The organism is Paenibacillus sp. J14, assembly GCF_000518465.1.
GTDB lineage: Bacteria > Bacillota > Bacilli > Paenibacillales > Paenibacillaceae > Fontibacillus > Fontibacillus barengoltzii.
Genome location: NZ_JADQ01000026.1, coordinates 1 through 57,671, shown reverse-complemented (window position 1 = coordinate 57,671; position 57,671 = coordinate 1). Strand labels below are relative to the sequence as shown.

At 52.8% G+C, this 57,671-nt stretch carries 52 protein-coding genes (1 of these 52 running past the window's edge); 12 read left to right on the top strand and 40 right to left on the bottom strand.

What is annotated here, in order from left to right:
* The 9 genes from M891_RS0111935 to M891_RS0111895 form a co-directional block, all read right to left on the bottom strand.
* On the bottom strand, positions 1 to 16 hold the 5' portion of the coding sequence (locus M891_RS0111935) for a LacI family DNA-binding transcriptional regulator (protein ID WP_028539002.1). It extends 995 nt beyond the left edge of the window; the window shows 16 of its 1,011 coding nt (coding positions 1-16); its start codon is at positions 14 to 16; its stop codon lies off the left edge, out of view.
* 87 nt (positions 17 to 103) lie between these two features.
* Complete coding sequence (locus tag M891_RS0111930) at positions 104 to 1,732, bottom strand: ABC-F family ATP-binding cassette domain-containing protein (RefSeq protein ID WP_028539001.1); 1,629 nt, start codon at positions 1,730 to 1,732, stop codon at positions 104 to 106.
* 153 nt (positions 1,733 to 1,885) lie between these two features.
* On the bottom strand, positions 1,886 to 3,961 hold the full coding sequence (locus M891_RS0111925; protein WP_028539000.1) for an amylo-alpha-1,6-glucosidase: 2,076 nt from the start codon (positions 3,959 to 3,961) through the stop codon (positions 1,886 to 1,888).
* Positions 3,962 to 3,985: 24 nt separating this feature from the next.
* Entirely contained in the window at positions 3,986 to 4,810 is an 825-nt protein-coding gene (locus M891_RS0111920) for a carbohydrate ABC transporter permease (protein WP_028538999.1), read from the bottom strand.
* 4 nt (positions 4,811 to 4,814) lie between these two features.
* Positions 4,815 to 5,690 carry a carbohydrate ABC transporter permease gene (locus tag M891_RS0111915; protein ID WP_332258803.1) on the bottom strand — a complete coding sequence of 292 codons (876 nt, stop codon included), beginning with the start codon at positions 5,688 to 5,690 and terminating at the stop codon, positions 4,815 to 4,817.
* A gap of 149 nt (positions 5,691 to 5,839) precedes the next feature.
* Positions 5,840 to 7,087 (bottom strand): ABC transporter substrate-binding protein, encoded by a 1,248-nt coding sequence (locus tag M891_RS0111910; RefSeq protein WP_028538997.1) that lies wholly within the window; start codon positions 7,085 to 7,087, stop codon positions 5,840 to 5,842.
* A gap of 188 nt (positions 7,088 to 7,275) precedes the next feature.
* A complete protein-coding gene (locus M891_RS0111905; protein WP_028538996.1) occupies positions 7,276 to 8,811 on the bottom strand; it encodes a response regulator transcription factor in 1,536 nt (511 codons plus the stop codon).
* Positions 8,808 to 10,652, bottom strand: a complete 1,845-nt coding sequence (locus M891_RS0111900) for a cache domain-containing sensor histidine kinase (RefSeq protein ID WP_028538995.1) — start codon at positions 10,650 to 10,652, stop codon at positions 8,808 to 8,810. The genes M891_RS0111905 and M891_RS0111900 overlap by 4 nt, the downstream gene beginning before the upstream one ends.
* Positions 10,649 to 11,404, bottom strand: coding sequence for a helix-turn-helix domain-containing protein (locus tag M891_RS0111895; protein ID WP_028538994.1), 756 nt, complete (start codon positions 11,402 to 11,404; stop codon positions 10,649 to 10,651). Before M891_RS0111895 ends, M891_RS0111900 begins: the two co-directional genes overlap by 4 nt.
* A gap of 106 nt (positions 11,405 to 11,510) precedes the next feature.
* On the opposite strand from M891_RS0111895, the gene M891_RS0111890 reads away from it, so the two are divergent.
* Both M891_RS0111890 and pgmB read left to right on the top strand, forming a co-directional pair.
* The gene (locus tag M891_RS0111890; protein WP_028538993.1) at positions 11,511 to 13,811 is read left to right on the top strand and encodes a glycoside hydrolase family 65 protein; all 2,301 of its coding nucleotides are present in this window, start codon (positions 11,511 to 11,513) and stop codon (positions 13,809 to 13,811) included.
* A 15-nt stretch (positions 13,812 to 13,826) separates the two neighbouring features.
* On the top strand, positions 13,827 to 14,498 hold the full coding sequence (gene pgmB / locus M891_RS0111885) for a beta-phosphoglucomutase (protein WP_028538992.1): 672 nt from the start codon (positions 13,827 to 13,829) through the stop codon (positions 14,496 to 14,498).
* Between the two features lie 18 nt (positions 14,499 to 14,516).
* On the opposite strand, the gene M891_RS0111880 is transcribed toward pgmB, so the two are convergent.
* From M891_RS0111880 to M891_RS0111865, 4 genes are all read right to left on the bottom strand, one after another.
* Positions 14,517 to 15,467, bottom strand: coding sequence for an MBL fold metallo-hydrolase (locus M891_RS0111880; RefSeq protein ID WP_028538991.1), 951 nt, complete (start codon positions 15,465 to 15,467; stop codon positions 14,517 to 14,519).
* 87 nt (positions 15,468 to 15,554) lie between these two features.
* On the bottom strand, positions 15,555 to 15,656 hold the full coding sequence (gene cydS, locus M891_RS26150) for a cytochrome bd oxidase small subunit CydS (protein ID WP_016310826.1): 102 nt from the start codon (positions 15,654 to 15,656) through the stop codon (positions 15,555 to 15,557).
* A 5-nt stretch (positions 15,657 to 15,661) separates the two neighbouring features.
* Entirely contained in the window at positions 15,662 to 16,693 is a 1,032-nt protein-coding gene (locus tag M891_RS0111870; protein WP_028538990.1) for a cytochrome d ubiquinol oxidase subunit II, read from the bottom strand.
* Entirely contained in the window at positions 16,690 to 18,039 is a 1,350-nt protein-coding gene (locus M891_RS0111865) for a cytochrome ubiquinol oxidase subunit I (protein WP_028538989.1), read from the bottom strand. Before M891_RS0111865 ends, M891_RS0111870 begins: the two co-directional genes overlap by 4 nt.
* Before the next feature lie 288 nt (positions 18,040 to 18,327).
* Here M891_RS0111865 and M891_RS0111855 point away from each other — a divergent pair, with 288 nt between their 5' ends.
* Complete coding sequence (locus tag M891_RS0111855) at positions 18,328 to 19,473, top strand: virulence factor (RefSeq protein WP_028538988.1); 1,146 nt, start codon at positions 18,328 to 18,330, stop codon at positions 19,471 to 19,473.
* A gap of 73 nt (positions 19,474 to 19,546) precedes the next feature.
* Here the strand turns inward: M891_RS0111855 and M891_RS0111850 are convergent, their stop codons facing one another.
* Complete coding sequence (locus tag M891_RS0111850) at positions 19,547 to 20,680, bottom strand: transglutaminase domain-containing protein (RefSeq protein WP_028538987.1); 1,134 nt, start codon at positions 20,678 to 20,680, stop codon at positions 19,547 to 19,549.
* 295 nt (positions 20,681 to 20,975) lie between these two features.
* Here M891_RS0111850 and M891_RS0111845 point away from each other — a divergent pair, with 295 nt between their 5' ends.
* Positions 20,976 to 21,173, top strand: coding sequence for a hypothetical protein (locus tag M891_RS0111845; protein ID WP_016310820.1), 198 nt, complete (start codon positions 20,976 to 20,978; stop codon positions 21,171 to 21,173).
* Positions 21,174 to 21,254: 81 nt separating this feature from the next.
* Here M891_RS0111845 and trxB read toward each other — a convergent pair whose 3' ends face one another.
* The 16 genes from trxB to M891_RS23800 all read right to left on the bottom strand — a co-directional run bounded on the left by trxB (position 21,255) and on the right by M891_RS23800 (position 36,201).
* Positions 21,255 to 22,205, bottom strand: coding sequence for a thioredoxin-disulfide reductase (gene trxB, locus M891_RS0111840; RefSeq protein ID WP_028538986.1), 951 nt, complete (start codon positions 22,203 to 22,205; stop codon positions 21,255 to 21,257).
* A 144-nt stretch (positions 22,206 to 22,349) separates the two neighbouring features.
* A complete protein-coding gene (locus M891_RS0111835; RefSeq protein ID WP_028538985.1) occupies positions 22,350 to 24,296 on the bottom strand; it encodes a heavy metal translocating P-type ATPase in 1,947 nt (648 codons plus the stop codon).
* A gap of 308 nt (positions 24,297 to 24,604) precedes the next feature.
* The gene (locus M891_RS0111830) at positions 24,605 to 25,897 is read right to left on the bottom strand and encodes a homocysteine synthase (RefSeq protein ID WP_028538984.1); all 1,293 of its coding nucleotides are present in this window, start codon (positions 25,895 to 25,897) and stop codon (positions 24,605 to 24,607) included.
* 126 nt (positions 25,898 to 26,023) lie between these two features.
* Entirely contained in the window at positions 26,024 to 26,875 is an 852-nt protein-coding gene (locus M891_RS0111825) for an ATP-binding cassette domain-containing protein (protein ID WP_028538983.1), read from the bottom strand.
* The gene (locus tag M891_RS0111820; RefSeq protein WP_028538982.1) at positions 26,872 to 27,732 is read right to left on the bottom strand and encodes a membrane protein; all 861 of its coding nucleotides are present in this window, start codon (positions 27,730 to 27,732) and stop codon (positions 26,872 to 26,874) included. The genes M891_RS0111825 and M891_RS0111820 overlap by 4 nt, the downstream gene beginning before the upstream one ends.
* Entirely contained in the window at positions 27,716 to 28,345 is a 630-nt protein-coding gene (locus tag M891_RS23805; RefSeq protein WP_051416957.1) for an RNA polymerase sigma factor, read from the bottom strand. Before M891_RS23805 ends, M891_RS0111820 begins: the two co-directional genes overlap by 17 nt.
* 85 nt (positions 28,346 to 28,430) lie before the next feature.
* Positions 28,431 to 29,168 carry a hypothetical protein gene (locus tag M891_RS0111810; RefSeq protein ID WP_157268800.1) on the bottom strand — a complete coding sequence of 246 codons (738 nt, stop codon included), beginning with the start codon at positions 29,166 to 29,168 and terminating at the stop codon, positions 28,431 to 28,433.
* A complete protein-coding gene (locus M891_RS0111805; protein WP_028538980.1) occupies positions 29,152 to 31,329 on the bottom strand; it encodes an ABC transporter permease/M1 family aminopeptidase in 2,178 nt (725 codons plus the stop codon). The genes M891_RS0111810 and M891_RS0111805 overlap by 17 nt, the downstream gene beginning before the upstream one ends.
* A complete protein-coding gene (locus tag M891_RS0111800; protein ID WP_016310811.1) occupies positions 31,326 to 32,219 on the bottom strand; it encodes an ABC transporter ATP-binding protein in 894 nt (297 codons plus the stop codon). The genes M891_RS0111805 and M891_RS0111800 overlap by 4 nt, the downstream gene beginning before the upstream one ends.
* A gap of 165 nt (positions 32,220 to 32,384) precedes the next feature.
* Complete coding sequence (deoC, locus tag M891_RS0111795; protein WP_036624469.1) at positions 32,385 to 33,035, bottom strand: deoxyribose-phosphate aldolase; 651 nt, start codon at positions 33,033 to 33,035, stop codon at positions 32,385 to 32,387.
* Positions 33,036 to 33,196: 161 nt separating this feature from the next.
* Complete coding sequence (gene def, locus M891_RS0111790; RefSeq protein ID WP_016310809.1) at positions 33,197 to 33,778, bottom strand: peptide deformylase; 582 nt, start codon at positions 33,776 to 33,778, stop codon at positions 33,197 to 33,199.
* The gene (locus M891_RS0111785; protein WP_016310808.1) at positions 33,771 to 33,962 is read right to left on the bottom strand and encodes a helix-turn-helix transcriptional regulator; all 192 of its coding nucleotides are present in this window, start codon (positions 33,960 to 33,962) and stop codon (positions 33,771 to 33,773) included. Before M891_RS0111785 ends, def begins: the two co-directional genes overlap by 8 nt.
* A gap of 70 nt (positions 33,963 to 34,032) precedes the next feature.
* Positions 34,033 to 34,392, bottom strand: coding sequence for a hypothetical protein (locus M891_RS0111780; RefSeq protein WP_028538979.1), 360 nt, complete (start codon positions 34,390 to 34,392; stop codon positions 34,033 to 34,035).
* A 73-nt stretch (positions 34,393 to 34,465) separates the two neighbouring features.
* The gene (locus M891_RS0111775; RefSeq protein ID WP_028538978.1) at positions 34,466 to 34,729 is read right to left on the bottom strand and encodes a YqkE family protein; all 264 of its coding nucleotides are present in this window, start codon (positions 34,727 to 34,729) and stop codon (positions 34,466 to 34,468) included.
* A 148-nt stretch (positions 34,730 to 34,877) separates the two neighbouring features.
* Positions 34,878 to 35,444 carry a TetR/AcrR family transcriptional regulator gene (locus M891_RS0111770; RefSeq protein WP_028538977.1) on the bottom strand — a complete coding sequence of 189 codons (567 nt, stop codon included), beginning with the start codon at positions 35,442 to 35,444 and terminating at the stop codon, positions 34,878 to 34,880.
* Positions 35,422 to 36,201: an MBL fold metallo-hydrolase gene (locus M891_RS23800; RefSeq protein ID WP_036700229.1), complete on the bottom strand. Its 780-nt coding sequence runs from the start codon at positions 36,199 to 36,201 to the stop codon at positions 35,422 to 35,424. The genes M891_RS0111770 and M891_RS23800 overlap by 23 nt, the downstream gene beginning before the upstream one ends.
* 170 nt (positions 36,202 to 36,371) lie before the next feature.
* Here M891_RS23800 and M891_RS0111760 point away from each other — a divergent pair, with 170 nt between their 5' ends.
* The gene (locus M891_RS0111760; protein ID WP_028538976.1) at positions 36,372 to 37,004 is read left to right on the top strand and encodes a LysE family transporter; all 633 of its coding nucleotides are present in this window, start codon (positions 36,372 to 36,374) and stop codon (positions 37,002 to 37,004) included.
* Between the two features lie 17 nt (positions 37,005 to 37,021).
* Here the strand turns inward: M891_RS0111760 and M891_RS0111755 are convergent, their stop codons facing one another.
* Together M891_RS0111755 and M891_RS0111750 are read right to left on the bottom strand one after the other, a co-directional pair.
* On the bottom strand, positions 37,022 to 38,416 hold the full coding sequence (locus tag M891_RS0111755) for an amino acid permease (RefSeq protein ID WP_028538975.1): 1,395 nt from the start codon (positions 38,414 to 38,416) through the stop codon (positions 37,022 to 37,024).
* A 167-nt stretch (positions 38,417 to 38,583) separates the two neighbouring features.
* On the bottom strand, positions 38,584 to 40,812 hold the full coding sequence (locus M891_RS0111750) for an MMPL family transporter (protein WP_028538974.1): 2,229 nt from the start codon (positions 40,810 to 40,812) through the stop codon (positions 38,584 to 38,586).
* A 158-nt stretch (positions 40,813 to 40,970) separates the two neighbouring features.
* Here M891_RS0111750 and M891_RS0111745 point away from each other — a divergent pair, with 158 nt between their 5' ends.
* On the top strand, positions 40,971 to 41,588 hold the full coding sequence (locus tag M891_RS0111745; RefSeq protein WP_028538973.1) for a TetR/AcrR family transcriptional regulator: 618 nt from the start codon (positions 40,971 to 40,973) through the stop codon (positions 41,586 to 41,588).
* Positions 41,589 to 41,609: 21 nt separating this feature from the next.
* Positions 41,610 to 41,912 carry a hypothetical protein gene (locus tag M891_RS0111740; RefSeq protein WP_028538972.1) on the top strand — a complete coding sequence of 101 codons (303 nt, stop codon included), beginning with the start codon at positions 41,610 to 41,612 and terminating at the stop codon, positions 41,910 to 41,912.
* A gap of 115 nt (positions 41,913 to 42,027) precedes the next feature.
* Here M891_RS0111740 and M891_RS0111735 read toward each other — a convergent pair whose 3' ends face one another.
* Positions 42,028 to 42,960, bottom strand: a complete 933-nt coding sequence (locus tag M891_RS0111735; protein ID WP_028538971.1) for a manganese-dependent inorganic pyrophosphatase — start codon at positions 42,958 to 42,960, stop codon at positions 42,028 to 42,030.
* A gap of 206 nt (positions 42,961 to 43,166) precedes the next feature.
* Between M891_RS0111735 and M891_RS0111730 the strand changes: the two genes are divergently transcribed.
* Positions 43,167 to 43,853, top strand: a complete 687-nt coding sequence (locus tag M891_RS0111730; protein ID WP_028538970.1) for a response regulator transcription factor — start codon at positions 43,167 to 43,169, stop codon at positions 43,851 to 43,853.
* Positions 43,850 to 45,463 (top strand): sensor histidine kinase, encoded by a 1,614-nt coding sequence (locus M891_RS0111725; RefSeq protein WP_232228330.1) that lies wholly within the window; start codon positions 43,850 to 43,852, stop codon positions 45,461 to 45,463. The genes M891_RS0111730 and M891_RS0111725 overlap by 4 nt, the downstream gene beginning before the upstream one ends.
* Before the next feature lie 323 nt (positions 45,464 to 45,786).
* Here the strand turns inward: M891_RS0111725 and M891_RS0111720 are convergent, their stop codons facing one another.
* The 5 genes from M891_RS0111720 to M891_RS0111700 all read right to left on the bottom strand — a co-directional run bounded on the left by M891_RS0111720 (position 45,787) and on the right by M891_RS0111700 (position 51,046).
* Complete coding sequence (locus M891_RS0111720) at positions 45,787 to 46,257, bottom strand: GNAT family N-acetyltransferase (RefSeq protein WP_028538968.1); 471 nt, start codon at positions 46,255 to 46,257, stop codon at positions 45,787 to 45,789.
* 126 nt (positions 46,258 to 46,383) lie between these two features.
* Positions 46,384 to 47,667: a GTPase HflX gene (gene hflX / locus M891_RS0111715; RefSeq protein WP_028538967.1), complete on the bottom strand. Its 1,284-nt coding sequence runs from the start codon at positions 47,665 to 47,667 to the stop codon at positions 46,384 to 46,386.
* A gap of 308 nt (positions 47,668 to 47,975) precedes the next feature.
* Positions 47,976 to 48,689: an ABC transporter ATP-binding protein gene (locus tag M891_RS23795; protein WP_016310793.1), complete on the bottom strand. Its 714-nt coding sequence runs from the start codon at positions 48,687 to 48,689 to the stop codon at positions 47,976 to 47,978.
* Complete coding sequence (locus tag M891_RS0111705; RefSeq protein WP_016310792.1) at positions 48,689 to 49,951, bottom strand: ABC transporter permease; 1,263 nt, start codon at positions 49,949 to 49,951, stop codon at positions 48,689 to 48,691. Before M891_RS0111705 ends, M891_RS23795 begins: the two co-directional genes overlap by 1 nt.
* A gap of 6 nt (positions 49,952 to 49,957) precedes the next feature.
* Positions 49,958 to 51,046, bottom strand: coding sequence for an ABC transporter permease (locus M891_RS0111700; protein ID WP_016310791.1), 1,089 nt, complete (start codon positions 51,044 to 51,046; stop codon positions 49,958 to 49,960).
* A 632-nt stretch (positions 51,047 to 51,678) separates the two neighbouring features.
* Here M891_RS0111700 and M891_RS23790 point away from each other — a divergent pair.
* On the top strand, positions 51,679 to 52,008 hold the full coding sequence (locus M891_RS23790; RefSeq protein WP_255315327.1) for a DUF2500 domain-containing protein: 330 nt from the start codon (positions 51,679 to 51,681) through the stop codon (positions 52,006 to 52,008).
* A gap of 78 nt (positions 52,009 to 52,086) precedes the next feature.
* On the opposite strand, the gene M891_RS0111690 is transcribed toward M891_RS23790, so the two are convergent.
* Positions 52,087 to 52,932 (bottom strand): helix-turn-helix domain-containing protein, encoded by an 846-nt coding sequence (locus M891_RS0111690; protein ID WP_028538965.1) that lies wholly within the window; start codon positions 52,930 to 52,932, stop codon positions 52,087 to 52,089.
* Positions 52,933 to 53,051: 119 nt separating this feature from the next.
* Between M891_RS0111690 and M891_RS0111685 the strand changes: the two genes are divergently transcribed.
* Positions 53,052 to 55,400, top strand: coding sequence for a beta-galactosidase (locus M891_RS0111685; protein ID WP_028538964.1), 2,349 nt, complete (start codon positions 53,052 to 53,054; stop codon positions 55,398 to 55,400).
* Between the two features lie 90 nt (positions 55,401 to 55,490).
* On the opposite strand, the gene M891_RS0111680 is transcribed toward M891_RS0111685, so the two are convergent.
* Positions 55,491 to 56,375 (bottom strand): SDR family oxidoreductase, encoded by an 885-nt coding sequence (locus M891_RS0111680; protein WP_028538963.1) that lies wholly within the window; start codon positions 56,373 to 56,375, stop codon positions 55,491 to 55,493.
* A 134-nt stretch (positions 56,376 to 56,509) separates the two neighbouring features.
* On the opposite strand from M891_RS0111680, the gene M891_RS0111675 reads away from it, so the two are divergent.
* Positions 56,510 to 57,475 (top strand): helix-turn-helix transcriptional regulator, encoded by a 966-nt coding sequence (locus M891_RS0111675; protein WP_028538962.1) that lies wholly within the window; start codon positions 56,510 to 56,512, stop codon positions 57,473 to 57,475.
* Positions 57,476 to 57,671: the final 196 nt, after the last annotated feature.

The following is a 57,671-nucleotide window of genomic DNA, read 5'->3' as shown; positions in this document are numbered from 1 at the left end:
CTTTTATCGATACCATCTGACTCACCACGACTTCATGTATTATTTAGCCGCACAAAAGACCAGCCTAGGTCCTCGTGCGGCTTCATGATTTACCTATGAAACTTTATACTTCTTCCGGATACATCGATTTCCGCAGGTTTTGAATCTCTTCGCTCTCAAGATATTCGTCGTAAGTCATGACGCGATCAATGATGCCGTTTGGCGTGATTTCAATGATGCGGTTGGCGATCGTTTGGATGAACTGATGGTCATGCGACGTGAAGAGAATCGTGCCATCAAAGTCGATCAACCCGTTGTTGAGCGCCGTAATCGATTCGAGATCCAGGTGGTTGGTCGGCTCATCAAACAGCAGCACGTTGGCGCCGTTCAGCATCATTTTGGCCAGCATACAACGAACCTTCTCGCCCCCGGACAGTACGCTGGCTTTCTTCAGCGCTTCTTCGCCGGAGAACAACATCCGTCCCAGGAAGCCGCGCAGGAACGTTTCGTCCTGATCCTTCGGCGAATATTGGCGCAGCCATTCCACCAGATTGAGATCCACCCCGTCGAAATAACGGGAGTTGTCCTTCGGGAAGTAGGCCTGAGAAGTTGTAATCCCCCAGCTGTATTCCCCGCTGTCGGCTTCCAGCTCGCCCATAACGATTTGGAACAACGTCGTTTTCGGCACGCTGTTAGGTCCAACGAAGGCGATTTTGTCACCTTTGTTCACGACGAAGCTGACGTTATCCAAGACCTTTTCGCCTTCGATCGTTTTGGTCAGTCCGTCCACGGTCAGCAGCTGCTTGCCCGCTTCACGCTCTGCCTTAAAGTGAAGAAACGGATATTTCCGGTTGGACGGACGGATATCCTCCAGCGTAATTTTCTCGAGCTGCTTCTTCCGCGAGGTCGCTTGTTTCGATTTCGAAGCGTTCGCCGAGAAGCGTTGAATAAAGGCTTGCAGCTCCTTAATCTTCTCTTCCTTCTTCTTGTTAGCGTCCCGCTGCATTTGCAGCGCCAACTGGCTGGATTCGTACCAGAAGTCATAGTTGCCGACATACAGCTGAATTTTACCGAAGTCGATGTCCGCGATATGCGTACACACCTTGTTCAAGAAGTGACGGTCATGGGATACGACGATAACGGTGCCTTCATAATCCATCAGGAAGTTCTCCAGCCACTGGATCGATTCAAGGTCCAAGTGGTTAGTTGGTTCGTCCAGGAGCAGGTTATTCGGGCGGCCAAACAGCGCTTGCGCCAACAGCACGCGGACCTTCTCGTTGCCGCTCAGCTCAGCCATCTTCTTATCGTGCAGCTCGCGTGGAATGCCAAGACCAATCAGCAATGCCGCTGCGTCCGACTCGGCTTCCCAGCCGTTCAGCTCAGCAAATTCGCCCTCCAGTTCGCCTGCACGCAAGCCGTCCTCTTCGGAGAAATCGGGTTTGGCGTACAGCGCGTCCTTCTCCTTCATGATCGAATACAACCGGCCGTGCCCCATAATCACCGTTTCCAGCACGGGGAACTCGTCGTATTCGTAATGGTTCTGCTTGAGGACCGCTAAGCGCTCGCCCGGCGTCATAAACACTTCGCCTTGGTTAGGCTCGATCTCGCCGGACAGAATTTTCAGGAACGTCGACTTGCCCGCCCCGTTTGCCCCGATCAAGCCGTAGCAGTTGCCGGGAGTAAATTTTATATTTACATCTTCGAAAAGTGTCCGTTTTCCATACCGGAGCGTCACACCGTTAGTACTGATCATGTTAGGCATTACCATCCTTTTTTCATTTATCGAACTACTGGCTCAATATTATAGCATACATTAGCACTTAAGTTGAGCGTTGTCAGGATATTGCAAGCTTTGGGCATAAAAATACCCCCAACCTCCACCAAGGAAGGTCAGGGGGAAGAGAGCTTATTCAACCACGGTATAACCTGTGGTGTTCTCCAGAATTTCGACGGAGAAGGTGCTGCTGTCTGCGTTCCGTGTAACGCGAACCGACAAGTGCCCCCCGCCGATAGCGATATGCGTCGCCTCCAGCTGGTTCATGCCTTGCACAAGGAACGGCGACAATGCGATTTCTCTCCGCAGCGCATCGGGGTACAACCCCAGCATCGCCTGCAGGAAGACGATCGACGTGCCGGCTGCCCAAGCTTGCGGCGAGCAAGTCGTCGGGTACGGAACCGGATGCCCCAGCCCCGCGTCATGCCCGCAGAACAGCTCCGGCAAGCGCTGGTACTCGAAGTGTACCGATGCATCCAGCAGTCCCGAGATGACTTGCTCCGCTTCCTGCTTAAGACCAAGCTTGCCAAGGCCAAGCAAGATCATGGCATTGTCATGCGGCCATACGCTGCCGTTATGATAACTCATAGGGTAATAGCCGGTAGATTGTGTACTCATCGTCCGAATGCCGTACCCGTTAAACATATCCGGCTTCATCATCCGCACGGCCTGCGCCTTGGCGCGAGAAGCCTCAGGCATGCCGCTCATCAGCAGATGCCCCGGGTTCGAGCTGACGCTGCGGACTTGGCGCAAATCTTTGTCCAAGGCAATCGCGTAGCATTGCTCGTCCTCCATCCAGTAAGCGGATTCGAACCGCGCTTGCAGTTCTTCCGCTTCCGCTGCCAGCCGCCGAGCCGTCTCCGGTTCGCCCATCAACTCGAACAACGGCGCCAACGAATGCTTCGCCTGGTAGACATACCCTTGCACCTCAGCCAACGCAATCGGTGAATCCGCGTAAGCACCGTTCTCGTGCATAATCGAGTTGGCGGAGTCCTTCCAGCCCTGGTTCGGGAAGCCTTTGTCCGCTTCCTGCTTGTAAGCCATAAACCCGGAGCCCGACCGCATGGATGCGTCGATATAGTCAAGAGCGCGCATGATGTTCGGCCGCAATTCCTGCACCAAGGAGAGGTCACCGGTCCAGCGGTAATATTCGCCGATTAACACAAGGAACAACGGCGTAGAATCAATCGTGCCGTAGTACGGAGAGAACGGCGATTGTTGAGTGGTGACCAGCTCGCCAAAGCGGATCTCATGCATGATTTTACCTGGCTGTTCGTCTCGCCACGGGTCAACCTTCTCACCCTGATATGCTGCCAACGTTCTTAGTGTCCCAACGGCATGCCGCGGGTTGATCGGGAGCATAAAGAGCGACGTGATCAGGCTGTCCCGCCCAAAAGGAACCGCAAACCAAGGCAGCCCCGCAACCGTCGTGTCACCATATCCGATATCCGTCGTTAACATCCGCAAGTCCTGCACCCCGCGCCGGTACAATTCATTAAATACCGGAGAATCGGAAGCGATGCGGGTGTTGTCCGCATACCATGCCTCGTAAGACTGCTCCAGCCGTTGCAGCCCTTCATCAAAACGAAGCGGCTTGCCCGTTGGAAGCAGCTTGTCCGCCATTGGGACAATTTGAAACGTAACTGACCATGTCTCTTGGATTTTCAAAGACAACGGGAACGTGACCGTCCCGCCGGTATACACCTGTCCGCTCTCAGCGTCCCAGGAGATCCGGGTTTGTCTGATTACCTGGTCTGCTCCCAAATACCGGAACGTCATTTCCTGATCTTGGACGACAACTCCTTCCATCTTCCCGACGTCCCCCGTGCGGTATTTGCGAACCAGGAACATGTCTTGAAAGTCCGCATCGAACGAAACAGACGCATCAAAGGCGATCTCCCGCGGAAAATAATTCGTGAAGGCAATCCGTTCATAAAGTCTGCCATTATAGATGAAGCGGTCGCGCGTAACTTCAATCGCCCCTTCATCCTTAACTTCCTTAATTAACCGGAAGCTGGCCACATAACTTTTGTCGCCTGCGGAGGACAGAAGCACGGGTTTCGCGCCGTCCACCTCCAACTCAAAACGGCTTAAGAAGCGCGTATCTTGCGCGTATAGTCCATGACCCTGTTCATTGTCTCGGCCGATATCGCCGTTCAGCTCGGAGAGCATAAACAGCTCCCCTTCTTTGATTACGCGGTAATCCATCATTAGCCTCCTTGAGTTGTGTAATCAACCTTTGATGCCTGCATTTGAAATGCCCTCGATATACTGCCGCTGGAACAGGAAGAAGAAGAGAATAATCGGCAGCGTCGCTAGCACGACACCTGCCATGATCAACGACGTATTTTCGAAAAATTGATCCTTCACACTGTTCAGACCTACGACAAGTACGTACATATCCGGCTGATTCGTCAGCGTACTTGGAATCAGATAACTGTTCCAGGTTCCGGCAAATGCCAATATAGCCATCGTAATCAGCGATGAACGAGCCAGCGGATAAACAATCTTCCAGAAGGCGCCCATCTTCGTCAAACCGTCAATCCGGGCTGCTTCCAAAAATTCGTTAGGCACCGAAATAAAGAACTGTCGCAGCATAAAAATATACAGCCCTTGATACAGGAAGGGGACGGTCAAAGCCCAGAACGTGTTAAGCCAGCCCAGTTGTGCCATGTTCACGTAAACCGGGATCAAGATCATATGGTACGGCACCATCATCGTAGCAACCACAATCCAGTAAATCACCGATTTGCCCCGGAATTTCAGCTTGGCGAGGGCAAAACCGGCCATCGGGTTAATGACCATATTCCCCAGAACGACCACGCCGGTCATAATGATCGTGTTCAGAAACCAGCGCGGAACATTATAAGCTTCATTCGTAAAAAACATTTTGAAGTTATCCAGCGTCCAGTTTGCCGGTGACGTGATTGTATTTACAAAACGCATCGGCACTACGGAAGAATACAACGTATAAATAAAAGGGACGGCAAACAGAAGCCCTAAAATAATCATGCCAAGGTAAAGGAGCGTTCGAGCTATACGCTTACGACTATTCATGTTCTCACTCCTTCCCGTCCAAGAATTTTTTTTGCAGATAAGTAATTAGCATAATAATGATAAAGAACAGAACAACGGCTGCACTGCCGTACCCGATGTTCATGTAACGGATCCCGTGTTGATAGAAGTAGGTAACGACCGTGCTCGTTGCGCCAGCCGGCGTCCCCAGCGACCCGTACCGAGAAATGGCGGCGATTTGGTCATAGATTTGAAATCCGGCAATCGTAGACACCGAAACGATAAAGAACGTCACCGGCTTGAGCGAAGGCACCGTGATATAGCGGAACTTATTCCATTTTGAGGCCCCGTCAATCTCACTTGCCTCGTACAAGTCTTTAGGAATTTCCTGCAGGCCGGACAGATAGACGATCATCGTAAACCCAGCTTGCTGAAAAATAAACAGAATGCACACAAACAGCAGCGCATACTTCGTATCGGCGTACCAGGTGACATTGCCGAATCCCAGCGAACCGAAGAAATTCGTCAGGAACGTCCCTTGCTTAAACAGCATCATGAAGACGGTCGTAATCGCAATTTGCGAAGTAATGTAAGGCAGGAAGAAGACCGTCCGAAAGATGCCCTTGCCCTTCAGCTTCTGGTTGACAAGCAAGGCAAGGAACAAGCCTAGAATCGTCTGCAGCGGGATCGAAACGACCACGATCTCCAGGGAATGAAGCAAGGCGCGAAAGAACTCCCGGTCATGAAGAATTTCCACATAGTTGCTTAATCCGATAAACTTGGCTTGATCCAGCGAAGCAAAGTTGGCATCCTGAAAGCTTCTGACAAAAGACTGAATGAAAGGGTATAAAAACCACCAAGCCCATAAAAGTAAAAAAGGCAGGGTAAACAACCAGCCTAATGTCAGATCCGAATCGGCCATGGAACGAAACACGGATTGCCTATTTTTACTGGTTTTCACGGGTAGCACCTCTTTTCTGCGTTTTGGTCGATGAAGTAAAAAAGGTACCGCTCCCTCTGAAACATGCCTGTTCAGGAGAGAGCGGCTGCTATTCAATAAGCGAATGAAACTTAGTTAAACTGACTTTGAATATCGTCAAGAATTTGCTGCGCCGTCTTGCCGGATCCACCAAGGATCAGGGCTTCCAGCTCTTGCACAAGCGCATCGGTAAAGCGTTTCGTATCTGTTGGATATTCGAAGTCCGTGCTGTATTCCAGCGCTGGCTTCAATGCGCTGAATTCCGGGTTTTTCTCGAAGTATTGGCCGGACAGCGAAGTTAATGCCGGATTAAAGCCCAACTCCATAAAGGCTTTTTGCGTTTCGTCGTTTGTCATGTAGTAAGCCGCTTTCAGCGCTGCCTCTTTGTTCTTGGCGTCCTTCAGCACGATATAAGCGTCAGAGCTCATCGTGCTGCCATTGGTCGTCCCTTTCGGAATCGGCAAAGCCACATATTTGAGATCCGGATTTGCGTCCTTCAGGTAACCCTTGTACCAATAACCGCCGGTGCTCATTGCACCTTTCTGGTTGCTGAAGACCTCGCCGTCCCAACCAAAGCCCAGGGACTTCGGCGTAACCGCAATCCCTTCTTTATACATATCAATGATCAGTTCCAGCGCTTTGACGTTTTCTGGGGAGTTGATCGTTTTACCATAGCCCCAACCGCCGCCGAAGCTCTTCACATAGTTGGTGATATGGAAAGCATCCAGGTTCACAATGATGCCTTTTACATCGCCTTTATTCAGCACCTTGGCTGCTTGAATCACTTCATCCCAGGTTGTTGGGTAAGCGCCAAGCCCGGCATCCTTCCACATCTTCTCATTGATCAGGAACATCGCAGGCATGTCTGTATTCGGAATGCCGTACATTTTGCCGTCCACGTTCCAAATGTTCTTCGAGGATTCCGGGAAGCGGCTCATATCGATGCCCGTGCTTTGGATCAGATCATCGATAGGGGTAAACAGATTTTTGTTGATGTACTCATACGCGCCTTCATTGGACATCTTGATAAAGTCCGGTGCAACGCCCGCGGCGATTTCACCCGGCAACGTATTCCAGAACTGTTCACTGCTTGGGTACTGCTTGATCTTCAATTCAATATCCGGGTAAACCGTGTTGATCTTATCGGCTGCGTCTTGGTAGATCGCCAAATCTTGGGCGGTGCCCCAGAAGCCGAAGTTCACGGTGACTTTTTGTCCTGACTTAGTCCCGCTTCCTTCTGTATTATCAGCGGTTTTGCTGCTTCCGCAAGCGGTCAAGCCTACGACAGCGGCAAGACACAAAATCAGCAGAGCTGATAGTGTTCTTTTTCTAGCTTTCATGTTGTTGCCTCCCTTTTGATAACTTCTATCTTTCTTGCTCCTTAAGCATAAACACCCCTAAAAACAAAAAAAATTAATCAAATATTGATTAATTTTAGATTTTCGCCTCGATTTCGAGTTGATTGTGTCAGGCGATGGTATGAGTTTTTAATATAATCACACTTTTTTATCTGATTTATGCTTCTTTTTTATCCTTCTTCATTGCGGTATTGCTTCGGGGACACTCCTGTATACTTGCTAAATACGATGGCAAAATGCGCCTGATTGCTAAACCCCACTTTCTCAGCGACCTCGTAAATTTTGTAACGGTAATCTTTTAGCAGCTCTTTGGCTTTGTTAATACGCAGTTCATTAATATAATCAAACAAGCCTTGCCCTACTTCTTCTTTAAACAGACGGCTGACATAATTCGGGCTAACTTGGAACAGGTCGGCGAACAACTTCAGGGACAAGCTGTCTTGATAATGATGCTCAATGTACTCCAAAATATGACGGGTCAACTGGCTGTACCCTTTGAAAGAAGCGTTGATCTCTCCGCCAAGCCGTTGTTCAAAGACAGTCCGGTAAGCACTCGACATTTGCACGAAATCTTCAAAACCCCCGTGATCGCCGAGATCTTCCTCCGTTTTCCCGTTGCGGCCCATCATAAACAGCAGGCCTTCATAGACTTTCTGTACTTCTGTCTCATCCAAACACTCTTCCGAACGGATCAGATTCTCCCAACGTGACAACACATCCATGAACTTCTCGTGGGCATGCTCAGCCAAGGCGGATTTCATTTGCTGCACATAAGCATCCGCTTGATTCAATGCCGCCTCACTTCGCTCCTTCTGGTGGCTGTAATAGAAAATCAAGGTTTCCGGATGATAAAAATGGTGCGATAACGCTTGCAGCGCTTGTTTGTACGCCAAGGGCACTTGCTCGAAGCGATCCACCCAATCGCTGACGCCGAGCACAATATCGATATTTACGAAACGCTTCAGCGTCGAACTGATCCGCTGCACGATGTCGTTCACGCGCGTTAGCGAAGCAAGCAGACTCTTCAGTTCGCTGTTGCTGATCAGAAGAGCGTACATCCGCTCGGTTAATGGCAGGAACTCGATCTCCCGCTCCGCAGAAACGACTTCGTTCACCATATTTTGCACGGTGTTCCCAAGGACGGTCTGCGACGATTCGCTGTATCGTTGCAGCACCTTGTCATAGTTTTTGATTTTGAACAACACGACGTAGATATTGCCTTCTTTCAACCGCGTTTCCGAAAGCTCATGCCGGGTGCCCGTCCCGTTCAGCAAGCCGATAAGCACTTGTTCCTTGTGATTGGTCACCTTTGGAGGGTGCGAAGGAGCGGACATTCCGAGTTGCTCCCGGATATTCTGCAGCATGCCAATCAACTCCCGGTCATTCATGTCCGGTTTATGAAAATAATCGAGCGCCCCGAGCTTCATCGCTTCCTTCACAAACCCGAAATCGTCAAAGCTGCTCAGGACCACCACTTTAACGGGCAGCTCCTGCTCTTTAATCCGGCGCAGCACTTCAAGCCCGTCCATTCTCGGCATCTTGATGTCCAGCAGCACAACATCCGGTTGCTCGCTGACGATGAGCCGCAACGCCTCATCTCCATCTCCGGCTTCGCCGATGATCTCCACGCCTTGGGCCTGCCAGTCGATCGCCGATTTAATGCCGATTCGCACCAGCGGCTCATCGTCTACAATCAACATTCTCATTTGCTGTCCCTTCCCCCTGCCGTATCATTTCGAATGACTGGAACGCGTATCAGCGCCACCGTTCCTCCCTGCCTTCCGGGAGCAATCCATAAGCCATAACCCGGTCCAAAATGCAGCCGAATCCGGCTTCGAATATTTTGAAGGCCAATCGAGTTAAACCCATCTCTGGAGACTTTCTTATATCCCGGCTTGGCCTGTAACTCGCCTTCTTCCGGGAACCCCCGGCCGTTGTCCGCGACTTCCACGTACAAGTCGCCTTGCCGTTCATAAATGGAAATGTTCAGCATGCCTTTATAATCAATTCCCTCAAAGCCATGAAAAATCGCATTTTCCACCAGGGGCTGAATCAGGAATTTCAAGGTTTGATACTCGATAACTGCTGGATCAATCGAATAGGTCACCTCAAACTTGTTGAAGTACCGGAAATCCAGGATTTTGGCATAGCTTTGGACAAATCCGACTTCCTCAGCGATGAGCACCAAGTTCTCATCCGTCTTCATGCTAAACTTCATCACGGATGCGAAGGCTTGCAGCGCCTCCTCAATTCCGGATGCGCCCTGGACTTTAGCCATCCACTTGATAACATTCAGCGTATTGTAAATAAAATGCGGGCGGATTTGCGATTGCAGCGCGTCCATCTCCAGCTTGCGCTTCTCTTCCTCCTTCTCGTAAATCCGCGTAATCAAACTGCGAATTTCCTGCAGCATTAGATCAACCGTACTACTGATTACCCCAACCTCATCGCTTTGCTGCGTATCGAACCGGACATCAAGTTGGCCCTGGGCGACCAGCTTCATTTTGCGGTTCAGCACGGCCAATGGCTTTAGAATTCGCGCTGCGATCCGCAGGGAGATCAGGATCGACAGGATTAGCAGCAGCAAGAGCGTACCAGCCATAATGGCAACCAACTGGTACACAATGGAGTAGATATCGTCCTTTGCAATCAATGTCACCGCATGCCATTCGGCCACCTGAGACGGAGAAGAGATCAGATACAGCTTTTGATTAATCCACATTCGGGTCGTACCGGTCCGGCCGGACGGCTCCTCCTGAAAGCCGCTCCCAAACGCGGCGGAAGCCGCTTTGCCAATCTCCCCGCCATTGGAGCTTTGGATAATTCGCTGATCTTCATCCAGCAAATAGAAGTTGGATGCTTCCGCGAACGCCGTATTACTCCACAACGTCTTCAGCTTGTCCGCAGAAATGTTGAAGACAATAAATCCGAGTCGTTCCTTCGTATACGGGTCCATAATAGCTCGGCCCGCGGATACGACCGGAAGTCGGTGCGGCGAGAGCAGCTCATCGTAATGAATGCCCGTCGTGATAAACTGCCCGTTCCCTTCTCTAATTTTGCGGATAAACGGCTCCTGCAAATAGGTAGTTTTGAAATATTGATAATTGATATACTCACGGTTGCTGCGGCCGATAATCGACTGATCATGCTCATGATAAATAACGACCGAATCCACCAAATCTGAATATAGCATGATCCCGCTTTGAATCAATCCGTTCACCTTATCGAAATCCTTGCCGCGTTCCAGCAGCGGATAAGGGACCTGGTTATAGTCCTTCTTCATAATTTGGTACACGCTTTGCTCCTGAATGGGAAACATGGACAACCTTTGCAGCGGCTGCAGGGACGTATCGATATTGGTCACGATCTGCTTGTTGTTCTCCACCGCCGCATCCAGCATCACGTTACGGTTGTTGTTGACATATATCCATGACACAATCCCGGCGACCAAAGTGAGCGGAATCAAGATAAAGACGGAAAAAGCAGCGATCAGCTTCTTCTCCAAACTCAGCTGTGACAGTTTCTGCCGGATGAATTTTATGATCATAATGATCTCTCCAGTATGGATCTCCCCGCTCCGCTGGTCCGAAATTGCTTTGGCGTCATCCCGACAAATTCCTTAAACAATCGGGTATAGTAACTCTGATTGCAAAATTTAAAATGGAATGCAACTTCGGAAATGGAGCGGTTCGTATAGATAAGCATGTACTTCGACTCTTCTATCTTACGGCTGTTAATATATTTCATCAGCGGCACGCCGGTTTCCCGGCGAAAACGATCGGACAAATAACTGGGATGTACACCAAGGTGATTCGCAATAAGCGGCAAGGTCAAATCGTCAAAAATATGCTGCCGGATATAATGAATCGCCAGCTTCACCAGATGAGAGTATGGCAATTCTTCTCTCTCCCGCTGAATGGTCATCACGAACTGCACTAGCATTTCGTATTCGAATTGGGCCAGCGCTTCAAGATCGTTCAGCTTTTCGATCTCCAATATTAGAGTATCACTTAGGTGAAAAGCAATCTCCGGATCGACCCCGCCCTGAATGATGGCTCTTGTAAACAAAGTGCAGGAGGCGATGAGGGCGTTTTTTTTGGAGCGCAGCGGATAGGTGGCCAGCACCGCCGCTTCAAGTTCGTTGATCTTCCGCATCACCTGAAGGGCAGTGGCTTCGTCGCCCATCCGGATCGCTTCCAGCAGCTCCTGTTCGTAGTCTACCGGAGGATGAACAAAACGATCCTGAAGTACCTGCATTTTTGATGATTGATAATAAGCTTGGCCTTGTTGAAAGTTCATCTCTATCCCACCTAAAAATTTTGACAAAAATCTAAAGAATTTAGTATTACATTATCGCTTTCAGTTCTAAAATTCAATCATAACAACTTGGAGGGATCGAACAACCATGACTTGGAAAATAACGAATTCGGACGTTTCACAGCCTGAGCTGTTGAATATGGAAAGTATCTTTGCGCTTGGCAACGGATATTTGGGGGTGCGGGGTAATTTTGAAGAAGGCTACGGCGAGCAAATGACCAGCATTCGCGGCACTTACCTCAACGCATTCCACGATGTGATTGAGGTTCCTTATGGCGAGAAGCTGTTTGCTTTTCCTGAAACACAACAGAAACTGGTGAACAACATCGATGCTCAAACGGTGCTGATCTATTTCGGCGAGGAGGAAGAGCCGTTCCGGTTGGATCAGGGCACATTCACGAATTTTCAACGGACGTTGCATATGGATCAGGGATTCTCAGAGCGAAGCGTGCATTGGACGTCCCCATCTGGCAAAGAAGTGCGTCTGACCTTCCGCCGTCTCGTCTCCTTTACACACCGTGAATTGTTTGCCATTCATCTCAAGCTGGAGCCGATCAACTTTAGCGGCCCAGTCAAAATCGTTTCTACGTTAAACGGTAACGTCAAAAACTACACCAATCCCAACGATCCGCGGGTTGGAGCAGGCCATGCGGAACGGATGACGGTGGTGGACAACGGAATGCGAGGCGAATCCAGCTACGTTGTAGACGAAACGATGGTTTCCAAAATGAGGGCCGCATGCGTCACCCGCCATCAGTTAACTGCCGATGCAGCGATCACGCTGGATACCAAGCCGGGGGAAATCGTTTATACGGCAAAATTTGCTTTGAACGACACGGTTGAATTTACCAAATTCAACGTATATACGGATACGCTCCGCCATGGTGAAGGATTCCTGGAGCAGGCATTTGACCTGCATGAGCGCCTGTCCAACTTATCCTTTAGCGATTTGCTTGCTGAGCAGACGGCATATCTGAACGATTACTGGAAATCAGCTGACGTTATCATTCAGAACGACGATCAGCTGCAGGAAGGCATCCGCTTCAACCTGTACCAGTTGCTGCAATCCGCCGGTCGGGACAAGTACAGCAACATCGCTGCCAAAGGCTTAAGCGGAGAAGGATACGAAGGCCATTACTTTTGGGATACAGAAATTTATATGTTCCCCGTATTTTTGATGACTCAGCCTGAGCTGGCCCGTCAGCTGCTCTTGTACCGTTACTCTATCCTGGACGATGCCAGAGCGAGAGCGCGGGAGATGGGACACCGCAAAGGCGCGTTGTTCCCTTGGCGCACCATTTCAGGGACTGAATGCTCCTCGTTCTTCCCGTCGGGTACAGCGCAATATCATATCAGCGCTGACATCGCCTACAGCTATGTGCAATACTACCTTGCTACGCAGGATCGGGATTTCCTGCTGAATTACGGTGCGGAAGTGTTGATCGAAACGGCGCGGTTATGGGCTGAGATCGGGCATGAATACAACGGAGCCTTTCACATCGATGAAGTCACCGGGCCGGATGAATATACCTGCTGCGTGAACAACAACTACTATACCAACGCGATGGCCAAACATAATTTGAAATGGGCAGCGAAAAGCTGCGCAATCCTGAAGGACTACGATCCCGCTGGCTATCAGGCGCTGTGCGAGAAGCTTGGCGTCACGGACGACGAAATCGCGGCTTGGGAAGCGGCAGCAGCAGCAATGTTCCTGCCGTATGATGAAGCGCTGGGCATCAATCCGCAGGATGATACCTTCCTGCGCAAGGCGGTTTGGGATTTTGCCAATACGCCAAAAGAAAACTATCCGCTGTTACTGCACTACCATCCGTTGACCATTTATCGGTACCAAGTATGTAAACAGGCGGATACCGTGCTGGCCCATTTCTTGCTGGAGGACGAGCAGTCCCTGGAGACGATCCGTCGTTCCTACGATTATTACGAACGAATCACGACCCATGACTCCTCCTTGTCCTCGTGTATCTTCAGCATCATGGCGGCCAAGATCGGCAATCTGGACAAAGCGTACGAGTATTTCATTGAAACGGCGCGGCTGGATCTGGACAACACGCATGGCAATACGAAAGATGGCTTGCATTTGGCGAACATGGGCGGCACGTGGATGTCGATTGTGTACGGCTTTGCCGGCATGCGGTTGAAAGAAAGCGGTCTGTCCCTGACCCCGGCGATCCCGCGGGATTGGGAGCAATATGCCTTCCGCCTGACGTTCCGCGACCGCCTGATCTCCGTACGAATTGGAAAAGAAAACGTCAACTTGGAGCTGATTGAAGGCGAGGCCATCGACATTCAACTGTACGGGGAAACTGTGACATTAGATCGAGATCGCGCGGTTTCTCGCCCGTTGGCAACCCTTGAATTACAAATTTAAGAAGGAGCGGTTAAAATGAAATCTTTGCAAGCAGTCATCTTTGATTTGGACGGCGTCATTACGGACACCGCCGAGTATCACTACCAAGCGTGGAAAGCCATTGCCGAAGAGTTGAACATTCCCTTTACACGCGAGTTTAATGAAAACCTGAAGGGCGTATCCCGCCTTGATTCGTTGAAGCTGTTGCTCAGCCAAGCAACAACTCCTGTTCAATACAGCGATGTGGAGATGGAGGAACTGGCAACACGCAAGAACAACCTTTACGTCAAGTTAATCGAAAAAATCACCCCAGCCGACCTTTTGCCGGGAATTTCGGAATTCCTCACCGAACTGCGGGAGGCCGGGATCAAGACCGGGATCGCTTCCGCCAGCAAAAACGCCCAAACCGTCTTGGACGGACTGGGCGTGACCAGCTGGTTTGATGTGATTGTGGACGTCACCCGCTTAAAGAACAATAAGCCGGATCCGGAGATTTTCCTGACTGCGGCCGCCCAGCTTCAGGTCGAGCCGTCGGCTTGCATCGGCGTGGAAGACGCTGTATCCGGCGTCGACGCGATTAAGGCGGCAGGCATGTTCGCTGTCGCCATCGGCGATGCCAAGCAGTTCCCAAAAGCCGACATCGTGCTGCCTAACACCGCCAAGCTCAGTTTACGGAATCTGATGGAGCATTTTGCTGTTCGCGTGTAAAGCAGCTAGAGCAGCCTGTTACTCCTCTGGCAATCGCAGCGTTTCCCCGTGATGCAGCAGTCGAATCGTCTCCTCGGAGAAGCCTAGGCGGACCCGCTCCTTCTCCAGACGGTCCAGCGCCTCCTGCGCGGTATCATCGGCGAGCCGGAAGGTGCCGTAATGCATCGGAATCATCAGCTTCGCCTTGACGTCAACGAACGCTTGCAGCGCCTCCTCCGGCGTCGTATGCTGGCTGGTCATGAACCATTCCGGCTCATAAGCGCCGATCGGCAGCAACGCCACATCGATCTGATAGCGTTCGCCGATTTCGGCAAATCCGCGGAAATAACCGCTGTCTCCGGCAAAATAAATGACCGGCGGTTTCTTCTCCGCCTCGCTTGGCACCGGCTCCAGGACGTAGCCGCCCCAATGAGACGTATTCGTATCAAATGGCGTGCGGCGCGTCCAGTGCTGAGTCGGGACAAAGGAGATGTCTACCTCCCCAATCCTTATCCGTTCCCACCAGTTCATTTCATGGACGTTGTAGAACCCTTTCCGCCACATTTTCCGCCCCAGACCAACTGGGACAATGATAGTCGTATCTTTGTGATAAATCCGACGAATCGAAGCAAAATGCATATGATCATAATGGGAATGAGATATCAGGATCACATCGATGGGCGGCAGTTGATGAATGGGGATCCCCGGCTCGGTGAGCCGGCGTTGAAATCCCATCCGCATCGCCCAGACGGGATCGGTAACGATATTCAACCCTTGATATTGGATCAGAAACGTCGAATGACCGATCCACGTAATCGTGCTCTCTTCCCGGTTCGCCTGCAAATAATCGAGCTCCGGCGGCTTATTGGGAATCAGGAAGGAATAGTCCTTCTTTTTTCTGCGCCGTTCTTCCCGAAGCTGCTTAAATTGCTTTAACGTTTTGTCGGTGCTGACATTATCGAGGTTGTTGTAGCGCATTCTTCTTGGCATCGCTCCAGTGACTCCTCTCCGCATTACTTTCGCTCTCTCTATCATTCATTCTAGACCAATCCCCGGCCTAAACCCAAATTTTATGGGTCAATCGACCCGATCCTTATATTTCCAGGCATAGAGAAATAAGAAAAGAACCGCCCCAGCGACCACCAACTCCGGCGCGATCATCATCATAAACCATTCCATTCCCTTCACCCTTTCCCCGGCGAATTGCCTCTTACATATTTGGCATCAAACAAAAATAACCGCATCAGCAAAAACAAGGAAGGAATGAGAATACACAATCCCGCGACAAATGCGGTGATTAAAGCGACAGCCATCGTCTCGTTCGTAAAGCTCTCATAGATACTCACCTGCTTATAGAGAATATAGGGAAGGTGGCTGCGGCCATAGCCGTACCAAGCGAACCCGAACTGCAGCATGACCAGCAGGAAGGACCAGCCGAGCCGCCGTTTTTTCCACATCAAGAAGACGGCCCCCAGATAACAAATCAGAGACGCGATAAACATCCACGCCATATCTAACATATGTGCGAAATGCTCCGGATTTTGCCGATTGATCTGAAAAAAGGCGAATACACAGGCGAGAATCGTCGGCCCGCTCCACAGCAAAGCATACCCGCGCAGGACTCCGAAAGCCCGCTGATCCTCCGCTTTATCGGCATAAAAAGCAAGAAACATCGCCGAAATATACAGCACCGACACCAGCGCCAGCAGAATGACCGACCAGGTGTACGGATTGGCGAAGAAGGCGGCCCAATCCAACACAACCTTCCCGTCGCGCTCGCCGATAATCCCGCCTTCCGAAATCGCCAAGATCGTCGAAAGGGCCGCCGGAATCAGCAAACCCGTCGCCCCGTAGATCGCCATATACGTTTTGTTGTTCGCTTGGCTCGCGCCATAGGTGTTATACGCGTAATAAGCGCCTCGCAAGGCGAGCAGCACGGTCACCAAGCTGCCGGGAATGAGCAGCGCCGTGCCGTAATAGTAAGCGGAATCCGGAAAGAACCCGACCAACCCAACGACGAAAAAGATCAAAAACACGTTGGTCACTTCCCACACCGGTGACAGGTACCGTTGAATAATGTCGTGGATTTTGTTTTCGTGGCCGGTGATCACGCTGTAATAGCTGAAAAATCCGGCCCCAAAATCAACGGAAGCGACGATCAAATAACCAAACAGAAACGTCCATAACACCGTAATGCCGACCAGCTCATAGCTCATTTCGCGTCTCCTCCCTCAAGCCCAGCTTGCCGCAGCTCGGTAAGCACATCCTTGTTGCGGAACATCCGGGATAATACGTAAACGCAGGAAAGGCACAGAACCAGATACAGCACCGCAAACATCAGCAGCATCGGACCAACGCTTTCCGAGGTGGTGGCGGCTTCCCCCACCTTCATGTACCCCCGGATGATCCACGGCTGACGGCCAAACTCGGCGAACATCCAGCCGAGCTCGATGGCAACCATCGCCAGCGGTCCCAGCGCCAGAATGCCGATCAGCAGCCAGACCGGAACCTTCGTTTTGCCGCCGGGCAAGTAGCGTCGCAGCAAATACAGGAACGGAATCAGCACGAGCAGCGCCCCGATCGTGACCTTAAGGTCAAACATATAATGAATCAGCAAAGGCGGACGCTCATCCTCCGGGAACTCCTCTAACCCGATGACCCGGGTATTTGGCGAGTTACCGGCAAGGATGCTAAGCGCATACGGGATTTTCAGCGCGTATTTGACATTTCCCGCTTCATCCAGGACGCCGCCATAAATCAGCGGTGCCCGTTCCATCGTTTCAAAATGCCATTCCGCGGCCGCCAGCTTCTCCGGCTGGTACTTAGCCAGAAACTTGCCGGAGAAATCCCCGATCACCGCCGTCGCCAGAGCAAATACGAAGGCAGACATGACGGTCAGCTTCAGCGCCTTTTTGAAATAAACGTGATCCCGGCCGCGCAGCAAACTAAACGCCGCGATGCCTGCCAGAATTCCCGCACTGGCCGTATACGAAGAAGCCAGGACATGGGATACCTTGGTTGGCGTGGCCGGGTTAAACATCGCGACCAGCGGACGGAAGTCGGCGATGACCCCATTTTTGAGGGTGAATCCCTGCGGGGTGTTCATGAAGGCGTTCAGCGTGGTGATGAAGAAGGCGGAGGCGGAAGAACCGATGGCGACCGGAATCAACAGGAGCAGGTGCAGCCCTTTATTTTTGAAACGATCCCATGTATATAGGTAGATTCCCAGGAAAATCGCCTCCACAAAAAAGGCGAAGGTCTCCATAAACAACGGCAGCGCAATCGCCTGCCCGGCGACGCGCATAAAGGTAGGCCAAAGCAGGCTTAGCTGCAAGCCGATAGACGTACCGGTCACAACTCCAATCGCCACGGAGATGACGAAGCCGCGAGCCCAGCGACGAGCCAGCATCGTATAATGCGGATCGTTCGCGCGAATGCCCCGCCACTCCGCCAGTGCGATCATCAGCGGTACGCCCACGCCAATCGATGCAAAGATGATATGTACAAACAAGGTCAGCCCGGTAAGCATCCGGCTTAACGTGACCGGGTCAAGATGTGTCATAACGAAGCTCCTTCAAGAGAAGTAATGGAGGAAGCGAATCACGCTTTTGATAAAGGCATACAACATGATCACTGCCACGATGAGACATACGATCGCCAGAGTTCGCTCTTGTTTTCGGAACATGCCTTCGCCTCCTTGCCCATTTAGTGTGTCGCGGATGTTCCTTTTTATTCCTGTAAGGGTTGGGCAATAGGCCGCATTGAGGTACAATAGACACGAAAAGTTTAAAATTAAACCATCAAGGATTGGATTAAGTCCTTACCTAATAGAAAGGAGTCGTGATGATCTATGAAGATCGTCTTTATCGAACCGACCCCCAGCCCAAATACGATGAAACTCCATTTGGATGAAAGCCTGGAGCCGGGGATTCGGAAAACATATACACGGGACAACGAACGCTCCGCCCCTGCTTGGATTCGCGGATTGCTGCAGATCCCTGGGGTCAAAAGCGTATTCCACACCGCTGATTTTGTCGCTTTGGATCGGAAAGGCAGCGCTGATTGGGCAGCGATCTTGTCCGAAGTGCAGAAGCAGTTCGGACAGGAAGGCGTCGAATCAGCCTGGACTCCGGAGAGCGGGGAAGCCTCGGGATTTGGGGAAGCCCAGGTATTCGTGCAGTTCTTCCGGGGCATCCCGATGCAAATTCGGGTGAAGGCGGGGAACCAAGAGGAACGGATCTCGTTGTCCGAGCGGTTCGTGAACGCCGTCACTGAGGTGGCCAGCGCCACGCTGATCAAGGAGCGCAAGCTCGTGGACTACGGCGTGCGCTACGGCGAGCTGCCGGACATCGCCCGCGAGATCGAGCAGGAGCTGGAGGCGGCCTTTCCGCCGGAGCGGCTGAAAGGCATCGTCGAGCAAGCCATCGCCCACGGCCGCAGCGAGAAGGAGTTCGTCGAGCAGCGGCGCGCGCTGAGCCTGGACGAAATCCGCGAGCGGATGAAGGACCCGGATTGGCGCGTGCGCTACGCCGCGCTGGAGTCGCTGCAGCAGCCAACCGAAGAGGCGTTGCCGTTGCTGGCGGAGGCGCTGCGCGATCCGCAAATGCAGCTCCGCCGGCTCGCCGTCGTGTATCTCGGCGATCTGCGGACGCCGGAGGCGATGGAGCTGCTGTATGAGGCGCTGCGCGACTCTTCCGCCGCCGTGCGGCGCACCGCCGGCGACACGCTGTCCGACATCGGCGATCCGGCAGCCACAAGGCCGATGATCGCCGCGCTGTCGGACAGCAGCAAGCTGGTCCGCTGGCGCGCGGCCCGCTTCCTATACGAGGTCGGCACGGATGATGCCTTGGAGGCGCTGCGCGCAGCGGTGGACGACCCTGAGTTCGAGGTCGGTCTGCAAGCGCGCATGGCCGTCGAGCGGATCGAGTCCGGCGAGCAAGCCGCCGGAACCGTCTGGCAGCAGATGGCGGGCCGCGACCGCGGGGGCAGCAAGTAAAGATAACAAAACGAGCAAGGATCACCCGACAGGAGATGTCTGTGATCCTTGCTCGTTATTTTTTTATCCAAACTTATTCCCAATGAATCTCCACCCGCAAATCATCCGTTCCGTCCAAAGGCTGCATCAGGTAGCGGATATTGCGGATGCCCAAGTTGTACAGCCTGGTCAAGTCCTCCAGCAGCTGCTCATCCGAACCGGCGTAACGCACGGTCACTGTCGCTTTTCCTTCCTTCATCCCGGCCTTCACTCGCTCCGCGATTCCTTTGGCATTGGACACGGCTGCATCGGCATCATATAAGTCATACCCCAGCGCGGTCTTCAGGGCGAGATAAGTGTGCTTTTTCTCCCCGCCAGCCTCAATTAACGCCTGCAAGGTTTGAATATAAGGAACGGATGCCCGAGGATAATCGGCCGCCTTCCAGACATGATCCTGCCTCATCTGCTCATCGGTTCGCAAGTAATACGTATAATTCACACGCTTAGGCACATCAGGAACCGGGTCGTCCCAGGTCGTGTCCAAATGGTACCAGCGGTTGTCGAGACGCACGAGGTTCCATGCATGCAGCTGGCCCCCCGCTGTCCCTTCGACTAGTCGGTTCTCAATCCCGGCTTCCTTCAGCAACTCGTAAGTCAACAAGGCGTAGCCCTGACATACCGCTTCCCCGGTTTTGAGCCCTTCATAAGCGGTATATTTCTGTAGATCGGTATCGTACTTCAAGTTCAACACAACATAATCATGAATCGCTTTGATTTTCTGATGGTTGTTCATTCCCGGTTGGATCAGCTGCTTCAGGATGTTCTTCACCCTTTGGCGGACGTAAGCCGTTTGCTCAGCGGTTTCACGGTAATGCACCTGCAGGGTGATTTTGGCCGAGCTCGTCGTGCCGCGCCAGGAGTAGACGTAACGATCCACGATATATTTCGTGTACGGATCAGCTTCCAGCGCATCGTTCACCGCTTGCTTCAGCTGTTTCTCCAAATTATTGGTCGACCCCTTATATTTCAAGGTAATCGTTGGGTTCCGCGCCTCCATCCCTTGCGCCAGCTTCGCCTGCAATTGCTTGGTCGTGGTGACCGTCGCCGGCTCCGCTGCCGCTTGCACCGGGACTGTAATCCATGCGAGGGGTTCAGCACTCAGCAATAAACCGCCGATCACCCCGGTTATGAGCCAACCTCTTGAAAGTCTCCCGATTTTCTTTCCCATCTGGCTTCCCTCACCTTCCGGTCAAGCTGCCTCAACAATTGCTGCCAATCTTGCGATCAAGCCCATTGTAACACAGCCATTCCTGCAAAAGCTTACTAGTTTTGTCGAGGCAAAACCGGATTTGGACAACTTCCTTAAGTCGATTTCTTCGAGATTTCCACGAAAATCTGTTTCCTAAAATTCACAATCAGCTTCTACAAATGAAAGCTGGGCTTATGTATAATAAAAACATAAAAATGTGATAAATGTCATTGCATAATTTTTCAGACTTCCATAGGAACGGAGAATCGATTGGATGACTATCGTCAATATTTCGGATATTTCGGTGGAATTATTTTTGGCTGTCATGTTTTTTCTGTTGATTGTGGCGCCTATGGTGAGCCTCGGTGTACTTCGACTGTTCCAGGGCCGCAAGCGGGCGGGCCTTGCCTTAATCGGCGGCGGAGTGTTGGGATACTTCGTATTCCAACTGATTGCTGGACTATTTATCTAATCTAGGAAGCGCAATCATTTTATAACTCTGCAAAAGAAAACGGCGATACAGGCCCTTCCTGTATCGCCGTTTGGCTATTGCTTATTTTACAGCAGCTGCCGCTTGCTCATGCTCCATGCTTTCGATAAATTTCTCGCAATCGATCGCTGCCATGCAGCCGCTTCCGGCAGCCGTGATCGCTTGACGGTAGCGGTTGTCCTGGACGTCGCCGCAGGCGAAAACGCCCGGAACGTTGGTCTCGGAAGTGCCTGGCTTCACCACGATGTACCCGTTCGCATCCAGCTCGATTTGGCCGCCCAAGAACGAAGTGTTCGGTTGGTGACCAATCGCCACGAATACGCCGCTGGCAGGAATGATTTCTTCCTCGCCCGTTGCGTTGTTGCGCACTTTCAAGCCGGTAACCCCTTGTTCCCCAGCGATAACTTCAAGCGGTGTGCGGTTGAGCGCCAGCTCGATTTTCTCGTTGCTGCGGACGCGATCCTGCATAATCTTCGAGGCGCGAAGCTCATCGCGGCGGTGCACCACCGTCACTTTCGTAGCAAAGCGGGTCAGGAAGCTGGCTTCCTCCATGGCGGAGTCGCCGCCGCCAACGACGATAATCTCCTTGTTGCGGAAGAAGAAACCATCACAGGTTGCGCACGTGCTTACGCCGCGTCCAACGTTCAACTCTTCACCCGGAATGCCCAGGTATTTGGCCGTAGCCCCGGTCGACAAGATCAACGTCTCAGTCACGAGTTCACCAAGTCCTTCGACCTGCAATTTAAACGGACGTTGACTCAAATCTACACTATTCACCCAGCCCATGCGGAATTCAGCGCCAAAACGTTCGGCTTGCTTGCGCATATTATCCATCAATTCCGGGCCCATGATCCCATCCGGGAACCCCGGGAAATTTTCGACTTCCGTTGTAGTTGTTAATTGACCGCCGGGCTGCGGGCCTTCAATCACCAGTGGATTCATGTTCGCGCGAGCAAGATATATTGCAGCGGTTAATCCGGCCGGTCCGGTTCCGATAATAATTGATTTGTACATATCCTCAAATCCTTTCAAATGGATTCATCTCAAATAATAGATATAAGATTGGCTTGATTCTAATTATGTGAAGGTTGCAGGGATCTGTCAATCTTTGTAATGGTTAGGTATGGTGAAGGTTAAATGAAGGAATGGTGAAGATCGTTACCGAAGCAGTCGCAGCCCGTTCAAGATGACCAACAGCGTACTGCCTTCATGACCCACAACACCAAACGGCAAAGGGATATCCGCTGCGAAGTTGCTAACGATCAGCATCAGAATCACCGCACCGGCAAACGCCAGATTCTGCTTCACGATCCGCCGAGCGCGCCGGGCAAGCGAGATCGTCTCCGCAATCCGCTCGATGCTGTCGTTCATCAGCACGACATCGGCCACGTCCAGCGCGGCCCCGCTGCCGCCGCCGCCCATAGCGATGCCCACGCTTGCGGCTGCGAGTGCCGGCGCATCGTTAACGCCGTCGCCAACCATCGCGACGCTGCCGTAGCGCTCCCGCAGCGCCTTGACATGCGCGACCTTCTCCTGCGGGAGCAAATCGGCGTACACGAGGTCCACGCCGATCTCCTTGGCCAGCGCATGGGCGGTTACGCTGCGGTCGCCGGTTAACATCGCGACGGCGATCCCCAGCTCGTGCAGCCGGGCGATGGCCGCCTTGGCCTGCGGGCGCACCTCGTCGCGGAGCGCAATGAGGCCGATGTATTCCCCGTCCCGTTGAATGACGGAGACGGTGTGCCCCTCGGCGATCCACTCGCGAAGCTGCTCAGCCAGCGGTCCTGGCAGCAGCGAGTCGCCAGCGTCCGCCTTGCCGATGCGCCACATCGCGCCGCTGACCTTCGCTTCGATGCCCCAGCCCGGAAGCGCCCGCAGTGCCTCGGCCCCGTCGATCGGCAGCCCTTCGGCTTGCGCTTTGCGTACGATCGCTTGAGCCAGCGGATGCTCCGACAGGCTCTCTGCCGCAGCGCTGGCAGCCAGCACCTCCCGCGGGTCAATGCCTTCGACGGTGTACAGCCCGGTGACCACCGGCGAGCCTTCCGTCAGCGTCCCGGTTTTATCCAACGCGACGGCCCGAACGCTGCCCAGGTGGTCCATATGAGCTGCGCCTTTGAACAGCACGCCTTTGCGGGCGCTCTTCGACATCGCCGAGAGCATCGCCGGCATCACCGACGACACAATCGCGCACGGGGAAGCCACGACAAGAAACACCATCGCCTTGTAAAAAGCAAACGACCAGCTCCATCCAAGCAACCACGGGGTGAGCAGGATTAGGCCCAGCGTTGCCGCCACAATGGTCTTGGCGTAAATGCCCTCCAGCCGCTGAATAAACCGCTGCGTTCCCGGCACCTCCTGCTGAGCTTGCTCCACGAGGGTGATAATTTTAGCAAACAAGGTGCCTTCCGCCGGGCTGGACACCTCTACATAAATCGCCCCTTCTCCATTGATCGTTCCGGCATACACTCCGTCTCCCGGCTGCTTATCCACTGGGATCGATTCTCCGGTGATGGCGGATTGATTCACCGCAGAGCTTCCGGTGCGAATGACCCCGTCTGCCGGGATCACCTCCCCGGGCTTCACCAGCAGCAGGTCGCCCACGGCCAGCGCCTCCACCGGCACCAGCTCCATCCCATCTTCGCCAACGCGAAGCGCCGTTTCCGGCTTCATCGCAATCAGCGCCGAGATGTCCTTCTGGCTCTGTTCACTGGCGAACGACTCCAGAGCGCCGCTTAACGCAAAGATGAAGATGAGCATCGCCCCTTCATTCCAATAGCCAATCGAGGCAGCACCCAACGCCGCCGCGATCATCAGCAAATTGACATCCAAATCCCGCTCTTGGATTAAAGTGATTAAGCCTTCCCGTGCCTTCACATAACCCCCCACCGCATACGCGGCAATATAGAGCGCGACGGAGATCCAAGGCATCATCCCCTGCATCCCCCAGACCCATGCGGTAAGCATCAACCCGCCGCTGCCTAGCGCGAGCAGCAGCTCCCGGTGGCTGAAGAGCCGCTTCCAATTCAACCGCCGCTTCCCGCCCGGGTTAGGTTGATGGGCGGTTTGATTCACTTCCGGCAAGGTTCTTCGATGGGCGACTTCCATGATAAACTCCTCCTTATACAGGCGGTCAAGATGAGAATGAATATTATTGTTAACCCCCTAAAAATGGCGCAAGCTGCCCCGGGATCTTCCCGGAGCAGCTCACAAATGAGAACGATAATCATTGTTGAATTAGGACAATAATTTTGGTTTAGAGAAACTTTTGTCTTAATTGTATGCCGATATTTCCATTTTGTAAACACCTGTCGACCTCGATTTTAGATTCACAGCGCAGCCCTTGTCCACACACGAAAAAAAAGCCGCTGATCGGACCAACAAACTCCGGTTCAGCGGCTTCTATATTCATCGTATTAGGCCTGACTCGCAGCAATCGCCTGCTCCAAATCGTACAGGATGTCGTCGATCGACTCCGTCCCTACGGACAAACGGATTAGCCCCGGCGTAACGCCCGCGGCCAGTTGCTCCGCTTCCGTCAACTGCTGGTGCGTTGTGCTGGCCGGATGAATGATCAGCGACTTCGAATCGCCGACATTGGCCAGATGCGAGAACAGCTTCACGCTGTTGATCAGCTTGCGACCGGCTTCCACGCCGCCGCGGATTTCAAACGTGAGGATCGCGCCTTGTCCTTTCGGCAAGTATTTTTGCGCCAGTTCATAGGATGGGTGGCTTGGCAGTCCTGCATAGCTGACCCATTCGACCAGCTCATGCGATTCCAGATATTGCGCCACCTTCAGGGCGTTCTGGCTGTGACGTTCCACGCGCAGATGCAATGTTTCCAGCCCTTGCAGCAGCAACCACGCATTAAACGGCGACAACGAAGCACCAAGATCGCGCTGCAATTGAACGCGAGCCTTAATAATGTAAGCAAGCGGACCAACAGCTTGCGTATATACAACGCCATGATAGCTTGGATCCGGCTCGGTCAAGCCCGGGAATTTCCCGCTGGCCGCCCAGTCGAATTTCCCGCTGTCGACGATGATGCCGCCGATCGAAGTGCCGTGCCCGCCGATAAACTTCGTCGCCGAGTGCACAACGATGTCCGCCCCGAAGTCGATCGGACGCAGCAAATACGGGCTCGGGAACGTATTGTCGACGATCAGCGGAATCCCGTGCTCATGGGCAATCGCCGCGACCGCTTCGATGTCCAGCACGTCGCCCTTCGGATTGCCGATCGTCTCCGCATAAAGCGCCTTCGTCTTATCCGTGATCGCTGCACGGAAGTTCTCCGGATTCGAGGAATCCACGAACTTCACATGCACGCCAAGCTTAGGCAGCGTAGTGGAAAACAGATTATAGGTGCCGCCGTACAACGAGGTCGAGGAGACGATTTCGTCACCCGCCCCGGCAATATTTAAGATGGAGAAAGTGATCGCTGCCTGACCCGAGGCCGTCGCCAATGCCCCGACGCCGCCTTCTAGCGCAGCTACACGCTTCTCGAACACGTCATTGGTTGGGTTCATGATCCGCGAGTAAATGTTGCCGAATTCCTTCAAACCAAACAGATTCGCCGCATGCTCGGTATCGCGAAAACCATACGACGTCGTCTGGTACAGCGGGACCGCACGGGAGTATGTAGTGGGATCGATCTCCTGGCCGGCATGAATCGCCAGCGTTTCTGGGGCATATTGACGCTCTTCAGACATGGATAATTCCTCCTTCAAATCTTCGAAATCATGAGAAATCGAGAATGTTTTTTCATATTCTCTCACATCTCTTGGGATTTGAAAATAGGAAATCCGATAAATTTTATATGAATTATTCAATTTGAGCTAAACCCGTTGATATTTCCGGATAAAATAAGCATCCTCGAACGTCGGCTCCCCTTCGCGGAGCTCTGGAAACAAGGGGGCTTCCCCAACCAGCTTGACATAAATGCCTTCCGCCGTTTCCCGAAACTCAATCAACCCGGTCTCCGGGCACTGATCAAATTGCTTGCGCGTCAGCATCCCTTCCCATACCCGGTAGGGCAAATCTGCCATCCAGGACGTTTTTCCGCCGTAAAAACGAACCTTTCCCTGATCCAGCCACAGCACATCATCCGCTGCTTCCTCCCATTCGCGCAGCTCATGCACCGCCGCGATCACCATTCGTCCTTCGGCATACCGGTTCAAATAAGCGATCGCCATCTTCCGCTCTCCGGTATCCATCCCGTTCAGCGGCTCGTCAAGAAACAGGAAGCGCGGAGCAGCGAGCAGCGACTGGGCCAGAGCGATCCGCCGCTGCACGCCGCCGGATAAGTGCTTGATCTTCGTGTCACGATAAGCTTCCAACCGAAAATCACGAAGCAGCTCCTCCGTTCGCTCCGAGTGAAAAACACCCTTCAGCTCAGACAAATAATTGAGCAGCTTGTGCGGCGTCATATTTTCATACAGCTCAACTTCGGACGGCACGTATCCGATTTGACTGCGTACCAGCGGCAGATCGGCCAGCGCCGACCGCCCCTGATAGAGAATTTCTCCTTGATCCGGCAGATTTACCGTCGCCAAAAGCTCCAGCAGAGTAGTTTTTCCGGCTCCGTTCACCCCAACCAGCAAGGTGATCCCCGGTCTCAACTTCAATTGGTCGATCTGCAGGATAAATCCGCCGATCGGGCGTTCCCGCAGCCCTTCGATGTGAATCATCGCTGAGCACCATCCTGACCGATAGCGGTTCTCAGATTCTGACTGCGAAAATATGAGCGGAACAACAGAAGAACACCAACCAGCAGACATGCTGCATTCATCACAGTACCTGCTTCCGCCCCGGCCGTTAGGTTCATCGAAGCCATCTGGTCGAAGAGAACCAGCCACAGAAGGTAGACGCCGACTGCGGTCCATACCCCCGCCTTATGTCCGTAACGAAACAACACGTACATTGCCGCTCCTCCGATGAGCAGAGAAATCCCTAACCATTCCAGCAAGAAAGGAATCAATGGCAATGTCGCTTCGCCGACCGTCGCCACACGAATGCTCACCATGATGGAGCTGATCAGCGCCCAGCCCACGACCATCGCCATGATCATCAGCATGCGGCTGTATATGACCAGCGCCGGCGGGTAGGGGGTCACGCTCTCGATCGCGCGCATGCCGCGATCCCAGCTGCGATAACTGTATAGCATCGAGGCGATCAGCATCAGCGGGGTAATCAGAGAGAAAAATCCCGGCACCCGATCCCCCAGCAACTCATTGCTCAGCGGATGACGCGGATCCACCAAAAATACCAGCATCAAAAAGATAGCTGCCCCCGTCAACATCAACGAACGGCGGTTCAAACGAAATTGACTCCGCAGCAACCGACCTAAGGTGGGCGGTTCCACTTCAGCATTAAAATCCAGCGATGCCGCCGCATTTTGCGCTTGAAGGGCGGCGAATTCCGGCTGCAGCGCCTTAATCAGCGCCGCGGTTTCCGACGGAGTTGGTCCCGGCTGCAGCGCCTGCCGCAGCGGCTCGCACAGCTCCCGCTCCAATTGCTCCAGCTCTTTATCAATGGATCGTTCCATGCATCGGCACCTCACTTTCCTTTTTTCCATGAATTTTAGGGACCTCATCGTCTGAAACCGATAACGGCGAGTCTGCTGAGCGGGACAGCACCCGCTTCAACTTGCGCAATCCTCCATAAAGGTGCGACTTGACGGAGCTCAGCGGCAACCCCAGCAGCTCTGCGATTTCCTGCAGTTTTAGATCATGGAAGAAGCGCATGCGCACGACCTCTTGCTGCAGTTCCGGAAGCATCGTCATCGTCTCGGCCAGCTGCTGTACCGTCTCCTGCCGTTCGATCAATTCCTCCGCCCTTGGTGACGGATCGGTATCCTCCGGAATCGTGTCGATCCCCGCGTACTCTGAACGGTAGGACGCGCTGCGCCAATAATCTCGGCACAAATTCAGCGCCACTTTATAGAGCCACGGGCGAAGCTGCTCCATACCGCCATGCCTTTTCAGGTGGCGAATCAGCCGGATAAACGTCTCCTGGACGATATCCTCCGCTTTCCCCCGGTCCTTGAGCTGACTGGTGACATAGGACAGCAGCGGCCCGTGATACCTCGTTACCAGCAGCTCGAACGCTTCTTGATCGCCGGCAGCCATTCGCTCGGCCAACAGCGTGTCCGAAATCATTGTTTTTCCCCCTCCCCCTAATTTCTATAGTAGGTTGTTCCATATCAATCAAACGCCCTGCCCTGTAGGCTCTGTAAGGCGAGCGTTATTCCTCTTCTGCGCTAATCCAGCGTTCTCTCCTGCCCATCAACCAAACGGCAAAAGCAAGCAATAGCAGCGATGCGATCAACAAGCCGATTCGATTTTGTGGAAAGGAGTACGACTTCTTTAAATAGCTCGCATACAATGTCCAACGGCCCAGCCAATCGCCAAAACTAAGGGAGTCCATAACCCAGACGGCGAAGCCAAGCACCAAGCCGCCGTATATACGGCGAAACAGCACGATTCCAACTATCGTTAAAGAGTTAAGCAGCACATAAGCCGGCAGGTTCTGAAGGATCAGGGAGTAGACGCTCATCTCGGCCCTCGGTATAGCCTCTGCGCCGTTCCAAGGATGACGGATGGTCCATATCCCCCCGAAAAACCACGCATAGACCGACATCAGAATGACCCCTAACCCGACTGTCAGCAGAAGTGAAAGCAGCCATTTTCGGAAAACCAGCTGTCCTAAAGACACGGGGTACGTCGCGAGAACCTCCATGCCGCCTCCAATGTCCCGCTGGAACAAGAGCAGAGGCAGGAGCACCGCTACCGAGAACATGGCCATTTCCGAGAAGTAGTATACATTTCTTGGCCGTTCGGGATCCCCCAACAAAATACCAAGCAGATAAAGCACAAACATCAGCAGCGTCAGCCAGGTAATCGGTTGCTTATGCACCTTCAACTCCAAGGTCCATCCGCGGAACCAGCTGTTTCGGCTTTGAGCGTTAGTTGGCGTCGGCATCATCATGCATCACCTGCTTCCATACTTGTTCCCATTCGGTATACGGAATCGGTCCCGTCCGTCCCTCAGGATCATCCACTTGGGGGATTTCCAGCCCCTTGGCGTAAAAATGGTTTAGAACCTGTTTCACCTGATTATTTTTCCCTTCATCCAGCGCTTGAGCCACCTGCGTTGCCATCTGCAAACCAAGATGATTCGGGTCGGTCTCATCGTTCGGTTCCATTATACTGTACAGCAGGCTGCCGCCGGCGCCTTGCTTCAGATCCTCTGCCGTGAAGTCTCTATGCTCCCGGAAATATATATACCACATCAAAGCCCGAATCTGCGGACGCACGTCTTTTGATACATCCAGAATGTTGTATTCTCCTTCGCTTGAGCCCAGCAGCATCGAATTCATCAGCATGTTCGTATACTGCTCATGTTCCGTGACCAGCCAGATCAAGTACCCGGTCTTATTCTCCAAGTCAGGCGAGTGGTTATCATCCAACGGCAGCATAAGCAACTGGTCTAGCTTGGGTTCCCAAGGTTCAACCCAGCTTTTAAAATAGGCGTACTCGTTCGCCCACGTCTCCAGCAGCTTCTGTGCTCTTCCCACGTTATAAGGGGTGGTCACGAGCCGAACCGGCAATTTCGGATTGGCCACCTCCTCAAACTCCCCGCCGTATAACTTCACGAATGCCGACGAGTTGCCCTCAAACACTTGTCCTTCCGCGGTCTGCTCCACCTGCTCCAGGTTCCCGTAGAGCTTGGTCTCAAATCCGGTCGCGGTAATTCGAAAATCAGCGGACGGCAGCAGCCAACCGCCAAAATCTGATGCGATGTTGATGGCCTTTTGGCTCGTATTTTTAACGTAAACCGGATAATCTCCCGGCAGTGGATACCAGGCGATATATCCCGGGAGTCTAACGTTTTCTCCTTTGACGAAAGCCAGATACGCTCCTTCCGTATAATTCTCGGCCACGTAATCCATCACTTTCCCGCTGTAGGCCATCTCGACCTGAACCGCGTCATGGGCAGACAGAGGGGCGGATAACTTGAGCGTCAACTTCTCTCCTTCATGCGAAAACGGAACGGCTTCCCCCTTCACCGTGACATGGTCTACATGGAACGTCCGATTTAAGGTAAACACCAGCTCGCTGCGTCCCGCTAACTCCCCCGCAGGAATATCCATGACCGTCTTGATGCTTAAGCGATCATCCGGCTCCCGCTCGAGATCGATATCATACTTGTCGATCCGAATCGTTTCCACCTTCAGTCTTTGGACATCACCCGTGGACAGGACGGCCGGGTCGTTTAACTTGGCATAGAAGTCACGATTCCGCTCGCTCCAAACAGACAGATAAGGGAAAAAAGTTCCCGCTGCGAGCACCAAAGCCAATCCCCCGGCTACCCAATTTCTGCGCTGATAAGCCGTGGGACGCAGCCGATTCAGCAGGAACACACCGGCTGTTAACAGCAGCAGCGTAAACGCCAGAACAAACCAGCGGGATATCGCCAGATCGTCTGCGATGAGACGAATCCCCCATGTTTCAGCATCGGGGTCCCCGGTCACAAACAATTGATTGAGGTGGAACGTACGCAGCACGTACCATCTGTTGCGTTCGAGCAGGAAAATATCCAGAAAGAACGTCCCAAACATCCAGGCGCAAAAAGCGATCAAATAGACAGCCCGATTCGCGATGCAAATCGCAAGCAGCATGGCCAGCGCCAAGGTAACGAGATAGGACACTTCAAAGCTGAGCATATAATAGCTCGTATAGTACCAGGTGATCGAGGAGGCTACGCCCGTCTGCGAGGAAACCCAGGCAAACATGGCACCGGCCAGCAGCGTGAACACCGTAAAATACAACACTCCCGCCACGTATTTGGCTGAAATTCTAGAAACATAGGACACCGGCAACGCCGCATTCCATTCAAAGGAGGTTCGGCGAATATCCCGGCGGATCATCAGTACGCCTAGCAGCATCGTCAACCCCAGGCTCATCGTGTGCAGTAGAGTGAGGCTGGTATAGGACCGTGGGAAGAACAGGCTATCCTGGTTTGGCAAATTTCTGAGATTCAAAAACAGCAGTCCCCCAAAGATCACAAGGATTCCCAACAGCCAACGGTTCCCAAACAACAGGCGAAGCTCAAATTGGAACAGGCGTCTTACTTTACTCATGATCCATACGCCGCCCCTTCCATCCGCTCCGATCTGAGCAGAGCCAAGTAGCCATCCTCCAGCGTCGGCGAGGCCAGCTTGGCTTCGCTTGCCCCCTCCGGCGGCAACTCGCTGATAATCCGGCAGAACAGGCCGCCTTCGGTCGGCTGCGTGGACACGACGGACATCGGATCCAACCGGGCAAATTGGCTGTCGGTAAGGCGAACCTCCCAGACCTTCCCGCTTCCGAATTGCTGCAGATCTGCCAGTTCCCCGGACAGTTTCACTTTACCTTTATTCAGGACGGCGATCTGTCGGCAATTGCTCTCAATGTCGGCCACGATGTGCGTCGACAGCAAGACGATCCGCCCCAGACTGAAGCGGGTCAGCAGATTGCGGAACCGCACGCGTTCCTCGGGATCCAGGCCGGCCGTCGGTTCGTCGACGATCAACACCCGCGGCGATCCAAGCAGCGCCTGGGCGATCCCAAGACGGCGTTTCATGCCGCCGGAGTAGGTTTGGACTCTTTTTCGCGCCTTATCTTGCAGGTTGACTTGCTCCAACAACGCTTCGATCTCCGCCTTGCGCTTCTTCTTATCGGTAATCCCCTTCATGACCGCGACATAATCCAGATACTCCGCGCCGGTAAGCTGCGGATACACTTGAAATTGCTGCGGCAAATATCCGATGATGCGGCGAATTTCCTCTGCCTGGCGCAGCGGGATGCCAAAGATCGTCGCTTCACCCGAAGTGGGCGGCATCAGTGTGGCCAGGATCCGCATCAGCGATGATTTCCCGGCGCCGTTGGGACCGAGGAGACCCACCATCCCTTCGTTTAGCGTTAAAGTGACATCGTCCAGCGCTAAACCGCCGCGCGTGTATTTTTTGGATAAATGATCAATTTGTATCATACGTTTCCTCTTTTCCGAACATTTTATCGAGTTATGCCTTCCGCGGGAGACATCTGTACCTGTAACGGAAAGGGGACCTAAAAAGTTTGGATGAAATGAAAAAAGGGCACTATTTCCACAATCGCTCTGGAATAGCACCCTGTTTCTCTCTCATGTCGCTTGATCTTAGTAGTCGTTTTGGCCGCTTTGACCTTGGGCGATGGCCACACCGGCACTGGTGCCAAGGCGCGTTGCCCCCGCCTTGATCATCGCTTCGGCATCAGCCAGCGTACGCACGCCGCCGGACGCCTTCACGCCAACGTTGGGACCTACCGTCTTACGCATCAGCTCCACCGCTTCGACGGTCGCCCCGCCCGTGGAGAACCCGGTCGATGTTTTGACGAAATCGGCTCCAGCTTCCACGGACAGCTTGCAGGCCCGCACGATTTCCTCCTCGGTGAGCAGGCAAGTCTCGATAATGACCTTCACCAGCGCTTTGCCAGCTGCAGCCTGCACCACCCCGGCGATATCGCGAAGAACCAGCCCGTCGTCGCCGTCCTTAAGCGCGCCGATGTTGATGACCATATCGACTTCACCCGCGCCTTCGGCAATCGCGTGGGATGCTTCAAACGCCTTCACTTCCGGCGCCGAGGCGCCCAGCGGGAAGCCAATTACGGTGCAGACCTTAACCGGAGAATCTTTCAGGACCTCCGCAGCAGTCTTGACCCAGGTTGGGTTCACGCATACGGAAGCAAATCCGTATTGCTTGGCTTCCTCCGCCAGTTTGATAATGGCAGCGCGTCCGGCATCCGCCTTCAGCAGCGTATGATCGATCATGGCAGTAATGGATTGGGATTGAGTTGACAAAGAAATTCCTCCGTTCGTAATTTAAAAATGATGAACTGCTTGCGTGAATCCCTGCATCTTTTTTCGGTGAAATGCAAGAAAGCGGCAATGATTCCTGCACTTTTGCAGGCTCTCTTCAAGCTGATGCGGGATCAGTATAGACTCGAAATTGGCACACCGCTCGGCAGCTTAAACGGATGCTCCGGATTGATATGATCATAGAACATGATCCCGTTGAGATGATCGATCTCATGCTGCATGACGATCGCGTCAAAGCCTTTGAACCGCAGCTTGATCTCATTGCCCTCTTCATCGTAGGCCTTCACTTGGACCTTCTCGTAGCGCGGAACGAAGCCCTGCACCGGACGGTCGACCGACAGGCAGCCCTCGCTCTCCGGCAAATACGTCATCGCTTCCGAATGGCTGATGATCTTCGGATTGTACATCGCCAGCGGCCGATCTTTGCCGTTCTCATCCGTCAGCAGCGCTGCGAACATCCGCTTATTTAGTCCGATCTGATTGGCGGATAACCCCACGCCTGCCCGCAGCTTGTATTTCTTCGACATCTCCGGATCCTGGCTGTTCTTCAGAAATTGCAGCATCGCCGCCATTTCCTCGCGATCTTCCTCCGTTGGGGGGATGCTGACCGGCTCCGTGACCACTCTGAGAATAGGATCCCCTTCTCTTACAATATCATCCATCGTTATGATGTAATTGCGGTTGAATTTACTCATAAATAAACAGTTCATCCACCTTCGTCTGCAAAATTTTCGCAAGCTTGAAAGCAAGCTCCAGCGTCGGGTCGTACCGGTCGTTCTCCACGCAATTGATCGTTTGGCGCGTGACGCCGCATTCCGCGGCCAGCTCATGTTGAGTCAAGCCCAGCCGCTTCCGGAATTGCTTGATCTTATTGTTCATCGGCACCACCAAAATGTCAAAAGTTTTGGACGATTCTCATGGTATCACGCCCCGATGGACCTGTCAAAATTTAAGATTTGATTTTCATTCCCCAGACGGAATCTTTCTGGTATGCGGCCGCTTCGCGCAGTTCCGGAAGCCGCTCATCCTCCGGATAATGCTGCTCCAAATATTGAACATACGCCTTGCGCAAGCCAATCTCCTGATCGAGCTTATTGAATTCGCTTGGGGTTTTCTCGAGCCGTGCCAAAGCGGCATCCCACCGCGCCAGGTCCGCCTTGGTCGTTCGTCCTCTGCGGGTCCGCTCGGTCAGCGAAGTCAGCTCTTCATAAGATTCCCGAACCTTGGTTGAATATTTGAATCTCCGGTTAAACAACCCCAGCGCCACGATCACCAGGAAAAAGACGACCCACGCCCCGATACTCTCCATTCTCCGTCCTCCTTAACTTTATGCACAAAAATAAAAGCTCCCGCTTGCAGGAGCCGCATTGCCTTTGCTGAGTTTATTTATACTTGTGCCAATCCAGATTACTTGTATTCAGCAGATGCTCGAAATCGTTATCGAGCCGTTTCTGCTCCGCCCGGCGAGCCTCCTCCTTGCGGATGCGGGCTTCCTCCTGGCGGCGTTCTTCTTCCTTCTTCAATTCTTCAGCTTGCGCCTTCAGCTTCGCCAGCGTGTCCTGACCCAGAAGATCCTTCAGCGTGGCCGGTTTATCTGCCGCGTTCGCCGGTGCATTAGGCACGGAACGTCCCTTCTTCTTCCCCACGGATGCTTCACCTCGGTTCCTGCGTTCCTGTTTCATTCAAGCCTAAAGTATCATAGTCGAAAAATCATTGTCAATCGGAATCGCCGCCCCTGAACCCAAGCGTCTCTTCCGCTCGCAGCAGAAGCATCCGCAAGCACGCTCCGGTGACTTATGATACCTGCTCCAATCCGCGAAGGAACAAGCCAAGATTAAACGCCAGGCTCTCCTTCAGCTCCAGCGGAAGGCCAAACGCTCCGCGCCGCTCCAGCGAGGCAAAGCCGTGGATCAAACTCCGCAGCCCGCGCACCGCGTGCAATGCTTGCTCCTCCGTAAGCGAGTAGCTGCCGAGGTATCGCAAGATCAGGTCCACGAGGCGCCCGCCAGCTTCCTGCAGCGCTGGATGGTCAGGGCCCGGCGCCGCTTGCGCCGCATCGTACAATCCGGGATAGGCATGCGCGAATTCGAGATACGCGTTGGCGAACTCGCGGATCGCCGCCTCCCCTGCCCGATCACCAACTGCGGCGGAAATATGCTCATATAACCGGTCCAGCGCGTATTTGGCCAATTCCACGCGAATTTGCTCCAGACCGCTGACATGGTTATAGAGGGATGGCGGCCGGATGCCCAGCTTCTTGGCGATGGAGGTAATCGTCACCGCCTCCAGCCCCTCCGCATTCGCCACGTCTATGGCGGCCATCAGCACCGCAGTGCTGTCAATTCCGACTCTCGGCGACATGGGAATCCTCCTTTCGCTGCGTCGAGGCTGCCGCATTGGCAGCCGCTGCTTTGCCCAAGGCCCGCTCGGCCGCCGTAATCGCCTTGGCGATGGCTGCCGCCGGCTGCTTCAGCACCGGCCCGTGCCCTACCGCCAGCAACGTAGGGTTCAAGCTCGCCAGCTTACGGGCGCTGGCGAGTGCGGTCTCCTTATGCCAGGTGGCCAGGGCCGGGAATGGAAACAGCGGGCGCACGATGCCGCTCACGGCGATGCCTGCGCGGGTTTGGAAAGCATCGCCGGCGATCAATGCACCGCTGCGCGTATCCAGCAGGGCAAAGGACCCCGGCGTATGGCCCGGCGCCGCCACAGCCAGCAACGAACCGATGCGATCCCCATCGGTAAACGTCACATCGGCACGGGTCGCCAGCTTCTTCGGCACCCCGCCGCGAATGGGGGAATTAGGCTCGCCGGGATCCAACGACACATCGCCTTCCATCAAACGCGCGTCTCTGGCGGATACATAGACCTTGACGTCGGGAAGCTGTGCTTTCAAAGCATCCAGCGCACCAACATGGTCATCATGGACATGGGTCAGCACGATGCGCGTCAACGGCTTGCCGATCTTTTCCACCGTTCGTAAAATTCCCTTCACGCTATACGGCAAAGCCGCATCGATGAGGGTGACGCTATCCTCTTCCTCAACCAAATAACAATTAACCGGGAACAAACGGGGTAAAAATGACAGTTGGACTAACTTACCGTACACCCTAATTTTCATTGCCTCATCGCCTCTCTCTCCGAAAACTAATACCTTTAGTTTTAATTTAAACTAAACCCTTTAGTTTTGCAAGAGATTTCTTTCCGATTTTTTGAAGTCGTACAAGCGTACCTCTCTGAATATGCTGTACAAGCAGCGTTATCATTTCGGATTCTTTGGAGGTTTAAGCAATGAACAGCTTTCTTAGCTATGTCCTGCTCGGCTTATCTTTATCCGCCCCCATCGGGCCGGTGAACGCCGCCCAACTGGACAAGGGCATCCGCGGCGGCTTCCTGCACGCCTGGTTTGTTGGCCTTGGCGCCTTATCCGCTGACCTGCTGTACATGCTGCTCGTTTATTTTGGGGTCGTGCACTTCCTGAACACTCCGTTTATGAAAAGCTTCCTCTGGTTATTTGGGTTCTTCGTGCTTACCTATATCGGCATCGACAGCCTGAAGCAAGCCGGTAAAATCCCGGATGGGGGAATGAGGGGCAGCGAGCCGCTGCGCAAATCGTTCCTGTCCGGATTTTTCATGTCCATCAGCAACCCGCTGTCCATCTTATTTTGGCTGGGGATCTACGGATCGGTCTTGGCCCAAGCCGCAGCTCATATGCGGACCCTAGACTTAATCATTAACAGCAGCGCTATTATTGTTGGTCTGCTCGTATGGGACTTCACGATGGCGGGCTTTGCCAGCGTGTTCCGTAAGCTGCTGACGAACCGAGTCCTGATGCTGATCTCGATATTGTCTGGCCTGTCCCTCATTGGGTTTGGGCTTTATTTTGGATATCAAGCCTTTTTACTGCTCGCTGAGCGATGGTAAGCTTAGCTCTCAATCGCTCAAGTCGTCCGTTTTGGACGCAGGACCATCGATTTGGTTGGGCGTTTCCGCTGCCCCGCCTGCTTCTTCGGCTTCCAGACGACCCGCTGCATTATGAAGGTCACGATCCCAATGACGCCAACAAACACCAGGCTCCCCCAGAATCCCGGACGGCTCGTATCATGGAATAAGGTCCCTGACACTGCGATAGCGATCAGGGCCATGCCGCCCCACCGTTTCACTTGTCCAAATCCGGTAAGCTTGAGCAGCTTGCCCGACGTCACTAAAATAAAAAACCAGTTATAAAGCAGCAGCAATCCGGCCGATGTCGTAATGTACTCGTAAATGCGCCCCGGGATAACAAAAGACATCACCACGGAAGCGGCCAGTCCGACGGCAGTAAGGCCAATGGCAAACAACGGCCGCTCCCGCCAGCCTTTCCGCGCGAACAACGGCGGGGCATCCTTGTCCTTCGCGAGCGTAACCAGCATCGTCGTCACCGCATAAAGGGACGCGACCATTGTAGAGAAGCCGGCTACGATCAGCACACCGTTAAATACATGTGGAATAAAGGGCAGCGGATATTGGGCAAGGGCCGTAACAAACGGACTGCGCTTCGGGTCAATGGCGTTCCAGGCCATCAAAGTGACGGCAAGTCCAATCGACAGCAAGTACACCACTGAGAGCAACAGCAGCATAATCGTCCCGGATTTCGGAGCTTCCTTCGGATCCCGCAACCGAATCGCCATCATGCCCATCACTTCGATCCCGCCAAAGGCGTAAAACGCAAAAATAAATCCCGACCACAACCCCATCCCTCCCGCGGGAAAGAAGGTCTTGACCGTATGCGGAAATTCCGGCGCTCTCCCGCCGCTTCCGTGAATCCAGCCCATCAACGCAGCAGCGGCAACCCCCAGGAACATGAGGATGGCAGCGATTTTGATCACCGACAGCACGTTTTCCATCGAATCAAACACTTTATTGCCAAGCAAGATCACGCCCAGCCCTAAGACCGCATATCCAATCGCAAACATCCACATCGGTACGCCAGGGAACCAGAAACGCGAGAAAAGCGATAATGCCGTCAGTTGGCTGCCCATGATCAGCAGTTCCGAACTCCAATACACCCAGCCGCTGCCGAAGCCCGCCCAGCGCCCGAAGGCCCGCTTCGCATAGGAACGGAAGGAACCCTGCTCCGGCTGGTCCGCTGTCATACGGGCTAAGACTTCAAATACCGTATAGGTTCCGGCGGCAGCCAACACGAACGCGATCAGAATCGAGGGTCCCGCCATGCGAATCCCGATCCCTGATCCAAGAAAATATCCGGTGCCGATAGTTGAGGCCACCCCCAGCAAGGAGAGCTGCCACCAGCTTAAGTCGCCTTTTTTTGCCTCTCCATTTTGCGCCTTGGCCATTGTTCTTGTCTCCCTCGTTTCAATGGAATTCAACAGCTCTGCATCCACGTATTCTGCGGCTGCCAAGCGGGAAATATGTAAGCTGCTCCCTGCAAAAAAATAGCACCCGAAGCCCCGCCTGTCCCGGCGGAACTCCAAGTGCTTTAGAGGTGATATTTTCGATGAGCTTATTGGCCTGCGCCTTTCACCGGCTCGGGTTCAAGCTGGCCCTGCTTGGACGGCCAGAAGGCCGCTTGGCCAAGCAGCATGGTGATCGCCGGCACGAGGAACGGACGAACGATAAACGTATCGAGCAGCACCCCAACCGCGGCAATGATACCAAACTGCACCAGCGCTTGAATCGGCAGCGTAGCCAGCACAGCAAATGTCCCAGCCAAGATCAAGCCTGCCGAGGTAATGACGCCCCCGGTTTCGTTGACGCCTTCGCGGATCGCGTCCTTCAGCGGCATGACCTTACGCTTTTTCCAAATGCTTGAGATAAGGAAGATGTTATAGTCCTCCCCGAGCGCCACCAGGAAGACGAAGGCATACAACGGGATTAATCCTTGAATTGCAGCACTGCCCATCAGGTCGTGAATCACAACCCATCCGATGCCCAATGCCGCGAAATAGGACAGCACAACTGTAAGAATCAAGTACACCATCGCAACGATGGATCGGAGATAAACGAGCAGCAACAGGGCAATCAACCCGATGACGATCGGTATTATGACCTCGGTGTCGCGTGCGTTTACGTGCTCGGTATCGTATTGCGTAGCCGTTTGCCCGCTGATCCAGACCTTATCCTGCGGATGGCTGATGCCTTGGTCAGCCAGCAGGCTTTCCGCAGCTTCCCGCAGCTCCGGAAGATGCTGCATCGCTTCATTTGAGTATGGATTCAGATTGAACTCCAGCTCGACCGCCCGAATGTTGGAGTTCGTTTTGCCGCTCTCCGGATCGGACACCTGGCTGATATAAGGCAAGCTGCTGAAGGCGGTTTGCAGATCGATGTCTTTGCCTTCCGTATCCACCATCAGTTTCACCGGAGCCAGTTCCCCCGGCGTAAATTTATCGGCAATCACCGCAAAGCCTTCGCGAGATGGCGTATCCTCCGGGAACGAGGACAACAGGTCAACAGTGTACTCGATACGGGTAGCTTGTGTTGCCAAGACGCCAAGGAAGATCAGCGCCACGATAAAAATCGTCCACGGCCGCTTGGTCACCGTCCGGCCAATCCACCCCGCAGATGTTCTAGGTTTCGGCTGACGTACCGGTTTGCCCCGGCGTTGAGCCCATTCGGCTTGCATTTCCGGCGTGCGCGGAATAAACGGGAAGAACGACGCACGGCCTAAGATTGCCAGCAATGCCGGTACCAACGTCAAGCTGGCGATCCCCATAATCAGGATCGACAAGCTAAACGGCACGCCAAAGCGTTGCACGGAGCCGTATTTCGCCAGCAGCAGCACGAGCAGCGCGATCACAACAGTAAACCCGCTCATCGCGATGGCGCCGGACGAGCCTTTCACCGCAGCGACCAGCGCTTTCGATTTATCCTTCTCTTCCGTCAACAGATGGCGGAAATGAGAAATGAGGAACAAGCAATAATCGGTGCCCGCCCCGAACAGCAACACGGTCATAATCGAAATCGCCTGCGAATCGACGGTGATCCAGCCTTGCTCGGCCATTTTCCCCAGAATCGGCCCGGCCACACCATATGCAAAACCAACGGCAATCAGCGGAATAAAGGCCAAGATCGGCGAACGGTAAATCAGCAATAGCAGAATCAGTACAATTAAAACAGTGGCGATCATCAGCGAAACGTCGGCGCTGGAGAACAGCCCGGACGCATCAATCGAAATGCCGGCCGGTCCAGAGACTCTCGCCGCCAGTCCGTTCTCCCCTAGCTTGGCCTCAAACGGATTGCTGCCAAAGATCGTCTCCGCTTGATTGCGGATTTCTTCCATACCGTCTTTCATTACATCGATTTCTGTCCCTTTCGCAAAAAAGAACGGCAACACCCAAGTCGTGCCGTCTTCTGATGCTTGCTGCTTCAGTGCCGGAAGCGGCATTTGGTTCAGCGGCAGCACCAGTTCAAGCCCTTCGACCGGATGTTCCGTGAAATACGAGGTTAGCTCCTGCAAGCCGGTATAATCCTCATCCGTCAGACCGCCCTCCCGCGTCCAGACCGTTAAGGCCGGAATGCCGCTGTCCGATGGGAACTCCCGCTCCGCCAGCTGCTCGGCAATCACCGAAGGCTGGGAATCGTCCAGGTTGGCCGCATTATTCCGCTCCATCGAGTTAACGCTGGGCCATAGGGCACTTAATCCGCCAGCCAGCAAAATCCAGACCGCCAGCGTAATCCACTTGGTGCGTCGGCCAGCCACCAGTCGGGACAGCCAGCCAAATATTTTATCCATTGAAGTCTCCATCTCCCTTTTCTTGATTGCTTACTTTTTTTGGTTCTCCGGTGATTTATATCACTCTGATCATCAATTATATATACCGGAAGGTTAATTATCAAACGAAAAATATGATATAATATGGGCTCAGTACAAGTTGCTTGAGGTGATCACGGTTGACCCCGCCACATAAAAAAGCCTTGGGACGGCCCGTCCAGCAGCCCGACGCCCTGGCGACGTCCGAGCAGATCCTGCGTACTGCATCGCTGCTATTTATGGAGAACGGTTATAAATCCGTATCTATGAACCAGGTTGCCGAGCATTGCGGGATCACCAAAGCTACCGTTTATTACTATTATCCAACCAAACAGGATTTGTTTGTGGCCTCGGTTGCGACCACACTCGCCCGGGTAAATGGACGCATTCGGCAGCTGGTTCAGGAGCCCGGGACATTTCGGGAAAGACTGCTGAAGATTACTATTAACTATTTAAGGATTCCTCGAGTTCACATGGATGAGATGTTCCGCAGCATCCAGCAGCATTTGTCCGGTGATCAGCAGGAAACTTTGATTCGCCATGAAAATGATCTGTACGAAACGCTGCGCGAAGGGTTCGCCCAAGCCGCCAAGCAAGGGGAGATTGTCTGCGATGACCCAAACCTGGCCGCCCATCTGTACGTTTCGATGCTGCGGGTAGGAGAACGTCAATACGCCGATAAGAATAAGCTCTTTCCTTCAGCGGAGCAGGCGGCCGAAGCGATCGTTAGCTTTTTGTGGAGAGGGATTCATAACTAAATTTGAAGGAGGTGGGAAGCTGTGGCTTTTGGCGTGTCACGAGAGGAATTGGAGGCATGGAAGCGCAAGGTCGACAGGGGAGAAATTGCTTTTCTGACCCACTATTGGCTCGATCCGCGGTTTCCGGATGCCAAGACCGTCACCAAAGTGGGCTGCTCCGACCTGGACCGGCTCCGAGCTTGGTGTGAGGCCCATGGTCTTCCCGCCCGTTACATTCATCAACGCTCGCCGTTCCCTCATTTCGACCTGATCGGGCCGAAGCAACGGGAAGTGTTGCAAGAACAAGGGCTCTGGGATCAATTGGAGCGGTTTCACCTCCTCTAAACGATAGAAAGGCTGCTTGCCCGGATTTCTAGTCCGGCAAGCAGCCTTTTTGGCGTTCTATCTTAATGTCCTGACGGGGTGGACAAGCCCACACGTTCGATCAGGATCGTGCGAATTAACGTTTATTGAAGATATCCGTCAAGACCGGCACGATTTGCGATTTGCGGGATACAACGCCCTTCAGTACCGCTTTATTGTCAACAAGCTTCACGTTATAGGCTTGCTCAACGGCATCAGCTGCTTTCCCCAGCGCCAAGCCCACGGAGTCGTTGTTCAGGATGTCGGTTACGACAAACAGGAACAGATCCAGGCCTTTGTTAGCGATGATTCCGTTCAGAGCGGCCTCGATTTCGGCTTGACGGGACAAGACGTCGTTGACGTCCACCGCGTTCACTTGTGCGATTTCCACTTTCGCTCCGCCCATGTCGAATTCTTTGGCATCCAAGGAAATGAGCTGTTCAACCGTCTTATCGCTAAGGTCGGCCCCTGCTTTCAGCATGTCCAATCCGTATTCCTCCGCGTTCACACCGGCGATTTCCGCCAGTTCCCGTGCCGCAGCTACGTCTTGCTCGGTGCAGGTTGGCGATTTGAAGAGCAGCGAGTCGGAAATGATCGCGGACAGCATCAAGCCGGCGATGTTAGCTGGGACGGCAATGCCGTTCTCTTTATACATTTTATTCAGAATCGTCGCGGTGCAGCCAACCGGTTCAGCCCGGTAGTACAGCGGTCCGCTCGTCTCGAAGTTGGCAATCCGGTGATGGTCGATAACTTCCACTACACGCACCTGCTCAATATCGGAAGCGCTTTGTTGACGTTCGTTATGGTCGACCAGAATCACTTCTTTCACTTCGTTAGCCACGGTCTCCACCAGACGCGGCGCTTCGAAGCCAAAGCGTTCCAAGGCGAACGCCGTCTCCCCGTTGACTTCGCCCAGGCGTACAGGCTCAACGTTCCAGCCCAGCTTGGACTTCAGGTCGGCGTAAGCGATTGCCGAACAAATCGTGTCCGTGTCGGGATTTTTATGACCGAAAATCAATACTTTTTCCATCTCATTACTCCCCTTTAACATGACTTCATGTCAAAAGTATAGCCTATTAGCGGAGCGGCAAGCAAGACTCTCGTCCAAGCGGCTTCGTTATCCACAAGGGCTTCAGTCCGCCTTCAATCGGCATTCAGCAAATGTTCAGCAACATCGTGCATAATAGAGTCATCCGAATGGACACGCATGGATCGGTGCAAGGGGGATATTTTTCTATGAAACAAATTAAAGGGGCAAAAATCTTGCTGGTGGATGATGAACCGCATATCGTCCAGTTCCTTGAATTGGGGCTGCAAAATGAAGGATTCGAGGTCCGCACCGCCGGAGACGGGATGACCGCTGTCGCCATCGCCGCCGAATTTCAGCCGCATGTCATCGTACTGGATGTGATGATGCCGGGAATGGATGGCTTTGAAGTATGCCGGTTGCTGCGAAAGAACGGGGAGAATGTATCCATCATTATGCTGACAGCCAAGGACGAAGTCGATGACCGAGTGAAGGGGCTGACGATTGGCGCCGACGATTACGTCGTGAAGCCGTTCAGCTTCGAGGAGCTGCTCGCTAGGATTGGGGCGCGGCTGCGCAATCAGTTTCCGGCCCTGTTCGGGGAAGTGGTGATAGGTCCCTTCCGACTGGACGACCGCCGCAAGGAAATCACCTATTTCGATCAGGTATTGGAATTGTCCCCTACCGAATATGAGCTGCTGAAATATTTGATTCTGAACCACGGAATCGTCTTAAGCAAAACGACGATCTTGGATCGAGTTTGGGGGTATGACTTCGGGGGCGAGGAAAATATCGTGGAGGTCTATATCCGGTCCCTGCGCGAAAAATTAAACGACCGGGAGCACCGGTTAATCCGAACGCTGCGCGGTGCGGGATACCGCGTAGATCTGCCATGAAGCGCCTTGCCGGCAGAAGCCGGACATGGATTAGCGGGTTGACCGCTGCCGGGAAACGAGGGGGCCGCGGACTCCGCAGTCTGATCTTCCCGAGCTCGCTGCGCTTTCAGCTGCTCTCTAGATCTCTTTTTCTGCTCGCCGCTCTTTTAATATTGATTGGCGGATTTCAGTACGTCATTATGAAAGACTTCCTATATAAAAACCAGGCCGAAACCATGGCTGCCCAAATGCGCGGCCCGCTTCGGGATATCTTTATGAAGGCGGGCCTGCCGATTGAGCACTGGAGCCCCCCGAAGCCGATGGGGGATGGCGCGGAGGCTGGAATGAACGGGGGCGCACCTGACAGCGGAGGCTTCGGCGGAGATGGATCGGATGATCGGCCTCCGCAGTTGTTTCTCCCCGACGCCTCACTCGCCATCATCAACAGCGATCATCATTTTATCGACTTGAACGCCGAATCCGGCGCTTCTGCCCCTCAGCTGTCCGATGCCGAATACGACACATTGTTTGCAGAGAGCCAGCCGGGACACCCGGGATCGGAAAGCTATCGCGTCCTCGAAGATAAGGACGGGAAGGAGCAGCTGGTGGTCTTTCGTTTGGTTGGGCTGCCCGGCGAACAAGGCGAACGTTCCTGGCTCGTGCAAATGGGCACCTATACCGCACCGCTGCGTGAAGTCATGATGCGTCAGTTGATGACGTTTGTCGGCCTTTCCCTTCTGGCCTTGGCCGGCGGACTGGCGCTGCATCTTCCGATTTTGCGCCGGGCGTTAAAGCCGCTGAATCAAATGGTGCGGATCGTAGAGGATACCAATGCCGGGAATCTCAGCAACCGGTTCACAGCCGCATCTGGGCAATCCGAAATTGATCGACTGGGCGCTTCCTTTAATGGCATGCTGGAGCGGCTTGAGGAATCGTTTGAGGCTGAGCGTGAAGCGAAGGAACAGATGCGCCGGTTCGTCGCCGACGCTTCCCATGAGCTGCGGACCCCGCTGACTTCGATCCACGGCTTCCTGGAGGTGCTGCTGCGAGGAGCCGCCAACCGGCCAGAGCAGCTGCATACCGCGCTGAACAGCATGCTGGGCGAGTCACAGCGGATGAAGAAGCTGGTCGAGGATTTGCTCACGCTCGCCAAGCTTGACCGCACGCCGGTTGTCCAGCGCACCGAGGTCCGCCTGGATCAAGTGATTGCGGAGATGGAGCCGCATCTGCGGATGCTGGCCGGGGACCGGGACGTCCAGTTCGACCTGCAGCCAGGGCTGACTGCGATGTGCGACGAGGACAACATCAAACAGGTGGTATTGAACCTGTTCCACAACGCCGTTCAGCATACCGACCCGCAGCGGGGAACCATCGCGGTGCGCCTGTCGGCCCACTCCCGCCAGGCTGAGCTGGAAGTGCGGGATAACGGGCCCGGCATCGCCCCCGAGCATTTGCCGCATGTGTTCGAGCGGTTTTACCGCATCGACGCCTCCCGCACGCGTAAGCAAGGCGGTGCCGGGCTGGGCCTGTCGATTTCGCAGGCGATCGTTGAAGCGCATGGCGGCACGATCGAGGTCCACAGCGAGCCGGGCCAAGGCGCAACGTTTAAAGTGACGCTGCCGGCGATATAAGGGCCGGCGGTGCATATGCTGGGCGGGCATACAAGGGCCGGCGGTGCATATGCTGGGCGGGCATACGCTGAGCCAAATATAGAGCGCCCCCCATTCGCCCGCCAGTCTGCGCCTAACGGACCGTAATGACGTTATTTGCTGATTTCCCGGATATTTCCCTCTGTAACGGACTCAATCGCCGTTATGAAGCCCCCCATAAGGGAATGACAGCAAAAAAGAGCAAAATAACGTCATCTGTGTCCGTTAGCTCAAGACAAAACGTGTTGTTGGCACAAATAACGTCATTGGAGTCCGTTACATTTCAAAAAAAAGGGATGCTGCCATTATCGCAGCATCCCTTTATATATCCCGGGCTCCGAGCCCTCAATCACGATCGCACCGGTTGCCTTGGCGTAGAAGTCCTTTGGACCCGCACCGCCGATCACCGCATATCCGTAACCGTCTATCCGCATCAGGTCGAGCGTATGCAGCAGCAGCTGTTTGCCGATCCCCCGGCCCCGCTCCTTCTCATCCACACCGGTAGGTCCGAAGAATCCTTTCATCGTGGCATCATAGCAGGCGAAGCCTAACAACTTACCGTTTTCAACAGCGATAATACAAGAAACTGGCGACCGGGATAAAGCGACTTCACATTCGCTGACCCAGTGCTCATTGAAATGCTCGCCTACCCATTTTGCAATAACATGCTTCTCCGGGCCGATGGCGCGGCGAATGGTGATTCCAGTCCGAGCTTCGTACTGCTCAGCCGTTTCGAAGGGGGGAAGATCGTATAATTTCACTAACATATCGGACATGCTTATCGCTCTCCTTTGTGAGAAAGACGTGTTTTGAGGGCTATTATACGTCTTCTCTTCCCATCCGACAACCAAGTTGCGAAAAAATTTTCCAATCCCTTCGCAGCAGTCCAATCCCGACTCCCGTTACTCCGCACCTTCAAGGACATACTCTTTATATCTTCCGTAATCGCTTTGCTTGCACTCCAGAACGAGCTTGGTTCCCTCTTCTTCATAACTGGTCTCCAGCACGTTGGCCTGCTCATTGAAGTAAGAAACGAGGGAGCCTTTATCGTACGGAATCAACATGGTACATTTCACGTAGTCCTTGAAAATCCGCCGACGAACTTCATCCACCAGCTCGGTAATTCCGATGCGCGGCTTAGCCGCCAGGTAAATGATATCTCCCTGCACACTTGGGAATGCTTGATCTGTCCGATCGGCCTTGTTGTAGGCATAGATCATCGGGATGTCAGTGATGCCAATTTCCTTCAACGTTTGATGCGTGATTTCGATCATCCGCGCAAATTCGGGGTTGGAATAATCCACGACATGGATCAAAAGATCCGCTTCAGCAACCTCTTCCAACGTGGAGCGGAACGCCTTGACCAAGTGATGCGGCAGGCGGCTTACGAAACCAACCGTATCCGTCAAGAGGAACGACTTGTTGTCCTCCAGCGGGATATTGCGGACGGACGTCTCCAGCGTGGCGAACAGCATATCCTTCTCCAGCACCTGCTTCTCCAGCCCGGGGTTATACATCTCGAGCAGCGCGTTCATGATCGTCGATTTGCCGGCGTTGGTGTAACCAACGAGCGAAACGACAGGCACATCGTTCTTCTTGCGCTGTTTGCGTTGAGTTTGGCGATGGGCGACCAGCGTCTCCAGTTCACGGCTCAGCGCGGTGATCTTCTCCTCAATTCGCCGGCGGTCGAGCTCCAGCTTCGTTTCCCCTGCACCGCGGTTCGTGGTGCCGACTCCGCCGCTTTGGCGGCCCAGCGATTCCCGCAGCCCGATCAGCCGCGGCAGCATATACTTCAGCCGGGCCACCTCAACTTGAAGCTGAGCTTCGCGAGTTTTTGCCCGTTCTGCAAAAATATCCAGAATCAGCAGCGTCCGGTCAATCACCTTGCACTCCAGATCGGACTCCAGATTTCGCAGCTGCGACGGGGACAACTCATCATTAAAAATCACGAGATTGCCGTCGTGCGCCTCCAAGAGCGCCCGTACCTCAGCGATTTTCCCTGTACCGATATAATGTGACGGCGTGACCTTAGGCAGGTTTTGCGTAAGCACGCCCACCACTTCAATGTCGCAGGCCTCCGCCAAATTCGCTAGTTCTTCCATTGAATAATCGAAATCCGACTGATGATTTAAATTCACGCCAACCAAGATGGCTTTTTGCTCTAGTTGTTGTTCCGTCATGCTCATACCCGAGTTCCTCCTTTGTAGAACAAAAATAAACACAGGCACTACACCTGTGTTTACGCAAACGGCCCCTCAAACAGCCCAAAACCTACGAACAGGGGACACCAATCCCCGTTCGCGTTCCCGGCCAAATCAGGCATATTCTATTCTAAAGTTCCAATTGGTTCCCTTTATCATAGTACACCTATCCCGTTCGCCCTGCACAGGTGCAGAGCCTTTGGCAGTATTCAATTATACGCACAAAGTAGTGAAACGGAATTTATTGTACATTACGGGGAACCCTCCGTTCTTTTTATAGTGATTCCAGTTTATCACAATTCGTATGCGTTCACAATCGGTGAAGCAAGATTAGGCTGATCTGTATGAATGTTACCATCAACAATTTCAATGATGCGATGGCATTTTTGGGCAATCTCCATGTCATGAGTGACGATGATAACTGTTTTGCCTTCTCTGTTGATTTCCTGTAATAACTCCATAATCTCTTCCCCGGTTTTGCGATCTAAATTACCCGTAGGTTCATCGGCTAATATCAACGCAGGCTCTGCAGCCAAAGCTCTTGCGATGGCAACCCTTTGCTGCTGCCCTCCGGATATTTCATCGGGCTTTTTATGGAAATGCTCCGCTAACCCCACTTTTTGCAGATAATATCTGGCCTTCGCCACTCTCTCGTTATTTCTTATCTTACGGTAGGTGAGTGGTAACATCACATTATCCAACACCGTGAAATCCTTCAGCAAGGCAAAATACTGAAAAACAAAACCGATCATTTGATTTCTGGTGATGTGAACCTTATGCTTTCTGATCTGGTGTACAGATTGACCATTTAGATAATACTCTCCTTCGGAGGGGGAGTCCATTAACCCTAGAATATTTAGCAAGGTGCTCTTACCGGAACCTGATGGTCCCATGATGGCAACCAATTCGCCTTGATTAATCGTCAGGTTAATGCCTCTCAAAGCAAAAGTTTCATTCGATTTATGGCGGTAAACTTTACTTAATTCACGTAGTTTGATCACCTCCACTATTCCATCCCTCCAATCAATGATTTGATCTCTTGTTTTCGAATAAATGGATACACGATACAGCTCGAGCTTACAATGATGAAAAGTAAGATGATAATTATGAGCAAAAAAATTGGAGCATTGAAGCGAAAACTCAATACGCTGGCCATATCATATTCGCTAAATTGTTGCAGCAACCGCTGAAACTTCAGAACAAAATAAGACAAAGATAACCCCGTGCCCACAAGAGCGATGATGGAATTTTCAAGAATAATTTGCCCCCATATCCCTCTCACACTCTCACCTACGGCCAACTTGATGCCGAACTCTCGTTTTCGACTTAGAATAGAAATGATTGTCGCAAGTGCAATACTGATTACAGAGAATAAGAGAAAACTACCAGCTAATATGAGCTGAGGAATTTGGGCATGAACACTGGATCTTATATTTGCCCTAACATCTTCTTCTAGACTTTTAAGATGAATATCCACTTTACTCTCTGGTAACCGAAGGGTCTGACTCAACTGATATAGATCTGCATCCTTCCGCAACTTTAATACCGTCCCAAGGAATAGCCTCGTATACATGGAGTCATAATTGCTAGATTGATCATTAGGCATTGGGACTAACATGGCCTTATCTAAATTCAAGTAAGTATTGGTTGTATTGTTATTCACGATATACTTATCAGGCAAGAAACCATTAATTCTGTATTGCTCATTGATGAGATCTCCTAATTTATAATACTTTTTGAAATAAGACCCCACGAGTACATTCACTTGTTGTTGACCTGTTCTCTCGAAGTCTTGCGGCAACAAGCCTTGTCCTTCACGAAGTTTCAAGCCCAAAAGAGTATAGTAGTTCTTGTCAATTACAATGGATTCTATATAAGGTGCTTGGAGCCCACTATTGTCCCTGGTCAATCCTTCCAATAACTGAGGAGCTATTGAACGGTTTGTATCATTAAGCAGGACAATACTTTGATAGTAAGTACCGTACGCGAGAACATCCGGGTTCTGATCAAGATGGCGATACAGTTCCGCGATTTGATCCTTATTGTATTTCCATCTTTCAACCTCGGTCGTCCCAAAATTTTTACCAGGAACAACGAGATAAGTGCTCTCCAACTCTAACAGTGAGTGATGGAGTAGATAGTAGAAGTTATAAAAAATATTTCCTGAACTTGTGATCGTGGATAAACCATAGGTAAATTGAATCAACAAAAGCAAGGTCAGGAACCATCTATTTCGCAACGCTCTAACGGCAGCTTTTATTCTGATCATATTAGGTTACTCCTTTAAAGCCTTAGCAGGTTCAAGACGAAATAAGTGCAGGATGGGAACAAGCGACGTGATTAAGGCAATGGCAATAGTTGCTATGCAGGCAAGTCCAATTTGGTCCGGACGAGTGTTTATAAAATAACCTGTTGAAGCAAAAATGCCTGAACTGAAATGGCCTGCTAACCACAGAATGGTATTGGAAACAATGGTGGCAATCATCGCACACAGGATCAATTGAAGAATGATATTTATGACTAAACGGGTATGGCTGGCTCCTATCGCTTTTCGAATAGCCATCTCTTTTCTTTTCAAGTAAATCCATAAATAACTCACGATGATGCAGTTGACCAAAGCGATTGTTAGTAGTTGGTAAGGGTAACTTAAGATCTCCTTCACCATACCACTTGATTTTTTTGCTTGTTTAATTGCTTTGGTATCATCATTGGTGTTTATTTTTACATCCTTAGCTAGTTGGCTAATTTCGGAGGTAAATGAACTGATTTCGTTTTTTGGATTTTGATTGGACCTGACGATAAGTTGTAATGCGTTCTCACGTTTGATGTCCTCGATGATGGAAATAGGGAGACTGTCAAAATTCATAAATACTCTTAAATTATAGGCAGTGCTCAAGCCCCTTCCGGCGATTCCTTTGATGTTGTACGCTTTGCCTAATAAATTGATTTTCCCCACATGACTGGATATGATCTTTCCAACGATAACTCCGTTTGACTCATCTGGTGCGATCCCTGTCCCATCAAGTAATGGAGGAGACCATATTTTCAAGTTTAGTAGCCCTGTAATACTAATCCTTCCATGCTCTGGGTCTTTCACTGGAAACTCATTCGTAATTACACTTGAACTAACAAAAGCGTTGTCTGCTGCTTTCTGCAATTGATCTAGTTTTAGTGACTCTAAATTGGTTAGTTCTAAAGTATAGTAGTATCGAAAATGACCATTGATAGAGTCATAATAGATATCATCAAAATTGGATTGGGTGGATAGCGCGATTTGCATCGGCAATAGAGTAAAAAGAAATCCAACCATCAGCATCGCGAACAATTTTCGATTGATCCCAACTTCCTTGATGATTTGCCGCATTTCATCCTCCCAAAATAACCAGAATGTGAATAGAGCAGAATATGCTCTTTTCACATTCTGGGCTGGATTAAATAATCAGATCTATCTTACTGAAACCGAATACTTTTACTAATTGGGCTTCCACCATCGACTGTGATCCATTCATGGTAGGATACTCCACTGCTTACAGGACCCGTAGATGTAAAGTACAGATCAACTCTATCTGTTGCACGGGCATTATTTAAAACATTATAGCTACTATCACCATTGTTTAATCTAGCCTCAACCGTCAATTTGTAAGTATATGGTTCATTTTGTTGAGCAGTGTATGCATTTACACTAGCTATTGCCCCGACTCCAGTCCAAGTTGCCCAAGAATCCCAACTAATTGACGCAGATGCTGCAGAAGAAATAGCGCCTACAAGCCGTCAACCCTAGTGTAGCAAACGATTTTTTTAAAAGACTTCTCATATACGAAATCTACTCCTTTTAAATTATTGTGGCCACGCCCATATTCTACATTTAAATGTCATAACATTCCATATATTTACTGAAATATTACAATTTTTACAGTGATCTTACATTTTCTCTCTAACCTCTCTCAATTAATCGTGGTAACCGCTTTTTCGCATTACTGAAACAATTTTTTCTTCATCGTGCTGATGATATCCAGTGGGGTCCGTTACGTTAAGAACGCCCGCTCTCCGCGGGAAACGAGATATGTGCGAATCATCTCGAAACGGATGGACGTGAGGCACCACTCCAGTCACATGGGCCAACATAACGCGATACACCGCTCTTCTTCTCGGACGTACTATTACATTACATTGGAGTTTGACAACGGCAGCCGTCAGGAATATTTGGATGTCAAAAATCTGTACGGCCTTGTCGCCGAAGGTGATGTCGGATATGCTGCAGTCCAGGGCGACTGGATTGTAGCGTTCGAACGCGATGTGTCGCAGCGACCCAGCGGTACATATTAATGGCCTGAAGGTCAAAAAAACAAGGGGTTCCAAATGTGATTTTGGGACACCTTGTTGCTTACCGGGCACTTTTTCGGTTTACAAACCCGCTCGCTTGCGCTTGCGATATGCGGACGGGGTCTCCCCATAAACCTGACAGAACATTCGCGTAAAATGGTCCGGGCTGTCAAACCCGACATCCCCGGCGATTTCGGCCACTTGCCGCGTCGTAAAAGTCAGCAGCTGAGCTGCCTTTTCCAAGCGGATTTTATTGACGGTGCCGATGATCGTGTCTCCTACCTGCTCTTTAAACAGGTGCGACAGCCGGGAAGGCGACATGCAGCAGCGCTTGGCCAGCTCCGGGATGCTTACCCGTTCGCGATACGACTCCCGCAGATACCCAACGACATCGGCGATTCTTGGATCCAAAGCGGCTTCGTAGCTGTCCTTGGCCACCTCCGTACGGAGCAACAACAGCGCTTCCTCTAACGCCAGCTCCGCCAAGCGATGATGGAGTTCGGAGTTCCCGCCCCAACTGCTGTACCGTTCCATTCGCTGGAGCGCTTCGGCAAATCCGTTTTGGCCGGAACGGCTATACGCATGTAAACGGACAAACCCTTCGGTTTGCTGTGGAAGGCTCAACCACGGCAGAAAAGAGGGAGCAGGGATAAAATGAACCCAAATAAACTCCCACTTATCTCCCGCCGTACCATATTGGTGGGGCAAACCGGGCAGCAGGATCACAACGTCCCCAGGCCGGCAAGGCATCGCTTCACCGGCAACTTGCACTCGTCCTTCTCCGGTCAGCGTATACATCAACAGCCAACCTACAGGATCGGGAGGCCGGTGAATGGAATACCCTGCGGATTCCGTATAATGCCCTGCAATTAAAATGCCATAGGGACGCTCCTCGTTGATAGCATAATCCGTCGTTTTTTTAGCCATATCCTCTCTTCCTTCATTCAGCAATAAACATCTAAAATGAATATAACCGATGTCTTTTCCAACATCCAGAACCAACACGATCCATCGGATCTCAAACCCTTCAGGAGGCTGTTCTCTCTATGACTAATCACACAGCTGCAATCCTTAGACTTGAAATCGGCCAAGCCAACAAAACGATCCGCCCCGGCAAACTCGCCCTGCATGCCGGAAGCAATCCGAAAGGAGAATCGTTTGGATTTACTAACTTCTATATGACTCGCAACGGCGAACCGGTGATTCCAGTCGTGGGCGAGTTTCATTTTTCCCGTTTCTCATACTTGCATTGGGAAGAAGAGCTGCTGAAAATGAAAGCCGGCGGCGTTCATGTTGTTGCAACTTACGTGTTCTGGAATTTTCACGAGGAAGAGGAGGGCGTCTTCGATTGGAGCGGCAACCGCAATCTGCGGCATTTCATTGATCTCTGCGCCAAGCTTGAGCTGCCGCTCATCTTGCGGATCGGCCCGTTTTGTCATGGTGAAGTCCGCAACGGCGGCATCCCCGATTGGGTGTTCCGCTATCCGCTGGAGGTTCGCTCTAATGATGAGCGCTACTTGTCACTGGCCCGACGTTTGTATCGGGAGATCGCTCGGCAAATCCAAGGCACTTATTATCAAGAAGGCGGTCCGGTGATCGCTGTGCAACTGGAGAACGAGTATATGCATGCCGGCGCACCGTTGGATGCTTGGGGATACAGCTCCGGTCAATACGTGACCGCCGGTACGGAGGGCTCCGCCCACTTGGACGAATTGCGCCGGATTGCCGAGGAGGTAGGCATTCGTCCGCTGTTCTTCACTGCAACGGCTTGGGGCGGAGCCGCTGTGCCAGAGGATGGCACGTTACCCATGCTGGCGGGGTACGCTTATACGCCGTGGATTCCCAACCAACCGCCAAGCCGGGAGTTCCTGTTCCAGGATTTGCACGTTACGCCTGCTGAGCCGGTAAATTACGACAGCCAGGAGTATCCGGTAGCTTATTGCGAAATGGCCGGCGGCATGCAAGTCAGCTACAAGGCACGGCCTTACGTACCTCCGGAGAGCGTCGAGGCGATGACGTTGGTGAAGCTGGGCAGCGGCAGTAACCTCCTGGGCTATTACATGTACCACGGTGGTTCCAATCCTATCGGCCGCAAGACGTTCCTCAACGAATCCGGTTTACCAAAAATCACCTACGATTACCAATCGCCCTTAGGCGAGTTTGGACGGGTTGGTGATTCGTATGACCGTATCCGTGCGATCTCGTTGTTCTTGCAATCTTTTGGTCACCTTCTGGCTCCGATGGGGACCGTACTGCCCGCAGGTCAGGAGCTAATCGCACCGGAAGATACCCAGAGCATCCGTTGGTGCGTCCGACAAAAAGACGGCTCCGGCTTTGTGTTCCTGAACAACTTCCAGGATCATGTCGATCTGCCGGATCGCCGGCTGCGAATCGAACTGGATACGCCGAAGGGGAAGGTATGCTTCCCTCAAACCGGAGAACTCTCCCTTCGGAGCGGGCTTGGCGCGATCCTGCCGTTCAACCTGGAGCTGGACGGATTGATGATAGTGAGCGCCACCGCCCAGCTCTTAGCCCGGTTAGAGGCAGGGGACGAAACGGTGTTGGTGTTTTTTGCCCATGACGGAATGGAACCTGAGATCGTGCTCCGAAAATTTTCGGTATCCGAAGTAGGAGGGGAGGAGTGCCATGGCGTCGTGGAAGAAGACGAAGCGAACTGGATTCTTCGCCCGGCGGCGGGCCGCCAGTATCAGATCCGTGTGAAGACGACCGAAGGCAAGACCGTTCGCCTTGTCACCTTAACCCGAGCTGAGGCATTGCAAACGTATCGGTTCGACGGTCTGTGGGGCCGCGATACGCTGGTTATTAGCACAAGCCACTTGGTGATGAGGGATGGACAGCTTATCTGTACTTCGCCGGGACAAAACGAAGTGACTTTATCCCTCTTTCCTGCACCTAGCCCATCAGCGGAATTGCGGAGCAGTGCGGGAGTACTGCAAGCTGCGGCAAAACCTGACGGTTGTGTGTTCCAAACGTATACCCTTGATTTTGCCGCTTATTCGCCCGAGATGACTCTCCACTCGCCATCAGATCGCTCTGTACTGGTGGATGTCCCCGCTGACTGGCCGGAATCTGTGCCGGATGTCTGGCTTCGTATCGAGTACGACGGGGATGTAGCCTCCGCTTATCTCCGTGACCGGATGCTAACGGATCATATCCACTTCGGTCAGCCTTGGGAAATCGGGTTAAAACAAGTGCGTCACGAGTTAGAAAATCACCCGCTGCATCTCTCCATTACACCGCTGCGCCGAGGCACGGTTCATAGTTACGTGAACCAGGCTTATGTCGAGCGATTTGAAGGAGTGGAGATCGCCAAATTTCACAATATTCAGGCGATCCCCCATTATGCCGCACGTTTATGGATGCAAGGCAAATAAAATCGTAAAGCGCAAGTGCAGGAAAATTCTCTTGCTCTCGCGCTTTTTTTTCAGAGGACGGAGCAGAACTCGCGCACCTCGTTCCTACGCTCAGTTCACCGGCAATCCCCGTTCAAGCGCAAAATTGCCCCAATGCGGCTTCCGCCCGTCGATATCGATGAACCCGTATTCGTCGGACAGGTCCCAGCTGGTCAGCGCCCGGCCGGCTTTTTCATGAACGTTCGGGTCTGCGGCTAAGGCAGCCACCGCTTGCCCCACAAAATACGGCGTTTCGGATTCCGCGTATAACGGTTCCTTCTTGATGGCATCTTGCCAATTCGCTTCCTGAACGCCAAAGTAATCCAGCATCTGCTCGGAACGCAAAAATCCAGGAGTCACCGCCACTGCCGTCACATTGTACGGCTTCAGTTCCTCAGCCATGGCTGCGGCCAAGTGGATCGGTGAGATTTTCGCCAAACTGTAGTACAGGTTCCCACGATAGTTATAAGTCGACCCGTCGGTAATTTCGATGACCAGACCTTCTTTCCGTTTGATCATCATCGGTACCCCGTAGTAACTCGTAATGAGATGGGTACGGACTGCCCGTTCTTGCATTAGCAGCCCGTCATCCAGCGGTTGTTCCCAGAACGGAGTGTTCCAATGGGTGATGTTCTCGCCGCCCCAAATGTCGTTCACCAAAATGTCCAAGCGTCCGTTCTGTTCCTGGTCCACACGTTCAAACAAAGCCTTAACCTGTTCCGGCACCGTATGATCTGTGCGGACGGCAATCCCGACTCCGCCGCGAGCGGTTACCATTTCGGCTGTCTCATCAATCGTCTCCGTCCGTCCGATGTCCGACGCTTTTCCCCGGACGCTCCGTCCGGTACAATACACTGTGGCCCCTGCAGCCCCCAACATAACGGCAATTCCCCGTCCTGCTCCCCGCGTTGCCCCAGCAACAACGGCCACTTTTCCCGCTAAAGGTTTCTTGTCCATGGTTTCGTTCGCTTCCTTTCCAGATCGAATTTCGCACGTGCTTTTGTAGCATAACAAAGGATATATGACATCTATTGTCTTATATCCATGGTATAATCATTCATACATCTAAAGAGGCGGAAGGGGGAGTTGTTGTGCGTGCGGATCGTTTGCTTAATCTGCTGCTCTTGCTTCAGAACCGGGGAAAAATGAGCTCGCGCCAGCTGGCAGAACTGCTGGAGGTGTCGGAGCGGACGATCGTCCGGGACATTGAGGCGTTGAGTGCGGCGGGCATCCCCGTGTACGCGGAGCGCGGCTCCCGCGGCGGCTGGGTACTGGCGGACAGCTATCGGACGAATCTGACCGGCATGCGGCCGGAGGAAATCGTCTCGCTGTTGCTGGCGAACCATAACGAGCTTTTGAAGGATCTGGGGATTCAGGGGGACTTTCAAGCTGCTTACCAGAAGCTATTAGCGGCTGCCCCCGCCCCAATCCGGCAGGATGCCGAGTTGATCCGCGAGCGCCTCCATATCGACGGGGCTGGTTGGCACGCTTCGGAGGAGGCTTTCCCCTGGCTGTCCGCCGTACAGGAGGCGGTGTGGGCCCAGCGGAAGCTGCGCATCCGCTATCGCAAAGAAGAGGGGATCACCGAGCGGATCATTCACCCCTTGGGGCTGGTCGCTAAACGTAACGTATGGTATGTAGCGGCCGAGCAAGAGCCTGACGGTGAGCTTCGCACGTTCCGTATTTCTCGGTTGGAAGAAGCCTCGCTGTTGGATGAAACCTTCATGCGACCGGAGGGGTTTGATCTGGCAGCGTATTGGGAGCAATCAACCGCCCGCTTCAAATCCGAGTTGCCCCGTTATGTCGCTCGGGTACGGACGACCGAAGCCGGGTTGGATCGTCTGCGCAAGGAACGATTTATTAAGGTGCTTCAAGTTGAAAACTCGGACAACCAGGGCCAGATCCTGGCGGAGGTCGACCTCCAGACACTGGACTGGGCATGCGGCGTGATCCTGAGGATCGGCCGAGATGCGGAGGTCTTGGAGCCGCAAGAGCTGCGGGAACGCATGATCTCCGAAGCCCAAGCGATCCTCGCGTTGTACGGACCCTTAGACTAAGCCCCCATTGCTGGGTCCGAGCGCCCTTTACAGGATTATCCCTTTCGATCAGCTTCCGTAGAACAGATCCACTTTGGAGATGAGGAACTGGGGCATAGATAGTTGGCTCTCAGCCAGCTCCCACCTCTGTCCGGACATCTTTTACACGATTATCCCCTTCGATCAGATTACGTAGAGCAAATCCACTTTCGAGATG

Coding starts and splice junctions, on each gene's coding strand:
- M891_RS0111930 (WP_028539001.1), bottom strand. CDS start 1,732: ATGATCAGTACTAACGGTGTGACGCTCCGGTATGGAAAACGGACACTT.
- M891_RS0111925 (WP_028539000.1), bottom strand. CDS start 3,961: ATGGATTACCGCGTAATCAAAGAAGGGGAGCTGTTTATGCTCTCCGAG.
- M891_RS0111920 (WP_028538999.1), bottom strand. CDS start 4,810: ATGAATAGTCGTAAGCGTATAGCTCGAACGCTCCTTTACCTTGGCATG.
- M891_RS0111915 (WP_332258803.1), bottom strand. CDS start 5,690: ATGGCCGATTCGGATCTGACATTAGGCTGGTTGTTTACCCTGCCTTTT.
- M891_RS0111910 (WP_028538997.1), bottom strand. CDS start 7,087: ATGAAAGCTAGAAAAAGAACACTATCAGCTCTGCTGATTTTGTGTCTT.
- M891_RS0111905 (WP_028538996.1), bottom strand. CDS start 8,811: ATGAGAATGTTGATTGTAGACGATGAGCCGCTGGTGCGAATCGGCATT.
- M891_RS0111900 (WP_028538995.1), bottom strand. CDS start 10,652: ATGATCATAAAATTCATCCGGCAGAAACTGTCACAGCTGAGTTTGGAG.
- M891_RS0111895 (WP_028538994.1), bottom strand. CDS start 11,404: ATGAACTTTCAACAAGGCCAAGCTTATTATCAATCATCAAAAATGCAG.
- M891_RS0111890 (WP_028538993.1), top strand. CDS start 11,511: ATGACTTGGAAAATAACGAATTCGGACGTTTCACAGCCTGAGCTGTTG.
- pgmB (WP_028538992.1), top strand. CDS start 13,827: ATGAAATCTTTGCAAGCAGTCATCTTTGATTTGGACGGCGTCATTACG.
- M891_RS0111880 (WP_028538991.1), bottom strand. CDS start 15,467: ATGCCAAGAAGAATGCGCTACAACAACCTCGATAATGTCAGCACCGAC.
- cydS (WP_016310826.1), bottom strand. CDS start 15,656: ATGGAATGGTTTATGATGATGATCGCGCCGGAGTTGGTGGTCGCTGGG.
- M891_RS0111870 (WP_028538990.1), bottom strand. CDS start 16,693: ATGAGCTATGAGCTGGTCGGCATTACGGTGTTATGGACGTTTCTGTTT.
- M891_RS0111865 (WP_028538989.1), bottom strand. CDS start 18,039: ATGACACATCTTGACCCGGTCACGTTAAGCCGGATGCTTACCGGGCTG.
- M891_RS0111855 (WP_028538988.1), top strand. CDS start 18,328: ATGAAGATCGTCTTTATCGAACCGACCCCCAGCCCAAATACGATGAAA.
- M891_RS0111850 (WP_028538987.1), bottom strand. CDS start 20,680: ATGGGAAAGAAAATCGGGAGACTTTCAAGAGGTTGGCTCATAACCGGG.
- M891_RS0111845 (WP_016310820.1), top strand. CDS start 20,976: ATGACTATCGTCAATATTTCGGATATTTCGGTGGAATTATTTTTGGCT.
- trxB (WP_028538986.1), bottom strand. CDS start 22,205: ATGTACAAATCAATTATTATCGGAACCGGACCGGCCGGATTAACCGCT.
- M891_RS0111835 (WP_028538985.1), bottom strand. CDS start 24,296: ATGGAAGTCGCCCATCGAAGAACCTTGCCGGAAGTGAATCAAACCGCC.
- M891_RS0111830 (WP_028538984.1), bottom strand. CDS start 25,897: ATGTCTGAAGAGCGTCAATATGCCCCAGAAACGCTGGCGATTCATGCC.
- M891_RS0111825 (WP_028538983.1), bottom strand. CDS start 26,875: ATGATTCACATCGAAGGGCTGCGGGAACGCCCGATCGGCGGATTTATC.
- M891_RS0111820 (WP_028538982.1), bottom strand. CDS start 27,732: ATGGAACGATCCATTGATAAAGAGCTGGAGCAATTGGAGCGGGAGCTG.
- M891_RS23805 (WP_051416957.1), bottom strand. CDS start 28,345: ATGATTTCGGACACGCTGTTGGCCGAGCGAATGGCTGCCGGCGATCAA.
- M891_RS0111810 (WP_157268800.1), bottom strand. CDS start 29,168: ATGCCGACGCCAACTAACGCTCAAAGCCGAAACAGCTGGTTCCGCGGA.
- M891_RS0111805 (WP_028538980.1), bottom strand. CDS start 31,329: ATGAGTAAAGTAAGACGCCTGTTCCAATTTGAGCTTCGCCTGTTGTTT.
- M891_RS0111800 (WP_016310811.1), bottom strand. CDS start 32,219: ATGATACAAATTGATCATTTATCCAAAAAATACACGCGCGGCGGTTTA.
- deoC (WP_036624469.1), bottom strand. CDS start 33,035: ATGATCGATCATACGCTGCTGAAGGCGGATGCCGGACGCGCTGCCATT.
- def (WP_016310809.1), bottom strand. CDS start 33,778: ATGAGTAAATTCAACCGCAATTACATCATAACGATGGATGATATTGTA.
- M891_RS0111785 (WP_016310808.1), bottom strand. CDS start 33,962: ATGAACAATAAGATCAAGCAATTCCGGAAGCGGCTGGGCTTGACTCAA.
- M891_RS0111780 (WP_028538979.1), bottom strand. CDS start 34,392: ATGGAGAGTATCGGGGCGTGGGTCGTCTTTTTCCTGGTGATCGTGGCG.
- M891_RS0111770 (WP_028538977.1), bottom strand. CDS start 35,444: ATGTCGCCGAGAGTCGGAATTGACAGCACTGCGGTGCTGATGGCCGCC.
- M891_RS23800 (WP_036700229.1), bottom strand. CDS start 36,201: ATGAAAATTAGGGTGTACGGTAAGTTAGTCCAACTGTCATTTTTACCC.
- M891_RS0111760 (WP_028538976.1), top strand. CDS start 36,372: ATGAACAGCTTTCTTAGCTATGTCCTGCTCGGCTTATCTTTATCCGCC.
- M891_RS0111755 (WP_028538975.1), bottom strand. CDS start 38,416: ATGGCCAAGGCGCAAAATGGAGAGGCAAAAAAAGGCGACTTAAGCTGG.
- M891_RS0111750 (WP_028538974.1), bottom strand. CDS start 40,812: ATGGATAAAATATTTGGCTGGCTGTCCCGACTGGTGGCTGGCCGACGC.
- M891_RS0111735 (WP_028538971.1), bottom strand. CDS start 42,960: ATGGAAAAAGTATTGATTTTCGGTCATAAAAATCCCGACACGGACACG.
- M891_RS0111730 (WP_028538970.1), top strand. CDS start 43,167: ATGAAACAAATTAAAGGGGCAAAAATCTTGCTGGTGGATGATGAACCG.
- M891_RS0111725 (WP_232228330.1), top strand. CDS start 43,850: ATGAAGCGCCTTGCCGGCAGAAGCCGGACATGGATTAGCGGGTTGACC.
- M891_RS0111720 (WP_028538968.1), bottom strand. CDS start 46,257: ATGTCCGATATGTTAGTGAAATTATACGATCTTCCCCCCTTCGAAACG.
- hflX (WP_028538967.1), bottom strand. CDS start 47,667: ATGAGCATGACGGAACAACAACTAGAGCAAAAAGCCATCTTGGTTGGC.
- M891_RS0111705 (WP_016310792.1), bottom strand. CDS start 49,951: ATGATCAGAATAAAAGCTGCCGTTAGAGCGTTGCGAAATAGATGGTTC.
- M891_RS0111700 (WP_016310791.1), bottom strand. CDS start 51,046: ATGCGGCAAATCATCAAGGAAGTTGGGATCAATCGAAAATTGTTCGCG.
- M891_RS0111690 (WP_028538965.1), bottom strand. CDS start 52,932: ATGGCTAAAAAAACGACGGATTATGCTATCAACGAGGAGCGTCCCTAT.
- M891_RS0111685 (WP_028538964.1), top strand. CDS start 53,052: ATGACTAATCACACAGCTGCAATCCTTAGACTTGAAATCGGCCAAGCC.
- M891_RS0111680 (WP_028538963.1), bottom strand. CDS start 56,375: ATGGACAAGAAACCTTTAGCGGGAAAAGTGGCCGTTGTTGCTGGGGCA.